At 63.2% G+C, this 57,671-nt stretch carries 46 protein-coding genes and 2 pseudogenes (2 of these 48 cut by a window edge); 23 read left to right on the top strand and 25 right to left on the bottom strand.

Translation table 11 applies throughout. The features are described 5' to 3' along the window. Both ptsP and prfA read left to right on the top strand, forming a co-directional pair. Positions 1 to 2,192: the 3' portion of a phosphoenolpyruvate--protein phosphotransferase gene (ptsP, locus tag OWC48_RS12235; RefSeq protein ID WP_282520216.1), read on the top strand. The gene continues 76 nt to the left of window position 1, outside the view; only the last 2,192 of its 2,268 coding nucleotides appear in the window; its start codon lies beyond the left edge, outside the window; its stop codon occupies positions 2,190 to 2,192. A gap of 57 nt (positions 2,193 to 2,249) precedes the next feature. Continuing rightward, positions 2,250 to 3,335: a peptide chain release factor 1 gene (gene prfA / locus OWC48_RS12230; protein ID WP_282520215.1), complete on the top strand. Its 1,086-nt coding sequence runs from the start codon at positions 2,250 to 2,252 to the stop codon at positions 3,333 to 3,335. An 8-nt stretch (positions 3,336 to 3,343) separates the two neighbouring features. Here prfA and OWC48_RS12225 read toward each other — a convergent pair whose 3' ends face one another. Beyond that, positions 3,344 to 3,814 (bottom strand): MarR family winged helix-turn-helix transcriptional regulator, encoded by a 471-nt coding sequence (locus OWC48_RS12225; RefSeq protein WP_282520214.1) that lies wholly within the window; start codon positions 3,812 to 3,814, stop codon positions 3,344 to 3,346. A 112-nt stretch (positions 3,815 to 3,926) separates the two neighbouring features. Further along, positions 3,927 to 4,526: a hypothetical protein gene (locus OWC48_RS12220; RefSeq protein WP_282520213.1), complete on the bottom strand. Its 600-nt coding sequence runs from the start codon at positions 4,524 to 4,526 to the stop codon at positions 3,927 to 3,929. A gap of 269 nt (positions 4,527 to 4,795) precedes the next feature. Between OWC48_RS12220 and OWC48_RS12215 the strand changes: the two genes are divergently transcribed. The 5 genes from OWC48_RS12215 to OWC48_RS12195 all read left to right on the top strand — a co-directional run bounded on the left by OWC48_RS12215 (position 4,796) and on the right by OWC48_RS12195 (position 10,752). After that, positions 4,796 to 6,130 (top strand): substrate-binding protein, encoded by a 1,335-nt coding sequence (locus tag OWC48_RS12215; protein ID WP_282520212.1) that lies wholly within the window; start codon positions 4,796 to 4,798, stop codon positions 6,128 to 6,130. A gap of 98 nt (positions 6,131 to 6,228) precedes the next feature. Continuing rightward, positions 6,229 to 7,104: a branched-chain amino acid ABC transporter permease gene (locus OWC48_RS12210; protein ID WP_282520211.1), complete on the top strand. Its 876-nt coding sequence runs from the start codon at positions 6,229 to 6,231 to the stop codon at positions 7,102 to 7,104. Positions 7,105 to 7,115: 11 nt separating this feature from the next. Then, positions 7,116 to 8,960, top strand: coding sequence for a branched-chain amino acid ABC transporter ATP-binding protein/permease (locus tag OWC48_RS12205; RefSeq protein WP_282520210.1), 1,845 nt, complete (start codon positions 7,116 to 7,118; stop codon positions 8,958 to 8,960). Continuing rightward, a complete protein-coding gene (locus OWC48_RS12200) occupies positions 8,957 to 9,655 on the top strand; it encodes an ABC transporter ATP-binding protein (protein ID WP_071908500.1) in 699 nt (232 codons plus the stop codon). Before OWC48_RS12205 ends, OWC48_RS12200 begins: the two co-directional genes overlap by 4 nt. Before the next feature lie 155 nt (positions 9,656 to 9,810). After that, positions 9,811 to 10,752 (top strand): DUF5996 family protein, encoded by a 942-nt coding sequence (locus OWC48_RS12195; RefSeq protein WP_282520209.1) that lies wholly within the window; start codon positions 9,811 to 9,813, stop codon positions 10,750 to 10,752. 135 nt (positions 10,753 to 10,887) lie between these two features. On the opposite strand, the gene OWC48_RS12190 is transcribed toward OWC48_RS12195, so the two are convergent. Then, complete coding sequence (locus OWC48_RS12190) at positions 10,888 to 11,313, bottom strand: HIT family protein (protein ID WP_282520208.1); 426 nt, start codon at positions 11,311 to 11,313, stop codon at positions 10,888 to 10,890. Between the two features lie 90 nt (positions 11,314 to 11,403). Between OWC48_RS12190 and prmC the strand changes: the two genes are divergently transcribed. Both prmC and OWC48_RS12180 read left to right on the top strand, forming a co-directional pair. Beyond that, positions 11,404 to 12,300 carry a peptide chain release factor N(5)-glutamine methyltransferase gene (prmC, locus tag OWC48_RS12185; RefSeq protein WP_282520207.1) on the top strand — a complete coding sequence of 299 codons (897 nt, stop codon included), beginning with the start codon at positions 11,404 to 11,406 and terminating at the stop codon, positions 12,298 to 12,300. A 463-nt stretch (positions 12,301 to 12,763) separates the two neighbouring features. Beyond that, positions 12,764 to 13,552: a DUF4167 domain-containing protein gene (locus OWC48_RS12180; protein WP_282520206.1), complete on the top strand. Its 789-nt coding sequence runs from the start codon at positions 12,764 to 12,766 to the stop codon at positions 13,550 to 13,552. Between the two features lie 57 nt (positions 13,553 to 13,609). Here the strand turns inward: OWC48_RS12180 and OWC48_RS12175 are convergent, their stop codons facing one another. Beyond that, the gene (locus OWC48_RS12175) at positions 13,610 to 14,350 is read right to left on the bottom strand and encodes a class I SAM-dependent methyltransferase (RefSeq protein WP_014490441.1); all 741 of its coding nucleotides are present in this window, start codon (positions 14,348 to 14,350) and stop codon (positions 13,610 to 13,612) included. Between the two features lie 107 nt (positions 14,351 to 14,457). On the opposite strand from OWC48_RS12175, the gene gloB reads away from it, so the two are divergent. Beyond that, on the top strand, positions 14,458 to 15,225 hold the full coding sequence (gene gloB, locus OWC48_RS12170; protein ID WP_282520205.1) for a hydroxyacylglutathione hydrolase: 768 nt from the start codon (positions 14,458 to 14,460) through the stop codon (positions 15,223 to 15,225). A 23-nt stretch (positions 15,226 to 15,248) separates the two neighbouring features. Then, positions 15,249 to 15,671 carry a cupin domain-containing protein gene (locus OWC48_RS12165; protein WP_282520204.1) on the top strand — a complete coding sequence of 141 codons (423 nt, stop codon included), beginning with the start codon at positions 15,249 to 15,251 and terminating at the stop codon, positions 15,669 to 15,671. Between the two features lie 51 nt (positions 15,672 to 15,722). Here OWC48_RS12165 and OWC48_RS12160 read toward each other — a convergent pair whose 3' ends face one another. The 3 genes from OWC48_RS12160 to OWC48_RS12150 all read right to left on the bottom strand — a co-directional run bounded on the left by OWC48_RS12160 (position 15,723) and on the right by OWC48_RS12150 (position 18,843). Then, the gene (locus tag OWC48_RS12160; RefSeq protein ID WP_247314792.1) at positions 15,723 to 16,592 is read right to left on the bottom strand and encodes a DMT family transporter; all 870 of its coding nucleotides are present in this window, start codon (positions 16,590 to 16,592) and stop codon (positions 15,723 to 15,725) included. Between the two features lie 100 nt (positions 16,593 to 16,692). Continuing rightward, complete coding sequence (phbB, locus tag OWC48_RS12155) at positions 16,693 to 17,418, bottom strand: acetoacetyl-CoA reductase (RefSeq protein WP_028149509.1); 726 nt, start codon at positions 17,416 to 17,418, stop codon at positions 16,693 to 16,695. A gap of 246 nt (positions 17,419 to 17,664) precedes the next feature. Then, positions 17,665 to 18,843, bottom strand: a complete 1,179-nt coding sequence (locus OWC48_RS12150) for an acetyl-CoA C-acetyltransferase (protein ID WP_282520203.1) — start codon at positions 18,841 to 18,843, stop codon at positions 17,665 to 17,667. 282 nt (positions 18,844 to 19,125) lie between these two features. Between OWC48_RS12150 and phaR the strand changes: the two genes are divergently transcribed. Both phaR and OWC48_RS12140 read left to right on the top strand, forming a co-directional pair. Then, on the top strand, positions 19,126 to 19,725 hold the full coding sequence (gene phaR / locus OWC48_RS12145; RefSeq protein ID WP_282520202.1) for a polyhydroxyalkanoate synthesis repressor PhaR: 600 nt from the start codon (positions 19,126 to 19,128) through the stop codon (positions 19,723 to 19,725). A 103-nt stretch (positions 19,726 to 19,828) separates the two neighbouring features. Beyond that, a complete protein-coding gene (locus tag OWC48_RS12140; protein ID WP_282520201.1) occupies positions 19,829 to 20,446 on the top strand; it encodes a trans-aconitate 2-methyltransferase in 618 nt (205 codons plus the stop codon). 18 nt (positions 20,447 to 20,464) lie between these two features. On the opposite strand, the gene OWC48_RS12135 is transcribed toward OWC48_RS12140, so the two are convergent. Beyond that, positions 20,465 to 21,352 (bottom strand): branched-chain amino acid aminotransferase, encoded by an 888-nt coding sequence (locus OWC48_RS12135; protein ID WP_282520200.1) that lies wholly within the window; start codon positions 21,350 to 21,352, stop codon positions 20,465 to 20,467. Positions 21,353 to 21,460: 108 nt separating this feature from the next. On the opposite strand from OWC48_RS12135, the gene OWC48_RS12130 reads away from it, so the two are divergent. Then, positions 21,461 to 22,396: an alpha/beta hydrolase gene (locus OWC48_RS12130; RefSeq protein ID WP_282520199.1), complete on the top strand. Its 936-nt coding sequence runs from the start codon at positions 21,461 to 21,463 to the stop codon at positions 22,394 to 22,396. A gap of 9 nt (positions 22,397 to 22,405) precedes the next feature. Here OWC48_RS12130 and OWC48_RS12125 read toward each other — a convergent pair whose 3' ends face one another. After that, positions 22,406 to 22,654: a hypothetical protein gene (locus OWC48_RS12125; RefSeq protein WP_282520198.1), complete on the bottom strand. Its 249-nt coding sequence runs from the start codon at positions 22,652 to 22,654 to the stop codon at positions 22,406 to 22,408. Positions 22,655 to 22,835: 181 nt separating this feature from the next. Here OWC48_RS12125 and OWC48_RS12120 point away from each other — a divergent pair, with 181 nt between their 5' ends. Together OWC48_RS12120 and OWC48_RS12115 are read left to right on the top strand one after the other, a co-directional pair. Further along, the gene (locus OWC48_RS12120; RefSeq protein WP_282520197.1) at positions 22,836 to 23,282 is read left to right on the top strand and encodes a hypothetical protein; all 447 of its coding nucleotides are present in this window, start codon (positions 22,836 to 22,838) and stop codon (positions 23,280 to 23,282) included. 258 nt (positions 23,283 to 23,540) lie between these two features. Continuing rightward, entirely contained in the window at positions 23,541 to 25,124 is a 1,584-nt protein-coding gene (locus OWC48_RS12115; protein WP_282520196.1) for a sensor domain-containing diguanylate cyclase, read from the top strand. 16 nt (positions 25,125 to 25,140) lie between these two features. Here the strand turns inward: OWC48_RS12115 and OWC48_RS12110 are convergent, their stop codons facing one another. From OWC48_RS12110 to OWC48_RS12100, 3 genes are all read right to left on the bottom strand, one after another. Then, positions 25,141 to 25,701, bottom strand: coding sequence for a carboxymuconolactone decarboxylase family protein (locus tag OWC48_RS12110; RefSeq protein ID WP_282520195.1), 561 nt, complete (start codon positions 25,699 to 25,701; stop codon positions 25,141 to 25,143). Between the two features lie 108 nt (positions 25,702 to 25,809). Then, a complete protein-coding gene (locus tag OWC48_RS12105) occupies positions 25,810 to 26,973 on the bottom strand; it encodes a PLP-dependent cysteine synthase family protein (RefSeq protein WP_282520194.1) in 1,164 nt (387 codons plus the stop codon). 106 nt (positions 26,974 to 27,079) lie between these two features. Beyond that, a complete protein-coding gene (locus OWC48_RS12100; protein WP_014490456.1) occupies positions 27,080 to 27,544 on the bottom strand; it encodes an Lrp/AsnC family transcriptional regulator in 465 nt (154 codons plus the stop codon). A gap of 162 nt (positions 27,545 to 27,706) precedes the next feature. On the opposite strand from OWC48_RS12100, the gene OWC48_RS12095 reads away from it, so the two are divergent. Further along, positions 27,707 to 28,720 carry a 1-aminocyclopropane-1-carboxylate deaminase gene (locus OWC48_RS12095; RefSeq protein ID WP_028153143.1) on the top strand — a complete coding sequence of 338 codons (1,014 nt, stop codon included), beginning with the start codon at positions 27,707 to 27,709 and terminating at the stop codon, positions 28,718 to 28,720. A 147-nt stretch (positions 28,721 to 28,867) separates the two neighbouring features. Here the strand turns inward: OWC48_RS12095 and recQ are convergent, their stop codons facing one another. The 5 genes from recQ to OWC48_RS12070 form a co-directional block, all read right to left on the bottom strand. Next, entirely contained in the window at positions 28,868 to 30,733 is a 1,866-nt protein-coding gene (gene recQ / locus OWC48_RS12090) for a DNA helicase RecQ (RefSeq protein ID WP_282520193.1), read from the bottom strand. Between the two features lie 304 nt (positions 30,734 to 31,037). Beyond that, on the bottom strand, positions 31,038 to 31,781 hold the full coding sequence (locus tag OWC48_RS12085) for a polysaccharide deacetylase family protein (RefSeq protein WP_308776720.1): 744 nt from the start codon (positions 31,779 to 31,781) through the stop codon (positions 31,038 to 31,040). Between the two features lie 106 nt (positions 31,782 to 31,887). Then, positions 31,888 to 32,889: a homoserine O-succinyltransferase gene (locus tag OWC48_RS12080; RefSeq protein ID WP_282520191.1), complete on the bottom strand. Its 1,002-nt coding sequence runs from the start codon at positions 32,887 to 32,889 to the stop codon at positions 31,888 to 31,890. A gap of 12 nt (positions 32,890 to 32,901) precedes the next feature. Further along, on the bottom strand, positions 32,902 to 34,203 hold the full coding sequence (locus tag OWC48_RS12075) for an O-acetylhomoserine aminocarboxypropyltransferase/cysteine synthase family protein (protein ID WP_282520190.1): 1,302 nt from the start codon (positions 34,201 to 34,203) through the stop codon (positions 32,902 to 32,904). Between the two features lie 306 nt (positions 34,204 to 34,509). Further along, the gene (locus tag OWC48_RS12070) at positions 34,510 to 36,084 is read right to left on the bottom strand and encodes an amidase family protein (RefSeq protein ID WP_282520189.1); all 1,575 of its coding nucleotides are present in this window, start codon (positions 36,082 to 36,084) and stop codon (positions 34,510 to 34,512) included. Between the two features lie 259 nt (positions 36,085 to 36,343). Here OWC48_RS12070 and OWC48_RS12065 point away from each other — a divergent pair, with 259 nt between their 5' ends. Together OWC48_RS12065 and OWC48_RS12060 are read left to right on the top strand one after the other, a co-directional pair. Next, positions 36,344 to 37,162, top strand: a complete 819-nt coding sequence (locus OWC48_RS12065; RefSeq protein WP_282520188.1) for a uracil-DNA glycosylase — start codon at positions 36,344 to 36,346, stop codon at positions 37,160 to 37,162. Continuing rightward, the gene (locus OWC48_RS12060; protein ID WP_282520187.1) at positions 37,159 to 38,769 is read left to right on the top strand and encodes an amidohydrolase family protein; all 1,611 of its coding nucleotides are present in this window, start codon (positions 37,159 to 37,161) and stop codon (positions 38,767 to 38,769) included. Before OWC48_RS12065 ends, OWC48_RS12060 begins: the two co-directional genes overlap by 4 nt. Before the next feature lie 7 nt (positions 38,770 to 38,776). Here OWC48_RS12060 and OWC48_RS12055 read toward each other — a convergent pair whose 3' ends face one another. Together OWC48_RS12055 and OWC48_RS12050 are read right to left on the bottom strand one after the other, a co-directional pair. After that, positions 38,777 to 39,811, bottom strand: coding sequence for an aldo/keto reductase (locus OWC48_RS12055; RefSeq protein ID WP_282520186.1), 1,035 nt, complete (start codon positions 39,809 to 39,811; stop codon positions 38,777 to 38,779). A 10-nt stretch (positions 39,812 to 39,821) separates the two neighbouring features. Further along, positions 39,822 to 40,484: pseudogene (locus OWC48_RS12050) on the bottom strand (MFS transporter); the annotation flags it as partial. Positions 40,485 to 40,487: 3 nt separating this feature from the next. Here OWC48_RS12050 and OWC48_RS12045 point away from each other — a divergent pair. Next, a pseudogene (locus OWC48_RS12045) lies at positions 40,488 to 40,826 on the top strand (LysR substrate-binding domain-containing protein); the annotation flags it as partial. 342 nt (positions 40,827 to 41,168) lie between these two features. Further along, entirely contained in the window at positions 41,169 to 45,377 is a 4,209-nt protein-coding gene (locus OWC48_RS12040; RefSeq protein WP_282520185.1) for a TIR domain-containing protein, read from the top strand. A 151-nt stretch (positions 45,378 to 45,528) separates the two neighbouring features. Here the strand turns inward: OWC48_RS12040 and OWC48_RS47125 are convergent, their stop codons facing one another. After that, complete coding sequence (locus OWC48_RS47125) at positions 45,529 to 46,662, bottom strand: FecR domain-containing protein (RefSeq protein WP_368860657.1); 1,134 nt, start codon at positions 46,660 to 46,662, stop codon at positions 45,529 to 45,531. 209 nt (positions 46,663 to 46,871) lie between these two features. Here OWC48_RS47125 and OWC48_RS12035 point away from each other — a divergent pair, with 209 nt between their 5' ends. After that, on the top strand, positions 46,872 to 47,456 hold the full coding sequence (locus tag OWC48_RS12035; protein ID WP_282520184.1) for a hypothetical protein: 585 nt from the start codon (positions 46,872 to 46,874) through the stop codon (positions 47,454 to 47,456). A 178-nt stretch (positions 47,457 to 47,634) separates the two neighbouring features. Here OWC48_RS12035 and OWC48_RS12030 read toward each other — a convergent pair whose 3' ends face one another. Both OWC48_RS12030 and OWC48_RS12025 read right to left on the bottom strand, forming a co-directional pair. Then, positions 47,635 to 48,804 carry a patatin-like phospholipase family protein gene (locus tag OWC48_RS12030; RefSeq protein ID WP_282520183.1) on the bottom strand — a complete coding sequence of 390 codons (1,170 nt, stop codon included), beginning with the start codon at positions 48,802 to 48,804 and terminating at the stop codon, positions 47,635 to 47,637. Positions 48,805 to 49,221: 417 nt separating this feature from the next. Then, positions 49,222 to 49,647 (bottom strand): hypothetical protein, encoded by a 426-nt coding sequence (locus OWC48_RS12025; RefSeq protein ID WP_282520182.1) that lies wholly within the window; start codon positions 49,645 to 49,647, stop codon positions 49,222 to 49,224. Between the two features lie 198 nt (positions 49,648 to 49,845). Between OWC48_RS12025 and OWC48_RS12020 the strand changes: the two genes are divergently transcribed. After that, entirely contained in the window at positions 49,846 to 50,145 is a 300-nt protein-coding gene (locus OWC48_RS12020; protein WP_282520181.1) for a hypothetical protein, read from the top strand. 66 nt (positions 50,146 to 50,211) lie between these two features. On the opposite strand, the gene OWC48_RS12015 is transcribed toward OWC48_RS12020, so the two are convergent. The 3 genes from OWC48_RS12015 to OWC48_RS12005 all read right to left on the bottom strand — a co-directional run. Next, complete coding sequence (locus OWC48_RS12015) at positions 50,212 to 51,723, bottom strand: septum formation inhibitor-activating ATPase (RefSeq protein WP_282520180.1); 1,512 nt, start codon at positions 51,721 to 51,723, stop codon at positions 50,212 to 50,214. A 1-nt stretch (position 51,724) separates the two neighbouring features. Next, a complete protein-coding gene (locus OWC48_RS12010) occupies positions 51,725 to 54,106 on the bottom strand; it encodes a hypothetical protein (RefSeq protein ID WP_282520179.1) in 2,382 nt (793 codons plus the stop codon). 195 nt (positions 54,107 to 54,301) lie between these two features. Then, positions 54,302 to 57,671, bottom strand: partial view of a TM0106 family RecB-like putative nuclease gene (locus OWC48_RS12005; RefSeq protein ID WP_282520178.1) — the 3' portion only. The gene runs 32 nt beyond the window's last position; only the last 3,370 of its 3,402 coding nucleotides appear in the window; the start codon falls outside the window, past its right edge; it ends in the stop codon at positions 54,302 to 54,304.

Here is a 57,671-nt window from a genome sequence, read left to right as displayed (position 1 = left end):
AGGAGCGGCTGGACAAGATCGTGGTGCTGATCGCCGCCAATATGGTGGCCGAAGTGTGCTCGGTCTATGTGCTGCGCATCGACAACACGCTCGAGCTCTACGCCACCGAAGGCCTCAACCGCGAGGCGGTGCACCACACCGTGCTGAGCGCCCATGAGGGCCTGGTCGGCCTCGTCGCCAGCGAGGCGACCCCGCTCAACCTCAGCGACGCGCAAAGCCACCCGGCCTTCTCGTTCCGCCCGGAGACCGGCGAAGAAATCTACCACTCCTTCCTCGGCGTGCCGATCCTGCGCGCCGGCAACACGCTCGGCGTGCTGGTGGTGCAGAACCGCGCCAAGCGCAATTATGTCGAGGAGGAGCTCGAGGCGCTCCAGACCACCGCGATGGTGCTGGCGGAGCTGATCGCCTCCGGCGAATTGTCTGCGCTGGCCCAGCCGGGCCAGGAGCCGGCCGCGCGCCATTCGGCTCAGAAGGTCGGCGCCATCCTCTCGGAAGGCATCGCGCTCGGCCATGTCGTGCTGCACGAGCCGCGCGTCGTCATCAAGGACTACATCGCCGAGGATCTGCCGAAGGAGATCAAGCGGCTCGACACCGCGCTCGCCAAGCTGCGCGCCGATCTCGACCGCATGCTGGAGCGTGGCGACGTTGCCGAGGGCGGCGAGCACCGCGAGGTGCTGGAAGCCTACCGCATGTTCGCCAACGACCAGGGCTGGTCGCACAAGCTGCATGAGGCGGTCGCCACCGGCCTCACGGCGGAAGCCGCCGTCGAACGCGTGCAGTCCGACACCCGTGCACGCATGCTGCGCTCGACCGATCCCTATTTGCGCGACCGGCTGCACGATCTCGAGGATCTCGGCTACCGCCTGATGCGGCAGCTGGTCGGCCAGGACCATGCGCCCTCACGCGAGCAATTGCCCGACAATGCCATCGTCATCGCGCGCGCGATGGGCCCCGCGGCGCTGCTCGACTACGACCGCAAGCGCCTGCGCGGCATCGTGCTGGAGGAAGGCACCGCCAACTCGCACGTCTCGATCGTGGCCCGCGCGCTCGGCATTCCCGCGGTCGGCGAAGTGCCGAACGCGCCGGGCATCGCCGATCCCGGCGACGCCATCATCGTGGACGGCACCTCGGGCTCGATCTATGTGCGCCCGTCGCAGGAGGTCGAAGCGGCTTTCGCCGAACGCGTGCGCTTCCGCGCCCGCCGCCAGGCGCAATACCTTGCGCTGCGCGACCGCCCCTGCGTCACCAGGGACGGGCAGAAGGTCGAGCTGATGATCAACGCAGGTCTTGCGATCGACCTGCCGCATATCGAGGACACCGGCAGCGCCGGCATCGGCCTGTTCCGCACCGAGCTGCAATTCATGGTGGGACAGAGCCTGCCGCGCACCAGCGACCAGCTCGCGCTCTATCGCACGGTGCTGGATGCCGCGGGCACCAAGCCCGTCACCTTCCGTACCCTCGACATCGGCGGCGACAAGGCACTGCCCTATATGGAAGCAGTGATCGAGGAGAATCCCGCCCTCGGCTGGCGCGCGATCCGGCTCGGGCTCGATCGCCCCGGCCTGCTGCGCGGCCAGATCCGCGCGCTGCTGCGCGCCGGCGGCGGCCGCGCGCTGCGCATCATGTTCCCGATGATCTCGGAGGTCGCTGAATTCGACTCGGCGAAAGCGCTGGTCGAGCGCGAACTGACCTATCTGCGCCAGCACGGCCACACCCTGCCGGAGCGCATCGACATCGGCACCATGGTCGAGGTGCCCGCCCTGCTCTACCAGCTCGACGAGCTGCTGAGGAAGGTCGACTTCATCTCGGTCGGCTCCAACGACCTGTTCCAGTTCCTGTTCGCGGTCGACCGCGGCAATGCCAAGGTGTCCGAGCGCTTCGACACCATGTCGGCGCCGATCCTGCGCGTGCTGCGCGAGATCGCGCGGAAATCCAACGTGGCGCAGAAGTCGCTCTCGCTCTGCGGCGAGATGGCCTCCAAGCCGATCGGCGCGCTGGCGCTGATCGCGATGGGCTATCGCTCGCTGTCGCTTTCGGCGACGGCCCTCGGCCCGGTCAAGGCGATGGTCATCGATCTCGACGCGAAGAAGGCCGAAGCGATGCTCGGCCCGCTGCTGGACGCGCCCTCCGGCAGCGTCTCGATCCGGCAGAAGCTGACGGAATTTGCCGAGGCCGAAGGCCTGGCGTTGTAGCGGGCCTGTCGCCCCCTCCCGCCGCCTCGCCCTCTTCCGCCATTTGAGACTGAACCGATGTCGTCACTCCCCGAAGCCAAACTGGACGTCCTGCTCGCGCATCACGCTTCGCTCGAGGCCGAATCGCTCGGCCAGCTCGCCTCCGAACGCTACGTGCAGATCACCCGCGAGCTCGCCGAGCTCACCCCGCTGATCGAGGCGGTGAAGACTTATCGTGCGGCCGTTAAAGAGCTTGCCGACACCGAGGCGCTGATCGCCGATCCCGCAACGGATGCCGAGATGCGCGGCATGGCGGAAGCCGAGCGCGACGAGCTGACGCCTAAGATCGAAGAGCTGGTCCAGAAGATTCGCGTCGCGCTGCTGCCCAAGGACGCCATGGACGACCGCAACGTGGTGCTGGAAATCCGCGCCGGCACTGGCGGCGACGAGGCCTCGCTGTTCGCCGGCGACCTGTTCCGGATGTACGAGCGCTTCGCCAGCTTGCAGGGCTGGAAGGTCGAGGTGATCTCGGCCAGCGAAGGCACCGTCGGCGGCTACAAGGAAATCATCGCGGAGGTCCAGGGCCGCGGCGCGTTCTCGAAACTGAAATTCGAATCCGGCGTGCATCGCGTGCAGCGCGTGCCCGACACCGAGACGCAGGGACGCATCCACACCTCCGCGGCGACGGTCGCAGTGTTGCCCGAGGTCGAGGAGGTCGACGTCGATATCAAGAACGACGATCTGCGGATCGAGACCATGCGTGCGCAGGGCGCCGGCGGCCAGCACGTCAACAAGACCGAATCGGCGATCCGCATCACCCACATCCCGACCGGTATCGTGGTGATGATGCAGGACAGCCGTTCGCAGCACAAGAACCGCGCCTCCGCCATGAACATCCTGCGCTCGCGCATCTACGATGCCGAGCGCCAGCGCGTCGATGCCGCCCGCTCGGCCGAGCGCAAGGAGAAGGTCGGCTCCGGCGACCGCAGCGAGCGCATCCGCACCTATAATTTCCCGCAAGGACGCGTCACCGATCATCGCATCAACCTGACGCTCTACAAGCTGCCGCAGGTGATCGCCGGCGAAGCGCTCGGCGAATTGACCGATGCCCTGACCACCGAGCACCAGGCCGCGCAGCTCGCCGCGCAAGGCGCAGCCGCCTGAACCGCGCCTCAGCGCGCTTTGGCCCGGAACGATCGCAGGATCTTGGCCAGAGCGGGTGCCGCGGCACTCAGCTCGTCCAGGTGAATGCGCGAGAGCGAGCGCAGCTTCTGCTCGCCCTTGGCCGTCAGCCTGACCAGGACGCGTCTTGCGTCCTTCGGATCGGCTTCCCGCCCGATCAGCTTCAGCTTCGCCATGCGATCCACCAGCTCCACCGCGGTATGGTGCCGGATCAGGAGGAAGCGCGCGATGTCGCCGACGCTTGCGCCGTCAGGGGCAGCCAGCCCCTTGATCGCGAGCAGCGCCTGATGCTGCTGCGGCGTCAACCCGGCACTCTGGGCCGCGGCTTCGCTGAACGCCAGGAAGGTCCGGAGCTGATAGCGGAACTGTGCAAGCGCTGCATAGTCGGCCTCGCGCATCGCGCCGCCCTTTGAGGGCGCCGCGGACGCGGGGCGTGTCGTCTTCCGCTTCGATTGAGCCATTCCTGCCTGCGACGTCAAGCCCGCCGGTGAAGCGGGCGGTCGCCGCCGAGACTAGCAAGGAAGGACAGGCGGAACCAACCGAGCGGCGCCGCGGATGCACAAATATCGGGGGCTATTCGAAACTGGAGAGCAGGATCTTCACCAGGATGACCTGAAACGCGATCGGGATGCGAACGCTCTTCCGCCTGATCGAGCGCTGGAGCGCGCTGGCGATCTCGGCGCTGGTCAGGCTGCCTGCCGACGCATTGGCAATCAACTCCGCCCACATCTGCGACAGCGAACCGCCGGGCGGGATCACCGGCTTGATGGTCACGCCGCAACCCTGCGCCCAGTCCACGATCTCCCGCATCGTGTGGGGACCGCAGTTGCGCGCGGTCGCGAGCCGCTCGGCCGTCAGCACGCGCAGCAGCTCGCGCGAGGGCGACCACGCCCCCTTCGGGGGCTGCTCGCCGGTGAGTTCGACCGCAAGCTCCTTCAGGACGTTCTGAGCGCGCACGCTCAGTCTCTTCATCGGTGCCGGCGCGCGCTTCGCCTGAACGGAGCCGACGGCCGGTCCCCGCTCGCCGGTGGGGCGATTGCGCGGCTCGGACACGCGGGAGGCATCGCCCGACTGCGGCGCCGCGCGCTGGTCGCTGCCCTCCCCCGCGGGCCACGCGGCCTCCGGCCGCTCCGCCTCCTGCGGCCAGGATCGTCGCTTCCGGGCACCCGCCACTGTCGTCTGCCGCGCCATTTCTCTCGCCGAACCCGCCAGCCTCGTACTCACAAAGACTAATATATATCGTTATCCGATATGTTTTCACGTGATAATTTTCGTCGTTCGACCAAAGACGAAATTGACAGAAGGGCTTCACAAGCAATGCTTAGGGCCAAGAGCTACACGCGGATGTGACGTGCCCGGCGCAGCAGGCCAGCGAGGTCGGCTGGCGCCGGACAGGTCGTGCTTGCGCCTGCAAACAAGAACGATGTTCGGAGGAAACGACCATGACTGACGATCTCATCCGCCGCGGCCTCTCGCGCCGTGGCCTGCTCCAGACCACAGCGAGCCTCATCGGCGGCTCGATGCTGCCCGCGATGCCGGCCTTTGCCGAGGACAAGCCGGCGATCGGCTCGTATCCCGCCGGCGTTTCGGGTTCCACGGCCTTCATCGGAATCTCGGTCCCGCGCACCGGCACCTACGCCGTGCAGGGCGAGGACGAGCTCAAGGGCTACCAGCTCGCGATCGAGCACATCAACAGCGGCCATGAGCTGATCAAGAAGATCTCGCCGAAGACCAGCAAGGGCGTGCTCGGCAAGGAGCTCAAGTTCGGCGTCGCGGATTCCGCGGCCAAGCCGAACGAGGCGGTGCAGGCGCAGCAGCGCTTCATCAGCGAGAACAAGGCGATCATGATCACCGGCGGCACGTCGAGCGCCGTTGCGGTCGCGCTCAACAAGCTCGCGCAGCGCGAACACGTGCTGTTCGTGTGCGGCATTTCCGGCTCGAACGACACCACCGGCAAGGACTGCGTTCGCTACGGCTTCCGCCAGAACTTCTTCGGCCAGACCGCCGCCGCGGCGATCGGCCCGGTGATGGTGAGGGAGTTCGGCAAGAACAAGAAGGCCGCCTACCTGACGCCCGATTATACCTACGGCCACACCGTCACCAAGTCGATGCAGGACTTCCTCGCGACCGCGGGCTGGACGACGGTGACCAACCAGGTCGCACCGCTCGGCGCGCCCGACTATTCCTCATATCTGCTGAACGTCGCGAATTCCGGCGCCGACGTGCTCATCAACGTCAACTGGGGCCACGACGCGGTGCTGTCGACCCAGCAGGCCAAGCAGTTCGGCGTGCTCGACAAGATGAAGCTGGTCGTTCCCTACCAGGTGCCTTTCATCGCGCGCGAGACCGGCGGCCTGATGCAGGGCGTCTACGCCGCCACCGACTATTGGTGGACGATCGAGGACAAGTTCCCGCTCGCCAAGATGTTCAACGAGGCCTTCGAGAAGAAGTACGGCTACAAGCCCGAATGGGGCGCCGAGAACGCCTATGTCAGCTTCGCGCACTGGGCCCACATGTGCGAGCAGGCCGGCAGCTTCAATCCGCCCGACGTGATCAAGGCCTACGAGAAGGGCGAGACGATCCCCTCCCTGGTCGGCGACGTGCATTACCGCCCCGAGGATCACCAATGCGTCCGCCCGGTGATCATCGTGAAGGGCAAGCAGCAGAAGGACATGAAGAACAAGGAAGACTGGTACGACGTCGTCGAGATCGTCCCCGGTGAAGGCCTGATGCAGAAGCCGGACGCGTTCGGCTGCCATCCCGGCGATTACAGCTGAGCCCGCACTAACCCCTGTGACGCCGCGGGCTCACTCTGGTCCTGCGGCGTCACCTTTTTCTGTCGCGTACCCTGGCGCGTCACAACGGCGATTGTCGCATGATCAGTTGGCCCAACCTCGTTTCGCAGCTTTTCAACGGGCTCGCGCTCGGCGCCCTGCTTGCGCTGATCAGCTCCGGCCTGACCATCATCTATGGCACGCTCGGCGTGCTCAATCTCGCGCATGGCGCGATGTTCATGATCGGCGGCTATGCCGGCTTCGTCGCCTACCAGTACACGGAGTCCTTCATCATCGCCGTCATCGCGGGCTCGCTGTTCGTGATGCTGCTCGGCGTCGTGATGGAACGCGTCATCATTCGCCATTTCTATCATCGCCCGCACGAGGATCAGCTGCTCGTGACCTTCGGACTCGGCATCTGTTTCGTCGAGCTCGTGCGCCTGATCTTCTCGAGCCAGTCGCAGCTGGTGCCGCCGCCGGCCCTGTTCCAGGGCATCACCAATCTCGGCTTCATGTTCTATCCGACCTACCGCCTCGCCGTCGTCGGCATCGTCGCGGTCGCGCTCGGCGCACTGTTCATCGTCCTCTACCGGACCCGGCTCGGCATGATCGTGCGCGCCGGCATCGAGGATTCGGTGATGGTCGATTCGCTCGGCATCAACGTCTACCGCGTCTTCATGGTCGTGTTCGGCATCGGCGCAATGGCCGCCGGATTTGCCGGCATCGTCAACGCGCCAGTGGTGTCGCTGACACCGGGCGTCGGTGACGACATCCTCGTCCAGACCTTCGTGGTGGTGGTGATCGGCGGCGTCGGCTCGTTTCCGGGCGCGATCCTCGGCGGCCTGATCGCCGGCGAGATCATCAGCGTCACCTCCATGTTCAACCCCGGCTACGCCTATGTGATGCTGTTTGCGGCGATGACGCTCGTGCTCGTGGTGCGACCGCATGGCCTGCTCGGCGTCCAGGGCCGCGAGTAAGCGATTTCCTGATGCTCAAGCAACGCCCGTTCCTGATCGAGACCCTGACCGCGATCGGTTTGATCGCAGCCCCGTTCGTGCTGCCTCATCTCGGCTTCGCCCCGAACACCGTGAACCGGATCCTGGTCTGGGGCCTATTCGGTCTCGGCTTCGACATCCTGTTCGGATTCACCGGCCTGCTGTCGTTCGGCCAGTCCGCCTTCTACGGCACCGGCGGCTTTGTCGCGGCCTACCTCCTGACCCGCGCGGGTTTCAGCAACGTGCTGGGCGCGCTGATCATCGGCATGATCGCGGCGGCGGCGACCGGCTACCTGATCGGCCTGATCGCGCTGCGCCGCACCGGCATCTATTTCGCCATGATCACCGTGGCGATCGCGGAGGTGTTCTTCTTCGTCGAGTTCAATCCGCTCTCGGATTTCACCGGCGGCGAGAACGGCCTGCCGGGGGTACCGACACCGAGCTTCAATCTCGGCTTCACCACCATCCACTTCACCAACGGCTGGTCGCTCTATCAGTTCATCGCACTGTGCTACTTCGTCGGCGTCATCATCGCGCTCAGGATCGTCCGCTCGCCTGTCGGCGCCATCTTCAGCGCGATCCGCGACAATCCGTTGCGCGCCACCGCCGTCGGCCACAACATCCATGGCTACAAGCTGACCGCCTTCGTGATCGCTGCGGCCTATGCGGGCTTCGCCGGCGGCCTGCTCGGCGTATTGCAGGCCTTCATGCCGCCCGACGCCTTCACCTTCGACACCTCAGGCCAGCTCGTGATGCAGACCGCCATTGGCGGCCGCGGCACGCTGTTCGGACCGCTGGTCGGCGCAACAGTTTGGCTCTTCCTTCAGGATTTCCTCCAGTCCGCACTGGGCCTCGGAGCGGCCTGGAAGCTCGTGCTGGGCGTCGTGTTCGTGGTGCTGGTCTGCTTCCTGCGCGGCGGCATTGTGGGCGGCCTCGTCGATCTCTACGGCCTCGTGTCCGGCAAGCGAGCGCGAAAGGCTGCGGAGACGGAGCAGCAGGCTGAGATCGAGACGCCGCAGCAAGCTCCGCCTGCACCGATGCAGGCCAAGGAGGTCGCGCACCCCGCCTATTCCGGGCCGATCCTGAAAGCTACCGGCCTGACCAAGCGCTATGGCGGTCTCGTCGCCAACAGCGACATCGATTTCAGCGTCAATCAGGGCGAGCTGCGCGGCATCATCGGCCCCAACGGCGCGGGCAAATCGACCTTCTTCAAGATGCTGACCTGCGAGATCGCGCCGACCTCCGGCCAGATCGTGTTCGAGGGCCGCGACATCACGGGATTGAAGGTCACCGAAGTTTGCCAGCTCGGCCTCACCAAGAGCTACCAGGTCAACCAGCTCTTCACGGGCCTCACGATACGGCAGAACCTGACGATCGCAGCACTCGCCGAACTGCGCGGCAAATTCCGGCTCGACCTGTTCCGCAAGCTCTCGGGCGTGAAGGGCCTGACGGAGCAGGTGGCGCACACGCTTGCCCTGGTCAATTTGACCCGCCGCGCCGATACGCCGGTATCCGAGCTCGCCTATGGCGAGAAGCGCCGGCTGGAGATCGGGCTTGCGCTCGCCACCTCGCCGCGTCTGCTGCTGCTCGACGAGCCGCTCGCGGGCATGAGCCCGCGCGAGCGGGTCGAGACCGTCAAGCTGCTCAAATCGATCGCGCGCGGGCGCACCATGATCATCATCGACCACGACATGGATTCGCTGTTCGAGCTGGTCGAGCGCGTGACGGTGCTCCAGGAGGGCAAGGTGCTGCTGGACGGCACACCGGAGGAAATCAGGACCAACGCCGCGGTGCAGGAAGCCTATCTCGGCGGCGTTCATGGAGAGATCGCCGCATGAGCCTGATCGAGGTCAATGGCCTGAACAGCTATTACGGCGACTCCCACATCCTGTTCGACGTCGCCATGCGCGTCGAGCGGCACGAGGTGGTGGCGCTGCTCGGGCGGAACGGCGCCGGCAAGAGCACGACGCTCAAGAGCCTGATGGGCGTCGTGACGCCCCGCAGCGGCAGCGTGAAGTTCGACGGCATCGATATCGCTGGACGCAAGAGCCACAGAATCGCGCAGGCCGGCATGCAGCTCGTGCACGAGGAGCGCCGGATCTTCGGCAGCTTGTCGGTGGAGGAGAACATCGTCCTCGCCGGGATCACCGCACCGAAGCGCTGGCCGCTCGAGCGCGTCTACGAGATGTTTCCGCGCCTCAAAGAGCGCCGCAACAACCGCGGCACCGAGCTCTCCGGCGGCGAACAGCAGATGCTCGCGATCGCCCGGGCGCTGGTGCGCGACCCCAAGATCGTCCTGTTGGACGAGCCGTTCGAGGGGCTTGCGCCCGTCATCGTCCACGATCTCGTCAAAGCCTGCCGCGAGCTCGCGGCCGCCGGCCAGACCATCGTGCTGGTCGAGCAGAATCTGGCAGCGACGCTGGCGCTGGCGACGCGGATCTACATCATCAACAACGGCCACATCGTGCACGAAGGACCGGCGCAGGAGCTCAAGGCCCAGCCGGAACTGCTGCAGCGATACCTTGGCGTCTAGCTCGAGTCCCCCTAAGCTCCGGGATATCTGCTTTCGAGGGGGTAGCATGCGGCCTCGCCCCCCGAAGGTCGCTTTGCGCCCAAAGCGGACACAGGGTCGCCTTTAGCCGAGGTGAGGTCTTGCAAAGCCGAACCGAACCTGAGGGAGGAGACGCTATGAGCGCGATCTGGCCGGAGATTCCCTTCGAGGCATGGCGCGAAACCTGTTCCGCGCTTCATCTGTATTGCCAGATTGTCGGCAAGTATCGGCTCGCGAGAACGCCATGGGTCAACCATTCCTGGCACGCGACCTTCTACGTGAATGCACGCGGGCTCACGACTTCGCTGATTCCAGACGCATCAGGTATCGAGATCGTCTTCGATCTCTCCCGTCACGTCCTGATCGGAGAAGCAGCTGATGGGTGCAGGGCGGAAATGCCGCTCGGGCGAATGTCCGTCGCCGAATTTCACGCCCGGTTCTGTGATTTGGTACGACATCTCGGCGGAACACCGGAATTTGACGGTCGGCCCAGTGAGGTCGCAGATCCGATCCCGTTCACGGAGGACCGCCAAATCAGGCCCTATGACGCAGACGCCGTGACGCGTTTCTTCCGCGCCGTCGTCGCGATCAGCGGAGTGTTTTATCGGTTTCGGACGGGGTTCACCGGGAAGGTCAGTCCGGTCCATCTCTTCTGGGGCAGCTTCGATCTCGCGGTGACGCGCTTCTCTGGGCGTTCCGCTCCGCTTCACCCGGGGGGCGTCCCGGGTTTGCCGGATGTCGTGACACGCGAGGCCTATAGCGATGAGGTCTCGTCCGCCGGCTTTTGGCCGGGCGGAGGTGGTACAGACTTTGCGGCGTTCTACTCCTATGCCTACCCCACCCCGAATGGCTTTGCTGACGGACAGGTCTTGCCGGCAGGCGCATACTTCGATCGGAAGCTCGGCGAATATCTCCTGCCCTACGACCTTGTGCGAAAATCCAGCGAGCCAGAGGCCGCGCTCATGGCGTTTCTGCAAAGCACCTATCAGGCAGCAGCTGATTGTGGACGCTGGGATCGTGCCGCGCTCGAATGTCCGATTGGCTCCCCCCTTCGACCCCGCCCCCTGAACAAGAACTGATGAAGGTTCGATGAAAGATCGCTGGCTCGCAGTTTCGGTGGAGCGAAGCTGCGCCAGTCGATTTCGAGCTTGTCTCGATGATGGGTTTCGCAACAGCTCTACCCGTCCTACGGTCTTGCTGCAGCGCTATCTCGATCAACTGCCAAGCGCCGCAATCATCCGCTTGGCGTGATCGGCGAGCACGGCCATGTCTTCCTTGCGCGTCTGCGCCGGCAGCAGCCCGATCCCGGCGCTGACCGGCATGACGTGCATGTGCAGGTGGAAGACCACCTGCCCGCTCGCCGGTTCGCTGAACTGCTGCAGGATGATGCCCTCGGCGTCGAACGCCTTCATCGCCGCAATCGCGATCCGCTTGCCGGTTCGGGCGACCGCGGCGAGATCGTCATCCGCAATGTCGAGGATGCCCCGCGCCGGCGCCCGGGGAATGACCAGCGTGTGTCCGGGCGAGCGCGGCATGATGTCGAGGAAGGCGATGCTGCGGTCGTCCCTGAAAACCTCGAAGCAGGGAATCTCGCCGCGGAGGATCTTTGCGAAGACGTTCTGATCGTCGTAAGCCGTCATGGATCCCTCCCTCGCTGCGAGGTGCGATCAGACGCGCTCCTTTCCGTTGACGCAAGCAATGCCGCCGATCTATCCACGATACCAGGCAGGATGGCTCCATTGGCGACAGGTTTCGATTCCGGACACAGCATCGAGAGTGCGCGGCGCGCGCTTGCGGCGCGGCTGCAATCGGCCGGCATCGAGGAGCCCGCCCTCGACGCGCGCCTGCTCGTCGGAGCGGCGCTGAGGCTTGATTTGACCGGCATCGTCACGCAGGCGGCGCGCCAGCTCACGCCCGAAGAGGCCGCGCGGCTCGAAGCCTATGCGCAGCGCCGGCTCGCGCATGAGCCGGTCGCCCGCATTCTCGGCGCGCGCGAATTCTGGGGCCTGCCGTTCCAACTGTCCGAGGCGACGCTGGTGCCGCGGCCGGACACCGAGACCGTGGTCGAACTGGCACTGGAGATCTTTCGGGAGGCCACGATAGCGGGGCAGCACCCGCGAATCGCGGATATCGGCACCGGATCGGGCGCGATCCTGCTCGCGCTGCTGCATGAAATTCCCGATGCCTTCGGCGTCGGAACCGATCTCAGCCTCTCCGCGCTCGACACCGCGCGGAGCAATGCCGCAGCTCTGGGCCTCGCCGGCCGTTCCGGCTTCGTCGCCTGCTCCTATGCGGCGGCGCTCCGCGGCCCGTTCGATCTCATCGTGTCGAATCCGCCCTATATTCCCTCAGGGGAAATTCCGAAACTGAGCCTCGATGTGCGCGAGCACGATCCGCATCTGGCGCTCGACGGCGGCAATGACGGCTATGACGCCTACCGCGCCCTGATACCGCAGGCGGCCGAGCGGCTCGCACCCGGCGGGGCGTTGATCGTCGAGGCCGGGCAAGGTCAGGCCCGGGATATTGAAACCTTGATGACGGCCGCCGCGTTGTCTGTGGACAGGCCGCCCAAGGCGGATTTGGCGGGCATCCCGCGGGCGGTATCGGCCCGAAAAATGCCCCCATAAAAGCCGGATTGGGCTGCAAAAAACCTCTTGGAATATCCCTTGGGAACGACTACGTTCCGGTCAACACATCGGTGCCGGCCCCGTAGACCTACGGGCGAAAGCCGGGCTCTCGGGCGAGAGCTTTACTGATTAAAGGTTCCAAGCCGCAGGTCCTGTTGAGCGCGATGGCCATTGGAGCTGCGCTGCTCTCCGACTGCAAAGTGAACGAAAGCCTGATATTGCGCTTGAAGACTTACGCAACAAAGCTGGGCTTGTTTCGGCAGGCGATATGAATGGGTTCGCTGGCAATGGCTGCTGGCGGGTGGGGAACGCGTCTTTGTTGAACGCGACGGTCGACGAACATCGGCAGGGTTCAAGCCGCTCTTGCGCGCGGTGCGCGCGGGAGAAGTGAACCGCTGTCATCAGGTCACTCCGAGCAATCAGTAATGCGTGCAACCTTTAGGGCTGGAATTAAAGGCAGGACATGAGAAACGGTCAGAACAAGCAGCGGATGCGCAACCGCAATAACAACAACAACAATAACAACAACAACCGGCGCGGCCAGAACCCGATGACCCGGGTTTACGAATCGAACGGACCCGACATCAAGATCCGCGGCACGGCTTCGCACATCGCCGAAAAATATCTTCAGCTCGCGCGCGATGCGCGCTCTTCCGGCGACCCGGTCGCCGCCGAGAACTACTACCAGCACGCCGAGCATTATTTCCGCCTGATCGCGGCGGCCCAGGAACAGTTCCGCCAGAACCAGCAGCCGCGCGGCGACGAGCCGGTGAGCAACAGCGGCGACGACAGCGAGGACGACGGCGAGAATTTCTCGAATTTCGGCCAGGAGCCGGGCTTCGTCCCGCAGCCGCAGCAGCAGCCCTTCATGCGCGACCGCGACGGCCAGCGCGATCACCAGCGTGATCATCAGCCGCGCGACGGCCAGCAGCCCTATCAGCGCGACAACCAGCAGCCGCGCGAGCATCGCGAACGCGACCATCGTGTGCAGCCGCAATATCAGCCGCAGCCGCAGCCGCTGAACCAGCCGCAGCCCGTCGTTGCCGACACCGGTAGCGTCGATCGCCTGCCCTCCTTCATCACCGGCGCACAGCCGCAAGTGAATAGTGCCGCGAATGGCGGTCAGGGCGGGCTTGAAGGCGGCGGTGGCGGCGAACGCTTTCCGCGGCGGCGCCGCCGGCCGCATGGCCCGCGCCCCGAGCGCGAGGCGGCTCCGGCGGGCTCCAGCGACGAAGTGGCCTCCGGCGAATAAGCTTCTTCCGATATTCTGATCTGCATCGTCCCGGCCTCGCGCCGGGACGATTTGTTTTCAAGTGCGCGTCACCGTCGAGGACGGTACCAGCACCGGCTTCAACGAGGGAATCAGCCGCGCGCGCTCGCGCTTGGCGGGGATCGCGCGATAGACCTGCTTGGTCGCCTCGACAATGTGCACGCCGGCAAAGGGCAACGACAGCGCCGCGCCCGCACGCTCCCACACCTGTGCCGATTTCAGCACCCAGCCGCCGGCATAAGGCGGCATGAACAGCGCCTCGCCCCAGGCGGTCGGCGTGAACCAGGTCTGGCGCAACAGGTCGGTGATCTGCGAGCGCGAATAGGGCCGGCCGTGACCGAACGGCGTGCTGTCGGTGCGGGTCCATACCCCGCGCCGGTTCGGGATCACCGCGATCACGCGGCCGGAGGGCGACAGCACCCGCCACACCTCGCGCAAGAGCGCGGCCGGGTCGTCAGACATCTCCAGCGCATGAATCAGCAGGATCCGATCGACCGCGGCGTCAGGAAGCGGCAGCGAGAATTCATCGACCAGCGAGGCCAGCGCCGGCCGCCCCGTCGGCCATTTCAAGACGCCCTGCGCCGACGGCATGAAGGCGATGCAGCGCTCCGCGTCCTCGCGGAACAGGCCGAGATAGGGTGTGGGATAGCCGATGCCAAGCACACGCTGGCCCGCGGCGGTCGGCCAGCGCTCCCTGATGCCGCGATTGATCATTTGCCGCGCCACAATCCCGAGGCGACGGGAGTAGAACTCGCGGAGGTCGACGACATCAATGGTCATGACGGCAATGTAACATGCACGAGGCGGCCCCCGCGCGCGGAATATTGCATTGCCTGCGCAACGTTAACGCCATATTTGTCTGCGGGGCTGAGCGCGATGGAGATGACATGGCCGCCGAAATTCGTACTTTCACCTGTTTAAGCGATAATTTCGGTTATCTGATCCACGATGTGGAAACCAAGGCGACGGCGTCGATCGACGCGCCGGAAGCCGGCCCCATCCTGAAAGCGCTTGAGCGCGAGGGCTGGCAGCTCACCGACATCCTGATCACCCATCATCACGGCGATCATGTCGGCGGGGTCGCCGAACTCAAACAGAAATACAATTGCCGCGTCGTCGCGCCGCATGACAAGACGACTGAGATCGCCAACGTCGACCTGCGCGTCGCCAATGCCGACATCGTCAAGGTCGGCAGCTTGCTGGGGCGCGTACTGGAGACGCCCGGCCACACGCTCGACCACATCTCCTACGTGTTCGACAACGAGAAGACGCTGTTCGCCGCAGATACGCTGTTCTCGATCGGCTGCGGCCGCGTGTTCGAAGGCGACTACCCGATGATGTGGGACTCGCTTCTGAAGCTGCGGGCGCTGCCTGACGACTTCAAGCTCTATTGCGGGCACGAATACACCGCGTCCAACGTCAAGTTCGCGCTCACCATCGACCCCGACAATGCGGCGCTGCAGGCACGCGCGGCGGAGGTGACGAAGCTGCGGGCCGAGAACAAGCCGACCATTCCATCACTGCTTGGTGACGAGAAGCGAGCAAACGTGTTCCTCCGTGCTGATGAACCGTCGGTCGCAGCCAGGTTACACATGAAGGGCGCGGACGCCGCCGTGGTGTTCGGCGAACTGCGCGAGCGCAAAAACAAATCTTGAAGAAGAAATCCTGACGGGGATCGATGCCGACCGCAGCCGAGATCATCGCACGCCTCGAACTCCGCCCGCATCCCGAGGGCGGCCACTACCGCGAGACGTTTCGCGACCAGACCACGGATACCAACGGCCGGTCGCGCTCGACCCTCATTTATTTCCTGCTCGCGCGCGGCGAACGCTCGCACTGGCATCGCATCGACGCCGTGGAGATCTGGCACTACTACGCCGGCAGCCCGCTGACGCTGCGCATCGCGCATGAAGGCTGCTTGCAACACGAGGTGCGGCTCGGCACGGATCTTGTGAGCGGCGAACGGCCGCAGGGGATCGTGCCGGCGAATGCTTGGCAGATGGCGGAGTCGACGGGCGAATGGACCTTGGTCGGCTGCACCGTCGCGCCTGCATTCGAGTTCGCGAAGTTCGAACTCGCGCCGCAAGGCTGGGAGCCGTAAGCCGCACTGTCATTCCGGGACGCCGCATGGCGGCGAACCCGACAACGACGGTCACCGCTTCCGCAGCACCATGTCCTTCGCCGCGATCAGGCCGCCGCCGGCGATCAGGACCGCGGCGATGGCGATGTTGGCGCTGGCTTTTGCAAAACCCGCGGCGATGAGGAATCCGGTCGAGAGCAGCGGCGTCGCATAGGATGCGGCGCCGAGCACGCGGATGTCGCCGCGCTTCATGCCGATGTCCCAGGCGTAGAACGCGGCACCGACGGGGCCGATGCCGAGGGCGGCCACGGAGAGCCATTGCAGCGTCGTCTCCGGCCACACCGTGGTTTCAAGCAGACCATGCATCAGCGCGGCGAGCACCGCGGTGGCAAGGCAGAAGCCCGCGACCGCATCGGTCGGCACGGCTTTCAATCGCCGCGACAGCACCGAATAGGTCGCCCAGACGAACGCCGCGATGAACGCCGCGATCAATCCCGGCAGCTGGCCCGGCGCGAAGCCGGAGGTGCTCCCGGCGAATAGCAGCACGGTGCCGACGAGGCCGAGCACGGCACCGATGATGTGATGCACCGCAAGCCGCTCGCCGGGCAGGAACGACGAGAACAGCACGATCAGAAGCGGCCACATGTAATTCAAAAGACCGGCTTCGGCCGGCGGCGCAAAGCGCAGCGCCAGGAAATACAGTGCGTGATAGCCGAACAGGCCGCCGACGCCGACGACCCATACGACCAGCGGCTGACGCAAGCTCCTCGCCGCATCGCCGCGGCCGACCCAGGTGAGGAGGCCAACGAGACCGCCGATCGCGAACGTCATGGCGGCGAGCTGGAACGCCGGAATCTTTCCGGTCGCAACCGTCATCACTGATAGCAGCGACCACATCAGGATCGCGGTCAATCCGATCAGTGTGGCTGTGCGCGGGGTCATCAATCGAAAGGCTCTGAGGACGATGATGCCCGGCACAAGGCCGGGCATGTCGTCTTCACTATCGCCTTGTCGCGCCTGAATCTACAGGCTTCACGTCCTATCAGGCGTGATACTGGCCGCCGTTGATGGTCAGCGTCGAGCCGGTGATGAAGCCGGCCTCGTCGGCGGCGAGGAACACCACGGCGCGCGCGATCTCCTCGGGCTCGCCGAGCCGGTTGACCGGGATCTGCGGGATCACGTTCTTTTCCAAGACGTCCTTCGGCACCGCCTGCACCATCTCGGTGTTGATGTAGCCCGGTGCGATCGCGTTCACGGTAATGCCGCCCTTGGCGTTCTCGATCGCGAGCGCCTTGGTGAAGCCGATGTCGCCGGCCTTTGCTGCGGAATAGTTGACCTGGCCGAATTGTCCCTTCTGGCCGTTGATCGACGAGATCGAGATGACACGTCCGAATTTGCGCGCGCGCATGCCTTCGATCACCTGGCGCGTCATGTTGAACAGCGAGCCAAGATTGGTGTTGATCACGGCGTTCCACTGCTCGAGCGTCATCTTGTGGAAGGCGGTGTCCCGGGTGATGCCGGCATTGTTGACGAGCACGTCGACCGGGCCGAGCTCGGCCTCGACCTTCTTCACGCCTTCGGCGCAGGCATCGAAATTGCTGACGTCCCATTTGTAGACGGCAATGCCGGTCTCCGCCTTGAACTTCTCCGCAGCCGCATCATTGCCGGCATAGCTCGCCGCAACCTTGTAGCCGGCCGCCTTCAGCGCCTTGCTGATCGCAGCTCCGATTCCCCGCGTACCACCCGTCACCAATGCAACACGTGCCATATCGTATTCCTTCCCTTGGACTCTTCGGACGCTTCTGAGTGATCGTTTTAGATGCGGATTATGCGGTTGGTTTGACGGACATCAAGAACAAAACGCCCGGCGTCGAGCCGGGCGTTTGTATTTAGTCGAGGCTTGCGCGGTTGCGAAGAATATTTGATTTGCAACCGCTGCCTTTTTAGTCGCGTGCAACGCACTCATCTATGTGTGCAGCGCACGCGCAAGTGACACGTAAGTTAGATGTCAGCTTCAGTCGCGCGCCAGGCACATCGCGATACCCATGCCGCCGCCGATGCACAGCGTGGCGAGGCCCTTCTTCGAATCGCGCTTCTGCATCTCGTGCAGCAGCGTCACCAACACGCGTGCGCCGGAGGCGCCGACCGGATGGCCGATCGCGATCGCACCGCCGTTGACGTTGACCTTGGCGGTGTCCCAGCCGAGATCCTTGTTGACGGCGCAGGCCTGCGCCGCGAAGGCCTCGTTGGCCTCGATCAGGTCGAGATCGCCGACGCTCCAACCGGCCTTCTTCAGCGCGGCGCGCGAGGCCGGGATCGGGCCCGAGCCCATGATCTTCGGATCGACGCCGGCCTGCGCCCAGGACACGATGCGCGCGATCGGCGTCTTGCCTTCCTTGGCCGCCTGCTTGGCGGTCATCAGCACCACGGCAGCGGCGCCGTCATTGATGCCGGAGGCCGAGCCTGCGGTGACCGTGCCGTCCTTCTCGAAGGCGGGCTTGAGCTTCGCCATCCCGTCGAGCGTTGCGCCATGACGCGGATATTCGTCGGCGCTGACGACGATGTCGCCCTTGCGGGTCTTGATGGTGACGGGAACGATCTCGTCGTTGAACTTGCCGGCCTTCTGCGCCGCCTCGGCCTTCTGCTGCGAGTGGACCGCGAACTCGTCCTGCTGGGCGCGGGTGATCTGCCACTGGCGCGCGACGTTCTCGGCCGTGTTCCCCATGTGATAGCCGTTGAAGGCATCCCACAGGCCGTCCTTGATCATGGTGTCGACGAACTCGACCGGACCCATCTTGACGCCGCCGCGCAGATACTGGGCGTGCGGAGCCATGCTCATGGATTCCTGGCCGCCGGCGACCACGATCTCGGAATCGCCGTTGAGCAGCGCCTGGTAGCCGAGCGCCACGGTGCGCAGGCCCGAGCCGCAAAGCTGGTTCACGCCCCAGGCCGGGCTCTCCACCGGAATGCCGGCGGCGATCGAGGCCTGGCGAGCCGGGTTCTGGCCCTGAGCCGCGGTCAGGATCTGGCCCATGATGACTTCCGAGACCCGGCCGGGCTCGATGCCACCACGCTCCAGCGCGGCCTTGATGGCGATCGCGCCGAGGTCGTGGGCGGGAAGGGTCGCGAACGCTCCGTTGAAGCTTCCGACCGGGGTGCGGGCGGCGCTGACGATGACGACATCGTCTGACATGGGCATCTCCTGGTGTTGATGGGGGCAGACGGGGCTGGGAAACGGCTCGCCAGTCTCGAATGGCATCCTGTTAACGTCGTTGAGGCATGTCAATGCCGCAGCGCATTCAAAATAGCGTTCTTGGTGCTTTCGCAAGCACGTTTTTGCTGCCCGATTAACCGTGGCGCACAAAACGGTAGCGTGACCCCTTTGAAAATGCTTATTTTGTTGCGTTGCGTACTCTTCCCGCCCTGCGGCATTGCCCGTCGGGTTCCCGTTCTCCGCGTTTGCAAGTGAGAGCCCATGGCGAAATCAGACCAACCCACCACCATCAAGAAATACGCGAACCGCCGGCTCTATAACACCGGAACGAGCACCTACGTGACGCTTGAAGACCTCGCCGCCATGGTCAAGGACGGGGAGGATTTCCTGGTCTACGACGCCAAGACCGGCGATGACATCACCCGCTCCGTGCTCGCCCAGATCATCTTCGAGCAGGAGAACAAGGCCGGCCAGAACCTGCTGCCGACCACCTTCCTGCGCCAGCTGATCCGCTTCTACGGCGACAGCATGCAGATGGTGGTGCCGAAATATCTGGAGCAGTCGATCGCGACGCTGACCCAGGAGCAGGAGAAGTTCCGCAAGCAGATCGCCAACTCGCTCTCCGGCACTCCTTTTGCTCCGTTGGAAGAACAGGTCCGCCGCAACATGGAACTGTTCCAGCAGACCTTCTCGATGTTCAAGCCGTTTGCCCCCAACGCGGGCCGTCCGGCGACCAGCTCCGAACCGGAGCCCGACGCAAGCGCTGCGGCGCCGACGGACAGCAGCAACATCGACGACCTGCGTCAGCAGATGAAGGACATGCAGGAACGCCTCGAGCGGATGTCGAAGAAGGACGAGTAGGGATTTCGTTCGCGCCGGCGCCTCCATCTGCGGCGGACGCGCGGGCCGCCGGTTCATAACAGCGCGACTTGCGCGCTGTCGTCCCGGCCAGGCCGGAGCCGCCATGTCCGACCGCAGCACGCATTGGGACAACGTCTACGCCACCAAGGGCGAGGCCGAGGTAAGCTGGTTCCAGGACAGCCCGGCGATCTCGCTCGAGATGATCGGCTCGGCCTGCCCTGACCATGGCGCCGCCATCATCGACATCGGCGGCGGTGCTTCGCGGCTGGTGGACGCTCTCCTGCGGGACGGATACCGCGACCTCGCCGTGCTGGATCTCTCCGCCAACGCGCTTGAAGCGGCGAAGAAACGAATCGGACGCGCGGCTTCAGCAGTCGACTGGATCGTTGCCGACGCCACGACATGGCGCCCGGGGCGGAGCTACAACGTCTGGCACGATCGCGCGGCATTTCACTTCCTGACCGATCCGCGCGACAGGGCCGCTTACGTCGAGCGCCTGCGGTCGGCGATTGCGCCCGGCGGCCAAATCATCATCGCGACATTTGCGCTTGATGGCCCGGAGAAATGCAGCGGCCTGCCGGTGCAGCGGCACGACAGCGCGAGCCTTGCTGCGGAGCTTGGGCCGGAGTTCGAGCTGGTCGAGACGCGGAGCGAGACGCATCACACGCCCTGGAAGTCGACCCAGGCGTTTCAGTTCAGCCGGTTTAAGCGACCCGGCTAGGACGCCAGAAAGCACGGATCAAGCCGCCAGCTTCACCGCATGCGCAAAGTCCCAATAGAGCTTGCGTGCTTTGGTGCAGAGCGGCCCCGGCTTCAGCTCGCGATCGTCGATGCGGATGACGGGGGCGACCTTGGCGAAATTGCCGGTCGAGAAGATCTCGTCGGCGGCGAGGAAGTCGGCATAGCGCAGCGTCTTCTCGACCACGGTGACGCCGTCGCCGCGCAGCAGGCTGATGACGCGCTGGCGCGTGATGCCGTTCAGGAACGTGCCGTTCGGGACCGGCGTGTAGACCACGCCGTCCTTGGCCATGAACACGTTGGAATTGCCGAATTCCGCGACATTGCCGAGCATGTCGAGCATCAGCGCGTTCTGGAAGCCGCGCCCGGCGGCTTCCGCGAGCGCCCGCGAATTGTTCGGATAGAGACAGGCGGCCTTGGCCTCGACCGGCGCGCATTCGGCGGTGGGCCTGCGGAACGGCGACAGCGTGATGGCGTTGCCGACGGGTTTCGGCATCGGCGCCTCGTAGATGCACAGGCACCAATTGGTTGTCTCGGGGTCGAACAGCACGCCGCCGCCCGAACCGTTCTGCGCCCAGTACATCGGACGGACGTACAGCTCGGCCTTCGCGGCGAAGCGCGCGATGCCTTCGTGTGCGAGCGAAAGCCAGGTGCCCGTGTCGACCACCGGCTTCAGGCCAAAATTGATCGCGGACTGATTGGCGCGGGCGACGTGACGATCGAGATCGGGCGCGACGCCCTCGAACGCGCGCGCACCGTCGAACACGACCGAGCCGAGCCACGCCGCATGCGTGCGCGGACCCATGATCGGCACGTTACCGTCGTGCCATTTGCCCTCGAAGAAGGTCCAGCTCGGCGAATATTCGATCGGCTTCTTGATCTCGGCCATGACCGGCCTCCCTTGGACATATCCGGGCACTATTGTCCCAATGTCTAAATCATTCCCTGCTGGGATATGGTGCGTTACCCTCTCCGACAAGGGGAGAAGGAAGGATCCATGCCGCTCGATCCGCTTGCAAGGCGTTTGTTGACCATGATGGCTGCGGCCGCTCCGCAAGGGCGGAGCCGGCCGAGCGTGGAGGCGCGGCGGCAGTCGCTGGCGAAGCTGATGCAGTTTGCGCGCACCGATGCGTCGGATGTGACCACCGCCGACGGCACGCTTCCGGGTCCCGGCGGAGAACTGCCCTATCGCCTTTATTCGCCCGCTTCTGTCGGCGACCGCGCGCCGGGCTTCGTGTTCTTTCATGGCGGCGGGCTCGTGGCCGGCAGCATTGCGACGCATGACCGCATCGCGGCGGCGCTGGCGCATGTGACCGGCTGTCGCCTCGTCTCGGTCGATTACCGGCTCGCGCCCGAGCACAAATTTCCTGCTGCCGTCGTTGATGCGATCGCGGCCACGGAATGGGTCGCGCGGCAAGCCCCGTCGCTGGGCATCGACGCCGAACGTCTGGTGGTCGGCGGCGATTCCGCCGGCGCCACGCTCGCTGCGATCGTATGCCAGGAAGCGATTCAGACCGCCGGCCTCTCCATCGTCGCGCAATGCCTGATCTGCCCGGTGCTGGATTTCGAGGAGATCTCGCCTTCGCGCGAGGCATTCGCCGAAGGCCATCTGATCGACCGCGTCACCATCGAAGCCGATCTCGCCGATTATCTGCCTGACGGCATCGACACCGCCGACCCCCGCATCTCGCCCTTGCGCGCGACGCGGCTTGCAGGCCTGCCGACCGCGATCATCCACACCGCCGAATTCGATCCGATGCGCGACGAGGGCAATGCCTATGCGCGCAAGCTGCTCGCCGCCGGCGTCGCGGTCGAGCACGTCTGCCATGACGGCATGGTCCACAATTTCCACGCCATGGGCACGATCCTGCCGCAGGCGCAGCTCGTGCTGTCGCAGATCGGCGAACAGGTCCGGCGGGCGGTGGAGAAATAGAAGCGCGCGTCACACGCGCGCGTGGAGCACAGCCCTGGCTGCCACAACATATTCAGGCCAATGCGCATCCGCATAACGTTCCGCCTGCCGCGCGCAGGTGACGTCGGGCGCATGCGCGGCTGCAATCGTGCGTGCGAAGCGCTCTTCGGCCACCGTCACGTCGTCAGGCTCGCGCGACGGTACGGCAGCGGCCACGGCAGTCGGGGCCACGGCGAGTCCCGCCAGACCAGTGAGCAGGATGCGGCGTGACGTATTCATGGCTGTGTCCTTCCAATGTCCGGCCCGCACTCCGGCCGGCGAGTGTGTCGGTGCGATCACGGCAGGGTAACCGCGCACGCCCGTGCAGTCCATCGCTGGCGGATACTGCTTGACCCTGGGCGCGATCACGTTCCATCTAGCAACGGTTCCGTCATCAAATCGCCACGCGTCGGATTGTCACGTGTCCCATCACGGCCCATGGCACCGTCAGGCTTTGCGCGCTGCTGCGATGGGGCTGTTTTGTCTGACGATGTCGGTGGGCGCTGCCTTTGGCGCTGACGAGGATGAGGACAAATCCGCAAAGCCTGATGTCCCGAACATCTATCTCGACCTCCGCACGACCTATGCGACGATTCCGGCGGGCACGCTCGGGCTCGGCTTCGGCAACACTTCGCTTTCAGCCGCGTTCGAAGCGCTTGTGGCGCGACGGGGCACGACGCTGCCGAACGGCCTGCCGGCCGCGAAATTCATTGCCGTCGACCTGCCGCTGACCGTGGACGTCAGCGACCGCGTGTCGCTCTATGGCGGCGTGTCCGGCTCGACCTCGACCGCATGGATGACAACGACAACCGCCTGTTCGGCATCACCGCGGAGATCGCCTGGATGCCGAAGCCGGCCTACCAGGTGACGTTGCGCACACCGCTCTACGCGGTACGCAACTGACTGCCGCCGCGGGCGATTTTCGATCAAGCGCAGCACCCGCAATTGACCGGATGGCTCGGTACGGAACCGGCGCCTCAAAGCTTAAGGCATCAGCCGCTTCGCATTACGCGTCAACCGGTTGTTAATCCTCATCCCAAAACATCGATTGCGTTACACCGCCGCAAGGATCCTTGCGCGAAACTGGACCGACCTTTCGCATCGCGTTTCGCCTTGGAGGTTGAGAATGTCCCGCTTGGTCCCGGAACGGACGTTCCTCGCTGGGAAGATCTTCTTCAATTTTGGCCAGTCGTCGATCGATTGCGTCGTGCGCCGGCTGTCCGAGGAATCTGCGACGCTCGAGATGGAGAGCGGCATCGGCGTGCCCGAGCGATTCCAGCTCAGGCTTGCAGGGCGCGAGAGCCTGACCTGCCGCGTGATCTGGCGATCCGACCGTCAGGTCGGGGTCGCCTTCGAGCAGCCGGGCGGCGTCGAGCGACCAGCCGGCGAGGAGCGGGAACGCTCGTCCGACGCGCTGATGCGCAGCCAGATGCTGGCGTTGCGCGCCGCGCTCGATCATGTGCCGACCGGTATCGTGCTGCTCGACTCGCGCCTCAGGGCGCGCCTGATCAACCAGTCGTTTCGCCAGATGTGGCGCCTGCCCGACGAGGTTGCCGACAGCAATCCATCCATTCTCACGCTGCTCCATCATGGACGTGACACCGGAGCCTATGAGGTGCCGGACCCCGACCTCGATGGCCTGATCACGGAGCGTGTTCGTGTGATCGAGGCGGGCGATCCGACGCCGATCGATCTGCGCCGGACCAATGGCGATGTCGTGCGCGTCCAGGTCACGCCGTTGCCCGATGGCGGACGCATGCTGACCTACACGCCCGTCACCGACATCGTGCGCTATTCCGACGAGTTGAAGCTGCTGCGCGATGCGCTGGAGAATGTTCAGGATGGCGTCCTCCTTCTCGACCCCGACCTGCGCGCCACCTTCATGAACCGGCGCATGCGGCGCTTTTGGGAGGTCAGCGAAGACGAGGCCGCGAACCGGCCGACCTATTCATCGCTGGTGCGACGCCTGCATCGCGCCAGCGCGCCCCATCTTCCAACGAGCGAACTCGCGAAATTTCCGGCGAGACGCGTCGAAGAGGTCAAGGCCGGCGATCACGTGCGCGACCTGCAGACGCCGGACGGCCGGCGCATCAGGGCTCATTGCACCACGATGTCGAATGGCGGCCGCATGCTGACCTATGTCGACATCACCGATCTGACGCAAAAGGCCGCGATGCTGGAGACGCTCGCCACCACCGATCCACTCACCGGCCTCTACAACCGCCGCCACTTCCTCGACGGCCTCGATGCGGAATGGAGCCGTTTTCAGCGCTATTATCGTTCCGTCTCCGTGCTGATGCTCGACATCGACCACTTCAAGTCGGTCAACGATCGCTACGGCCATGCGGTCGGCGACGCCGCGATCAGGGCGGTTGCGGCCGCGTGCCTCGACGGCAAGCGCAAGTCGGACATCGTCGGCCGCCTCGGCGGCGAGGAATTTGCGGTTCTCCTGCCCGAGACCAGCCTGTCCCGCGCGAGGACGGTGGCCGAACGTATCCGCAAGCGCGTGATGAGCGCGCAGGTCTTTGCCGACAAGGTTCAGTTCGGCCTCACCGTGAGCATCGGCATGGCGGAAGCCACCGTCAGCATGTCCGGCATCGACGCGCTGATGGGCGCCGCCGATCATGCGCTCTACCAGGCCAAGGCCGAAGGCCGCAATCGCTGCATCGCCTGGGCGCCCCCACCGCCTGCAAGGAAGGCGGCGGAGTGATCGAAGGACGCGGCGTCTAATCCGGCACCGGCACGTCGAACGTGTTGAGCGTGACCGAGACCATGCAGTAGACGCCGACGAGATAGGACAGCTCGGCCGCGCCGTGCTCGCCGAACTCCTTCACTGCGGCGCGCCAGGTCAATTCCGGCAGCACGCCGCCGCTGACCAATGCGGACGCCACGTCGTAGGCGATGGCCTCCTGCTTGGTGAGATCGACCGGCCGCTGCCCCGCGACGATGGTCGCGAGCTTCTCGTCGGAGAGGCCGCGCTGCTCGGCAACGAGCACATGAGCATAGAGCTCATAGCCGGAGCGGAAATGCGAACCGGTGACGAGGATCGCGACCTCGCGCACCGGCGCCGGCAGAAGCGGGTTCGACGCGATTGCCTTGACCAGCTCCCACACCGGCTTGCCGAAGCGCGGCTCGCGGATCCAGGGATTCCAGGGCCCGAGCAACGCGCCGTCGTCGCGCATGTTCACGAAGCCCTTGAAGTGGTCCTTGATGCCGGCTCGCATGTCGTCATAGAGCGGCTTCTGTTCGTCGGTCAGATCTTTCGGATCGAGAATGGGAAGGCGCACGGCAGGATCTCCTCGTTGAGAAGAGGCGAAGCTCACCCGCGTGCGCACGCATGGCAAGTGAAGTTGCCGTGACGATCGTGCCATTTTGCCAGTGCAGGGAGACGTCGGCTATGCTGCCTCGGGGCCTGGTACGATCTGTGGATTGGCGACGTCGTCGACGTCGAGCGTCAGCGGCTCGCCCGTCGTGAGGAACGACGACAGGGCCGCCTCGAACGGCGCAGGATCGAGGCCGCGCCCCTTCAGCCATTCGGGCTCGTAATAGGTCTGCCGGTAGCGCTCGCCGGAATCGCAGATCAGCGTCACCAGCGACCCTGATACGTTCGCCTGTCGCATCTCCGAGGCGAGGCGGCACAGTGCCAGGAAGTTGGTGCCGGTGGAGCCGCCGACCGCGCGGCGCAGCCGGCGCGACAGCACGTTCATCGCCGCGATCGTCGCCGCATCCGGGATCTTCATCATGCGGTCGACCACGCCCGGGACGAAAGAGGGTTCGCAGCGTGGCCGGCCGACGCCCTCGATCAGCGACGGGCGTTCGCAAATGTGAGAGCGGTCCTGCGTGCGGAAGCAGTCGAAGAAGGCAGAATGCTCGACATCGGCGACGCACAGCCGTGTCGGATACTGGCGATAGCGCAAGTACCGTCCGATGGTGGCCGAGGTGCCGCCGGTGCCCGCACCCATGACGATCCAGTCGGGAATCGGACGCGGCTCGCCCTGCAATTGCGTGAAGATCGATTCGGCGATGTTGTTGTTGCCGCGCCAGTCGGTGGCGCGCTCGGCGAAGGTGAACTGGTCCATGTAGTGGCCGTTCAGCCGGGCGGCGAGCGCGGCGGCTTCCGCGTAGAGCGCGCGGCCGTCGTCGATCAGATGGCAGTTGCCGCCATAATGCTCGATCGCGGCGATCTTCTCGGCCGAGGTCGTGCGCGGCATCACGGCATAGAACGGCACGCCGATCATCTGCGCGAAATAGGCTTCCGACACCGCCGTCGATCCCGACGAGGCCTCGACCACAGGCGTGCCTTCGCGGATGTGGCCGTTGCAGAGCGCGTAGAGGAACAGCGAGCGCGCCAGGCGGTGCTTCAGGCTGCCGGTCGGATGCGTGGACTCATCCTTGAGATAGATGTCGATGCCTGACAGCGCCGGCACGATCAGCCGGATCAGATGCGTGTCGGCCGTGCGGCACTGGTCGGCCTCGATCGCGGCGACGGCCTCGTCCACCCAACCGCGCCGATAGGCCGGCCCGGCCGGATTGGGGTGGCGGAAGGGGAATGTCTGCATGGCCTGAATCTCCCATGATGCGGATCGCGCATCAAGTGCGCCGGATTTTGTTTTGACGCGTTTTCTGACGCGAACCGGTTTCCACTTCGCTGGAAAGCGCTCCGGCTCAAAACTCCAGCGGTGCGTTGTCGACGACCTCCTTCATCACGAAGAAGGTGCGGGTCTGGCGCACGCCGGGCAGCGCGATCAGCTGTTCGCCGTGGATGCGGTTGAAATCCTCCATGTCGCCAACGCGGATCTTCAGGAAGTAATCGAAGTCGCCGGCGACGAGGTGGCAGTCGAGCACGAATTTCAGTTTTGCGATCGCCTGCTCGAAGATGGCAAAGCTTTCCGGGGTCGAGCGGTCCAGCACGACTCCGACCATCACCAGCGTGCCTTTCGCCACCTTCTTCGGCGCGACCATGGCGCGGACCGCGGCGATGAAGCCATCCTCGAACAGGCGCTGGGTGCGCCGATGGCAGGTGGCGGGGCTGATGGCGACGGTTTCGGCCAGTTCAGCGTTACTCAGCCGGCCGTTATTCTGAAGCAATCTCAATATCTTGAGATCGATACGGTCGAGCCGGGATGCCATGGAAGAAACTTCCTCTATTTGATGTTTTTCTGGAAGAAATATTAGAGATTGGAGCGAAACTCGCAAGATTGAATGCAATATCGATGCAGCATTCGAGAGCACATTCCTCGTGACGCGTGCTAGTCGCTGCGGCCAGATCAACGCCAATCGGGATGACCAATGATGCTGGACAAATTCGCGCGCTATCCGCTGACCTTCGGCCCGACGCCCATCGAGAAGCTGGAGCGGCTGTCGAAGCACCTCGGCGGCAATGTCGAGATCTATGCCAAGCGCGAGGACTGCAATTCCGGCCTCGCCTATGGCGGCAACAAGCTGCGCAAGCTCGAATACATCATCCCCGACGCGATCGCCTCGAACGCGGACACGCTGGTCTCGATCGGTGGCGTGCAGTCCAACCACACCCGCATGATCGCCGCCGTCGCCGCCAAGATCGGCATGAAGTGCCGCCTGGTGCAGGAAGCCTGGGTCCCGCACGAGGACGCCGTCTATGACCGCGTCGGCAACATCATGCTGTCGCGCATCATGGGCGCCGACGTGCGCCTGGTGGACGACGGCTTCGACATCGGCATCCGCAAGAGCTGGGAGCAGGCGATCGAGGAGGTGAAGGCGGCAGGCGGCAAGCCTTACGCGATTCCCGCCGGCGCCTCCGTGCACAAATTCGGCGGCCTCGGCTATGTCGGCTTCGCCGAGGAAGTGCGCAAGCAGGAGGCCGAACTCGGCTTCAAGTTCGACTACATCGTGGTCTGCACCGTCACCGGCTCGACTCATGCCGGCATGCTGGTTGGCTTCGCCGCCGATGGCCGCGCGCGAAAGGTGATCGGAATTGACGCCTCGTTCACGCCGGCGCAAACGAAAGCGCAGGTGCTCTCGATCGCGCAGAACACCGCCAAGCTCGTTGAGCTCGGCAAGGATATCGTCGAAGATGACGTCGTGCTGATCGAGGACTACGCCTATCCCGCCTATGGCGTGCCGTCGGAAGAGACCAAGGAAGCGATCCGCCTCACCGCACGGTTAGAGGCGATGATCACCGACCCCGTCTACGAGGGCAAATCGATGCAAGGCCTGATCGACCTGACCCAGAAGGGCCATTTCGAGAAGGGCGCAAAGATTCTCTACGCCCATCTCGGCGGCGCGCCGGCGCTCAATGGCTACGGGTATGCCTTCCGGAACGGCTGAAGCATAAGGGAGGCGGGACGACTCTCGCCTCGCCTATCTTCGTAGCCCGGATGGAGCGCAGCGTAATCCGGGACTCGTACAATACGGAAAGACTGCCCCGGATTTCGCTTCGCTCCATCCGGGCTACAAGCTACGGGTCAGGATGCCCTACCGCGTCTTGACGATCTGGAGCAGCTCGTCGCCGTAATGCTCGAGCTTCTTGTCACCGATGCCGGGCACGTTGCGGAGCTCGTCCAGCGTCGTCGGCCAGGCCCGGACGATGCCGTCGATGGTGGCATCGTGCAGCACGACATAGGCCGGCACGCCGCGTTCGCGCGCGATGTCCGAACGCCAGGACCTCAGCCGCGCCCGCAATTCGGGATCGACATCGCCCTGCGGCGCGTTGGCCGCAGGCGCGAGGTCACCACGGCGGGATTTTGTCCGGCTCGCGCGAACACGCGCGCCCGGCACTTCCTCGCGCAGCCAGACCTCGGTCTCGCCGCGTAGCACGCCGCGCGCGCTCTCCGTCAGCTTCAGCGCGCCGAACGCTTCGCTGTCGCTGTACAAATGCCCCATCGCCACCAGCTGCCGCAGCACCGTGCGCCACTGCTTCTCGTTCAGCTCGCGCCCGATGCCGAACACGGACAATTTGTCGTGGCCGAACTGCGTCACCTTTTCGGTGAGGCGGCCAATCAGGACGTCGATCAGCTGCATCGCACCGAAACGCTGCCCGGTGCGATAGGCGCAGGACAGCAGCTTCTGCGCCAGCACCTTGCCGTCGCGCATCTTGGGCGGCGTCAGGCAGTTGTCGCAATTGCTGCAATTGCTCGCCGTCTCCGCCTCGCCGAAATAGGCGAGCAGCCGCTTGCGCCGGCACTGCGCGGTCTCGGCGAGGCCGACCAGTGCGTCGAGCTTGCCGATCGACACCCGCTTGAAATCGTCAGAACCGCTGGACTCGTCGATCATGCGGCGCTGCTGCACGATGTCGGAGAGACCATAGGCCATCCAGGCCGCCGACGGCTTGCCGTCGCGCCCCGCGCGCCCCGTCTCCTGATAATAGGCCTCGATGCTCTTGGGCAGATCGAGATGGGCGACGAAGCGGACGTCGGGCTTGTCGATGCCCATACCGAAGGCGATGGTCGCGACGATGACGATGCCGTCCTCGTTGAGGAACCGGTCCTGGTTGCGCGAGCGTATGCTGCTGTCGAGCCCGGCGTGATAGGGCAGCGCCGCAATGCCGGCGTCGTCGAGCGCGGCGGCAACCTCCTCGACGCGATTGCGCGACAGGCAATAGACCACGCCGGCGTCGCCCGCATGCCGCTCCCGGATGAATTCTTTCAACTGCGACACCGCGTTGCGCTTGTCGACGATCTCGTAGCGGATGTTCGGACGGTCGAAGCTGGAGACGAATTGCGGGCTGTCGGCAAGCCGGAGGCGCTCGACGATCTCCTTGCGGGTCAGTTCGTCGGCGGTCGCGGTCAGCGCGATGCGCGGAACGTTCGGAAAACGTTCGGCGATGATGGAGAGGCCGACATATTCGGGGCGGAAATCGTGGCCCCATTGCGAGACGCAATGCGCCTCGTCGATCGCGAACAGCGCCACCTTCGCCTGCGCCAGCAGCGACAGGCAACGCGGCGTCACCAGGCGTTCCGGCGCGACATAGAGCAGGTCGAGATCGCCCGCGATCAAGCGGCGCTCGATGTCGGAAGCTTCCTGCAGCGTCAGCGACGAGTTCAGCGCGGCGGCGTTGACCCCGGCCTCGAGCAGGCCGGCGACCTGGTCGCGCATCAGCGCGATCAGCGGCGACACCACGATACCGCAACCTTCGCGCAGCAGTGACGGCAATTGATAGCACAGCGACTTGCCGCCGCCGGTCGGCATCAAGACCAGGCAATTGCCGCCATCCGTGACGTGCCGGATGATCTCGCCCTGTGCACCACGGAACCCCGGCAGGCCGAACACCGAATGCAGCACCGACAGCGCATCGCGGCCGTTGGCCGGCGCAGGCAGCGGGGCGGTGGAGGGAGCGGACATGGGCGCGTCGGGGCAAGGCCGTAGGATTCGTCACAAGGCCAGTCGCATGACCGCGCGGGCATGGCAAGACTGTTTGCGGGGGCACGACGTTATCTTCCCCTCGCCCCTTGTGGGAGAGGGTGGCTCGCCGCGGAGCGGCGAGACGGGTGAGGGGTCTGTCACTGCGAATTCGATAGGGATTGCTTTTGCGGATGCAACCCCTCATCCGGCGCCATAGCCGAAGCTTTGCTTCGGCGTTCTCAAGAACGGCGGCCGAAGGCCGCCTATGCCACCTTCTCCCACAGGGAGAAGGAAAGAAGAGCAACTACGCCCCGATCCGGCGCAGCGCTTCCGCCACCGTCACGATCGGCATGTCGCGCTTCCCGGCCGCCTCCAGCGCATGGCGCATCAGGTGCGGCGTGCAGCCATAGGGGCTTGGCGCGTTGGCGACGTCGTGGCCGTAGAAGATCAGCCATCCGCCGCTCGCGACCGCCTCGTCGAAATAGCGATCGACGCCAGCAATATCGATCTCGCGATCGACCAGGGGCGAGGCACGCAGGAACTGGAGGTCGATGACGTCGCGATTGACGCCGGGAAGGATGCCGCGCGCCGAGCGAAAGACCTTTGCGAGTTGCGGTTTGCGCCAGACCGAGGCGATTCCATAGGGATAAGCGAAGTTCTCCAGCACGATCGAGGAATCGATGGCATGGAAATGGCTGCGGTTACGCTCGATCTCGCGCGCCATGGCCGCCTCGTCGAGATCGGCCGAGCTCTGGTGCGAAAAGGTATGGCAGGCAATCTCGTGACCGGCCCGGTGAAGCCGCACGATCGCATCGTTCGACAGGCCGTGCCAATGATCCGACGGACGATCGATCAGGCTACCGGCGAGGTAATAGGTGCCGCGGCCACCATGCGTCTCCAGAAGCGTGGCGCCCTCGCCAGCGGCGCTATCGGGCGCGTCGTCAAACGTGAAGCTCACCATCGGCGCATGCGCAGGCAGCCGGTGCGGCACGGCACGGAAATGCCGGGCCAGCCGATTGCTCACGCGTCCCTGGAGTGCCGACCACACCGACTGCGTTTCCTGCGATTCCCTATTTCTCTACTGAAACATTCGTGCGCTGGTGGAGGCAAGCCTAACGCCCGGGTAATCCTAATGCGGAACCAACGCCCTTCGTCTAGCGTGCCAGGACCGAAATATCGGCTTCCGCACCGAGATATTGCAGCCAGTTGCGGAAAAGCGCCGCCGCGGCGCTGCCGGCGGCGATATCGGCGCGCAGCTTCAGCGCAGGCAGTTCGTTGGTGAGCGCCGGGTGGCGCTGTTGGGTCGCCTTCTTCTCGAAGCGGGCGAGCTTCTCTTCCGTCGCTGCGTCAAAATAACTCACGGGCAGGTGCGGATAAGCCTCGCGCTCGCGCGCGAGATAGCGGCCGATATCGCGCAGATATTCGCGCTGGAGCGACAGCGCATCGTATTCCGGATGGCCCTGGAAGAACACGAAGCGGCTGGCATATTGCCTGACGAAGATATCGACGCCGGCCTTTGCCGAACGCGTCAGCACCTGGTAACCGGCCTGCGTGAGGTCGCTCTCGGCGATCTCGTTCAGGCGGGAATGGGAGACCTTGAGGGGCGCAGGCGCGGCGCGCGTCAGCGGATCGTTCGTCGCAGCTTCGCAATCGAAAACGCCGTGACATTTGGCCGGCAGCCGCCGCCGTGCGATGCCGTCGAGATGCAGCACCGCCGCATGCGCGGCGAGGCACGACCAGATCGTCGAGCGCGTGTTGACCTTGGCCCAGTCGATCAGGTCGGTGAGGTCGCGCCAATACGGCTCCTGGTCGAGCTCGGGCGCGACCGGCTCGGCGCCTGTTACGATCAGCCCGTCGAACTTGTGATGCCTGAGCTCGCTGAGCTCCGAATATTCGCTCTCGACATGCCACTTCGCCTCGGGCGACCGCTTCACCGAGGGCAGCGAGAAACAATGGAAACGGATACGGCGCGGACCTGCGGCCGCCTGGAGCAGCCGCATGAACTGCCGCTCGGTCGCCTTCAGCGCCGGATCCGGCATGTTGTTGATCAGGCCGATCGTGAGATCGGCGAAACCGTGGTCGCGCGCGAGATCGCCTTCGGCCGGCACCAGCGCCGGGCTTGATATCCCTTGATCCCTGTCGATCAAGATCGTCATCGGCGCCGTCGCCTACTCCGCGGCCTGGAGGCGTGCCGACGGGCAGGCCTTCTCGAGCGCCTGGTCGATGTCCTCGATGATATCTGCGGAATGCTCGATGCCGATCGACAGGCGGATCGTCTCCGGCAGCACGCCGGCGACGCGCTGCTGCTCCGCCGACATCTGCCGGTGGGTGGTCGAGGCCGGATGGCACGCCAACGACTTGGCATCGCCGATATTGACGAGGCGCGTGATCAGCTTCAGCGCATCGTAGAAGGTCTTGCCGGCCTCCATGCCGCCCTTGATGCCGAAGGTGAACAGCGAGGAGGCGTTACCGTCCAGATATTTCTGCACCAGCGGATAGTACGGGCTGTCCGGGAAGCCGGTGTAGTTGACCCAGGCAACGCGCGAGTCCTTGCGCAGGAATTCGGCGACCTTGCGCGCGTTCTCGACGTGGCGCTCCATGCGCAGCGCGACGGTCTCGATGCCCTGGAGCAGCAGGAAGGCGTTGAACGGCGACAGCACCGAACCCATGGTGCGCTGATAGACGCTGCGGGCGCGCTCGATATAGGCGGTCCGGCCGAAGCGCTCGGCATAGACGAGGCCGTGATAGGAGGCGTCGGGCTTGTTGTAGGCGGGGAAGCGGTCGGCGTGCTTGGCCCAGGGGAAGTTTCCGGAATCGACGACGGCCCCGCCCAGCGTGGTGCCGTGGCCGCCCAGGAACTTGGTCAGCGAATGCACGGCGATGTCGGCGCCGTAATCGAACGGCTTGAGCAGGATCGGGGTCGCGACGGTGTTGTCCACGATCAGCGGCACGCCATGCGCGTGCGCGATCTTGGCGAGAGCCTCGATGTCGCAGACATTGCCGGCGGGATTGCCGATGGTCTCGGCGAACACGGCGCGCGTGTTCTCGTCGATCAGTTTTGCGATCGCATCCGGCTTGTCGCTCTCGGCGAAGCGGCCGGTGATACCCTGGCGCGGCAGGATGTGCGAGAGCAGCGTGTGCGTGGTGCCGTAGAGCTGCGGCACGGAAACGATGTTGCCGCCGTGATCGGCGACGTTGACGAAGGCGAAATGCAGCGCAGCCTGGCCGGTCGCGACCGCGAGCGCGCCGACGCCGCCTTCGAGCTGCGCGATACGCTTCTCCAGCACCGCGCTGGTCGGATTGGCGATGCGGCTATAGCGAAAACCTTCGGCCTCGAGATTGAAGAGCGCGGCGCCGTGATCGGCGCTGTCGAAGGCATAGGCCGCGGTCTGGTAGATCGGCACGGCAACCGCGTGCGTGGTGGCTTCGGGCTCGTAGCCGGCGTGAATAGCGATCGTCTCGTTGCGCATCGTGCCACCTCCGCGTGGAGCGGGCCGCACTTATTGGCCTGTATGAGGCATGTGCGTTGTCCGCCGTTCCTCTGTTAGAGGCGGGTGGTAAAGCGGACAATAATTCGCCTAGAGATCGAGGAAGTAACCCTAACGCTTGTTGGTGAATTGGCTAAAACTTGAATCGAATTGGATTAATGAATTCGTACGCCCTAGCCTCGCCGCGGCGCCATAGCCGATGCAAGGCATCGGCGTTCTAAGGGACGGCGGCCGAAGGCGCCTATGCCACCCTCTCCCCTCGTCGTGGGAGAGGGTGGGACCATCACCCTATTCCATCGTCTCCCAGAGCCGGCGGGCGAGCACACCGGCACGCTTCTCGATCGCGGCCGCGGCATCGAGCGCGAGGTCCTCGCGATAGCGGCCGGCGATCAGCTGCACGCCGATCGGCTTGCCGTCATGCAGGGTCACCGGCACCACCGCGCCGGGCAGGCCCAGCACGTTGATGGCGGAGATGAAGCGGATCTCGCCCCAGAAGATTTCCTTCACGCGATCGGCACTGACGGTGTCGTCGCGCGGTCCCGGCGTCGGTTTCACCGTGGTCGGCGCCAGCACGACCGGATATTCCTCGAAGAACAATTGCCAGGCGCGGATATGGCCGTTGCGTGCGGCCGTCGCCTGCATCCAGGCCTTGATATCGAGCACATTGGCCTTGGTCTTCATGCCGCCCCAGGCCTTGTGGAAGTCCTCGGACGTCACCTTCAGCATGCCGGCTTCCTGCATCACCATGGTCTCGTTGGTGATGATGTCGCACCAGGTCTGCCAGACGCCGTCGATGTCGGGGACATCGACCTCGCTGACGCGATAGCCGGAACGCTCGAGGTGATCGGCGGCCTGACGCAGCGCCGCGCGGACGGACGGATCGACGTCCATATCCCCCGGGATCCTGGCCAGTGCGACCTTGATCGGTCCCTTCGGCTTCGGCCCGGCCAGCGGCGCCGGCACCCACCAGGGATCGCGCGGATCGCGCTGGCTCATCACATCGAGCGCGAGCCTGATGTCGCCGACGTGACGGGCGAGCGGGCCCTGCGCCGACATCAGATGCGCCAGCATCGGCCGCTCCGCGGTTGCGCTTCCATTGAAGGCGGGGATGCGGCCCTGCGTCGGCTTGATGGTGGCGACGCCGTTGCAATGCGCCGGCCAGCGCAGCGAGCCGCCGATGTCGTTGCCATGGGCGATGGTGCCGATGCCGGCGGCCACCGCCGAGCCCGCGCCGCCCGAGGAACCGCCGCAGGTGATGTTGGGATCCCAGGGATTGAGCGTCAGCCCGTGCAGTGGATTGTCGGTGAAGCCGCGGAAGGAGAATTCCGGCGTGTTGGTGAGGCCGATGACGATCGCGCCGGCTTTCTTGAGATTGCGCACCACGGGCGAGTCCGACGGCGCGACAAAATCCTTGTTGGCGGGCACGCCGTTGAAATTCGGCCGGCCTTCGTAGTCGACATTCTCTTTGATGGTGATGGGCACGCCGTGCAGCAGGCCGAGCACGCCGCCCCTGCCGCGCTGCTTGTCGGCCGCATGCGCAGCCTTCAGCGCTTCCTCGCTGAGATCGACGACGACCGCGTTCAGCCGCGGATTGACGGCGCGCATCCGGTCGAGATGCGCTTCGACGGTCTCGACTGCTGAGATTGCGCCGTTGCGGATCGCGGCCGCGGTGTCGACCGCGGACCATTGCCAGACCGGCCCTTTCGGACGGCGTGCCGTGGCCGACTTGCGCGGCGCCGGCTTCTTGACCGTCTTCTTGGCCGCCTTCGCAACGGCCACCTTGCGGGCGGTGCTCGTCTTGACCGAGGTCTTCGTTACTTTCCTTGCAACACTTTTCTTCTTGGTCGCCGTCTTCTTCGCCACGCCGCATCTCCAAAAATTGCGCGGCGGAAGTTAAGGAGATCACGCGAGCGTGTACAGGTGCGTTTCTGCATGGCGCGTCGCCGCGACGCTCTGCCACGGGCCGGCGCGAGAGACGTGCATGAACCTTTGGCCCCGCTCTCCTGACCCATATACTGGTTGAATGGTGGAACAAACGACCGCCAAGATTGTGCCATATTGTGCCATGGCGATCAGGTTTTTGACGTAGCTATTCTGACCGCGACACATCGGAGCATTTGCCATGCTCGTGGAATTCGACAGCGGATACGACCAGCAGCCCTTTCGCGATCTGTGCGCCGACTATCCGGCCGCTGAAACCTACGATCCCAACGATTTCCGGATTGAATGGGGGCCGATCTTTCATCGCGGCCGGCTCGACGGATCGGCGCGTGTGCTCGTGGTCGGTCAGGATCCCGCCCAGCACGAGACGATCGTGCGCCGGATCCTGGTCGGCACCGCGGGGCGCCGCACTCAGGGCTTTCTCGCCAAGCTCGGCATCACGCGGAGCTACGTGATGGTGAACACCTTCCTGTACAGCGTCTACGGGCAGAGCGGCGGCAACAAGCACAAGAACGAGCCGGGCATCGTCGACTATCGCAACAAATGGTTCAAGGCCGTGCTCGCGCCCGGCAATATCGAGGCCGTTGTCTCGCTCGGCGGCCTCGCTGACGAGGCGTGGAAGGCCTGGCTCAAGACGTCCGATGGCGCGGCCTACAAGACCCTCGCGTATCAGCACATCACGCACCCGACCTGGCCGGAAAGCTCGGCCCATGATAACGCGACGCGGGCCGCGAACACCAAGATCATGCTGACCAAGTGGAATGCCGCGCTCGCGGCTCTCGCACCCGAGGTCCAGCATCCCGACGTGCCGACGACGCTCGTGCCCTATGGCGACGCCTTCAAACCGACCGAGCTCTTCGACATCATCGCGAAGGATCTCCCGGCGGGACTGCCGGCCTGGATGCGCGGAGACACGCCATGGGCCGTGCGCCAGGGCGCCGACGCGGCCGCCAAGCGGCGCACGATCACGATCACCATCCCCGACGGAGTGATCCCGTGAACCCGGCTATCAACCCGAAGCGATGGGCGCTGAGCGGGCGGATCGTGACGATGACCGCCGAGGGCGACGTCATCAAGAGCGGGACGATCTTCATCGAGGACGATCGCATCGCCGCGATCGTACCCAAGGGACAGCCGGCCCCGGCAGGCTTCGAGGCTGTCGTTGCAGTGGCGACCGGGGGCACCATCTATCCCGGCCTGATCGAGCTGCATAATCACCTGAGCTACAACATCCTGCCGCTCTGGCGCGTGCCGCAGCCCTACGGCAATCGCGACCAATGGCAGAACGCCAAGTCCTACAAGACGTCCGTAACCGGCCCCATGAGCGCGATTGTGCTGGCCGACGACGGCTCGCTGCTGCCGGCCCTGGTCCGCTATGTCGAAGCCAAGTGCATGGTCGCCGGCACCACGACGAGCCAGGGGATCACGCTGTCGAACTGGAGCGGCACCATCCACAAATATTACAAGGGCGCGATGCGCGCCGCCGAGATCGGCAGCCCTCCCGATCTGCCGCGAGCACACTCGAAGATTCCCGACATAGATGCCGAGGACTGGGCGAAGTTCGACAACGAGCTGAAATCGTCATCGTGCTTCCTGCTGCATCTCAGCGAAGGCATCGACACCAAGGCTCATAGCCACTTCCTCGCCTTGCGCAATTCCGAGGGAGATTGGGCGATCGAGCCGTCGCTGGCCGGCATTCATTGCACGGCACTCGATGCGACCGACTTCGGAACGATGGCCGAAAACCGCGCCAAGGTCGTCTGGTCGCCTCTGAGCAATCTGCTGCTCTACGGAAAGACGACCGATGTCGTTGCGGCGCGCACGGCCGGCCTCACCATTGCGCTCGGCTCGGACTGGTCGCCGTCCGGCAGCAAGAACCTGCTCGGCGAGTTGAAGGCGGCCAAGGTCGTGTCCGCGCATTTCAATCTCGGCTTCAGCGACTACGACATCGTCTCGATGGCGACGCGCAATCCGGCCGCGATCCTGAAGTGGGATGCGAAACTGGGAACGATCGCCAGCGGCAAGTTCGCCGACCTTCTGGTCGTGAAGGGAGTCACCGGCGATCCCTACGCTCATCTGATCAAATCGCGCGAGCAGGACATCGTTCTGGTCACCATCGGCGGACGAGCCCGTTACGGGACGAAGACAGTCATGCAAAAGGCGGGTGGAATCGGCGAGGCGCTCAAGATCGGCAGCAGCGCGCGGGTGATCGACTTCACCTCGCCCGACCAGGATCCCGGGATCGAGAAGATCACGCTGGCGGAGGCGACGAGCCGCCTCCGCGCCGCGCTCGGCAATCTCGGCACGCTGCAGCCGCACAGCCTCGCCATGAGTGACGCGATCGCCCGCGGAGCGGTGTCACGCACCGGGTGGCGCCTCGCGCTGGACGAGCAGTTCGGCAACAATGTCCAACTGCGCCCGCGGCTGGAATTTAACGGCGTCAGGACCGGTCCGGATTTGGCGGCAGTCGCAGCGGCAGCCGAGCCGCTGCATCCGATCAAGCTGGATGGCCTCACGGTATCAGGCGATCCCGTTTTCCTGGACACGCTGAAGAGCGAACCCAACCTTCCCCAGGGCATCGGCGACGCGATCGCCGCTTTCTATTAGTTGTCCGTCACACCAGCGGCGGATTGAGGCGCGCAAAGCCTTCCTGGATGCGATAGGGGTAGTAGGGATAAGGCGGTATCACGGCGCTGACCTCGTCGAGACGCGTGATCTGGTCCGGGCTCAGCGACCAGCCAACCGCGCCGAGATTGTCGCGCAGCTGCGCCTCGTCGCGGGCGCCGACGATCACGGAGGAGACCGTGGGGCGCGACAGCAGCCAGGCAATCGCGATTTGGGGCACGGTGCGGCCGGTCTCCGCGGCGATCGTATCAAGCACGTCGACGATGGCATAGAACCGCTCATCGTTTACGGGCGGGCCGAACTGCGCGGTGGCGTGCAGACGGCTGCTCGCAGGGAGCGGCTTTCCGCGCCGGATCTTGCCGGTGAGCCGGCCCCAGCCGAGCGGGCTCCAGACCAGCGCGCCGACGCCCTGATCGCGTGCGAGCGGCATCAGTTCCCATTCATAGTCGCGGCCGAGCAGCGAATAATAAACCTGATGCGCGACATGGCGCGGCCAGCCGTGCCGGTCGGCGATTGAGAGCGACTTCATCAGCTGCCAGCCGGCGAAATTGGAGACACCGACATAGCGCAGCTTGCCGGCGCGTACGAGCGTATCGAGGGTCGACAGCACCTCCTCGATCGGCGTGAACGCATCGAAGGCATGGAGCTGGAGCAGATCGAGGTAATCGGTGCCGAGCCGCCGCAGCGCAGCTTCGACCGAGGCGACCAGACGATACCGTGAAGAGCCGGCGTCGAGCGGACCATCGCCCATCGGCAGGCTCATCTTGGTGGAGATCAGCACCTTGTCGCGCCGTCCCTTGATTGCGGCGCCGAGGATTTCCTCGGATGCGCCGTTTGAATAGACATCGGCGCTGTCGAACAGATTGACGCCGGCATCGAGGCAGATGTCGACCAGCCTGCGCGCTTCGTCAGCGCCGCTGCGGCCCCAGGCCGAGAACAGCGGGCCTTGGCCGCCAAACGTGCCGGTGCCGAAGCTGAGGACGGGGACCCTGAGGCCGGAGGAGCCGAGATTGCGATATTCCATGATCATTCTCCTATTCCGCCGGGCACGCGGCGACGACGGTCTGCCTGCGGTCGAGCTGGAGGCTCCATAGCGCGAGCACGAGACCGACGGCGGTGATGCCGGCCGCGACCAGCGGCAGCGCGGAGAGACCGAGCCCGCGGTCGATGGTGACGCCGCCCGCCCAGGCGCCGAGCGCGTTGCCGAGATTGAAGGCGGCGATGTTGAGGCTGGAGGCGAGCGTGCGGCCGCTGGGGCCGGCGGCTTCCAGCACGCGAAGCTGAAGCGGTGCGACGGTCGCAAAGGCCGCGATGCCGAGCAGTAGGATCAGCGCGATGGCTGCGATCTTGACCGACAGCACGGCAGCAAGGCCAAGCAGCACGATGGCGAGCGCGGCGAGCGTGCCGATCAGGGCACGCGCAAGGCCGCGATCGGCGAGCTTGCCGCCGGCGACATTGCCGATCGCGAGACCTGCACCGAAAACCAGCAGGATCGGCGACACCGCGGCTTCCGAGAAACCGGTGAAGCGCGTCAGGATCGGCTGGATATAGGTGAAGACGACGAACAGGCCGGCAAAGCCGAACACGGTCATGGCGAGGCCGAGCAGCACCTGCGGACGGCCGAGCACCGCGATCTCCTCGGAGAGCGAGACCGGCTTGTCGCCGTTGCCGACATGGCCGGGCACGAATGTGGCCACTGCTGGCCATTCCGGCGCGGCGACCGCACCGAGGAAGCCCTGCCGCCGCCCGTCGCGCGCGCCAGCGACGGCGAAATCGCCCGCCGCCTCGCCCTCGGCGGCGTCGGCCTCGCCCGCCTCGCCCTCTTCCACATCGGCCCCGACATCGAATCGGGCCGTCTCGTCCCGGTGCTGCAAAGCTACAATCCCGGCGACCGCGAAGACATCCACGCCGTCTATGTCGGCCACACCGCGCCCCTGCCCGCGCGCGTGCGCGCGTTCATCGATTTTCTCGCCGAGCATGTGCGGGTGAACGACCCCGTGCTGAAGCGGGCGGGGGATGGGAGGTGGAAGGTGGCGTGATGGGGTCAATGGCGGAGGGAGAGAATCTATAAAAAAACTTGCTCGACTGCTGCAGCTCAGATCCTCTCGCTAGGGCGAGAGTATCCTTCTCTGGTATGCGGCTGAGGTCCTCTCGGTGTAGGGGGGATAAATTGACTTTCAGGTCCGGGGGACGGTCGCGGGTGTCGAGGGACTGAAATCCGGCGCACTTCGCGATTTTGATTGAAAGCTCCCTGACGTCGCCCGTGCGGGTCCAGCGGTCTGCACGCAATGCCATTGCCCGCGCCCGAAGCCCAGCTGAAGCTGCAATGGCCTTGCCTATGCCCCTTAAAAAGGCCCAATATCTGGTGACGAGGCCGGGTTATGGTAGCACAGATCGCCCCTCCCTGTCTGTTCCTAAGCCATTCAGGAGCTGACACTGATGCTGCGCGTGAACTGAAACGCCGCCTGCTCGATAGTCCCGACGCGCGTGCGGCCAGGCTATCTGTGTGGCTGGATAAGGACGACCTTGGCGCCGGCATTGGTTGGCAGGCCCAGATCGAAAATGCGATCAGCAAGAGAACAACGGCCTTCGCAGTCCATATCGGCGCCAAAGGCGTCGTGAACTGGGTCGATTCCGAGGTTCGGCTGGCATTGTCGCGCGCGACCGGCGCTACGGACTATCCGTTCATCCCAATTCTTTCCCGAGAATGCGCGGGAGCCGCCGCTTTGCCGCCGTTTGCGCAGCAGTACCATGGGGTCCGCGACCCGCTCAACAACGCTGAGGAGTTTGCCAAGCTGCTGCGCGCCGTACTCGGGCGCCCGCCCGGCGAAAAAGTCGTGGCTCTCGAAAACCCGTTCGTCGGACTAAAGTCGATGACGGAGGCGGATGCGGATCGGTTCTTCGGCCGAAATGAGGAAATTGCCTGCCTTGTCGATAAGCTCAAGCCGCACAGGCTGATTGCCGTCGTCGCGGACAGCGGTGCTGGCAAATCCTCTCTCGTCCAAGCCGGTCTCATCCCGGCCTTCCGCGGCGGCAAGCTCTCCGATATGGCAGGCCGGGAGCCGGATGACCGGCTGTGGCACGTCGTGGTCATGCGTCCTGGTCGCGATCCGGTCAAGGGTTTGAAGCGGGCTGTGACGGAAGCGGCGGAGCGGCTCGGCCGCTCGGCAGATGAATGCGCCGGGCTGCGCAAGCGCGTCGATCTCGCCGACCCAAGCGAGGCCGCCTATGCAATCCGCTGCGATTTGCCGGTCGGCAAGACGGAAACGTTGCTGGTCGTCGATCAATTCGAAGAGCTGCTGACCGAGACCGAAGAAGCTGCGCGCGCACCATTCGTAGATCTTATTTTGGGGCTCGGCGCCGGCGGCGGGTTCAGGATCGTGCTCACGCTGCGGGCTGATCATTTCAACCTGTGCCGGCCGCTGGCAAATCTGTTTGAGTATTTGATGCGCGACAATCAGGACGCCGTGCTGCGCCTTCGGCGGATCACCGACGCGGGAATTGCCGAAGCAGTCCGCAAGCCGCTCGCTCTGTCCGGCCATACGGACATTCGCGAACAGGACGCGGTAATCGCCTCGATCCGGCGGGACGTCAGCGATCGCCCCGGCGATCTCGCGCTGGTGCAGATGGCACTCTACGCCATGTGGCAGAAGCACAAGGCAGATGGCACCGATCTCCTCATCGCATATTCTCGGGTTGGCGGCGTTGTCGGCGCGCTGGCTCATCAGGCCGAGAACGTCCGGACGAACCGACTTGACGCGGGCGAGCGAGGGCTCCTCGCGGCCGTGTTCGCCCGGTTGGTGCGTCTCGGCGAGACTGGCGGCGCGCTGCGGCGGCTCGCCGATCAGGGCGATTTCGACCCGCGGCTCCGCGCACTCGCCGGGAAGCTGGCGAGTGAGGACTGCGGACGTCTCCTACTCGCCGGCGAGACTACGATCGAGATCGCCCACGAGGCATTGATCACGCAATGGCCGTGGCTGCAGAATACGTTGCAGCAGGCTGCCGCGGACATGCGCGTGCTGGACGGGCTGATGGACAAAACGCGTCGGTGGGCCACGACCGTATCGCGCAAGGCAGAGCATCTCGCTGCTGGCGCCGAACTTGCGGAATTTGCAGCGCTGGTCGCACGCCGGCCCGATTGGCTGTCCGGCGCCGAGCGTGATTTCGTCGCCGCGAGCAACCGTGCCCACAGAAGGGCAACGTTCGTAAATTACGCAGCTGTCGCTGCGTTGGTTGTCTTTGCGATCGGAGCCGCATCGGCGGCGTTCATCGCAAATGGTGCCCTGACACAAAGTGGTCAGGCCCGCCAGGCGCTCCTTAAGGCCAACGATGAACTGCGGGCCAAAATCGGCGAGCTACAGGTCATGCAATCCCGTTTCCTCGCCGATCGCGCGAATCAAGCGATCGCCGACGGCGATGCAGCAACAGCAATACTTCTCGCGCTCGAAGCGCTACCAGACACACAGAGCAATAAGCGGCGACCCTTCGTGCCAGAAGCGGAAGAGGTGCTTTTCAAGGCCTATCACGCGCTTCGGGAGATGGTCGTATTGAAAGACCATGCAGGTCCGCTGCGGAGCGCGAGCTTCACGCCAGACGGCAAGCGGCTGGTAACTGTGTCGGATGACGGCACGGGACGTGTATGGGAGGCGCAGACTGGCACGCCGCTGTTCGAGCTGCGCGGGCACCGGGGCCCGGTGCGATTTGTCGAATTTAGCCCGGATAGCCGATACGTGGTCACGACCTCCCCCGACACAACCGCGCGTGTGTGGGACGTCGAAACAGGCGGGGAGGTCGCAGTCCTTCAGGGGCATAGCAAGAATGTGTTGAGGGCAGCGTTCAGTCCCGACGGCCGGTACGTGGCGACGGCCTCCGTCGACAACACCGCGCGCGTGTGGGAGGCAAACAGCGGCAAGCAGATTTACAATCTTGACCAGCATACCGGACCGGTACGCGACGCCATCTTTACGCCCGACGGCAAAAACATCCTGACCATCTCGGACGATTGGACAGCGCGTCTATGGGATGCAGCGACTGGAAAATCCATTCGTGTGTACGAGGGGCATACCGGTCCAATCCGCGCGGCGACCTTCGCGATGGATGAGTCAGACACAGGCGTCCAGCGCCACCTGATGGTGACAGCCTCCGTAGATAAGAGCGTGCGTTTATGGGCTCTCGACAGGAGCGAGCCGATCGATGTTTTTTCAGGGCATGACGCAGAGGTGGGGAGCGTCGCAATAAGTTGCGACGGCCGCCACGTGGTGACGGGATCCGATGATGGGACAGCTCGCATCTGGAACGTTGGAACGAAAGTGAGCTTGCCTCTTGTGGGGCACACCGAACCCGTGCGCTTCGCCACGTTCAGCGGTGATGGCAGCAAGGTCGTGACTGCGTCCAACGATGGTACCGCTCGGATTTGGGACGCGCGAACAGGCAAATTGAAGGGGGTTCTCGGAGGACATTCGAGACCAGTGCGGACTGCTGTATTCAGCCCCGATGGCGCGCGGGTTCTGACCGCGTCGGAGGACAACACAGCGCGGTTGTGGAATGTCGAGCCGCATGCCGACACATTGAGCTTGGTCCTCGAGGGACGCGGTGAAGGACTCCGGGCTGTCGCCTTCAGCCACGATGGACACTTGGTCTTCACGGGCGCCGCTGACGGGTCTGCTATCATCTGGGATGCTCAAACAGGCGTGTCGCAAGCCGTTCTCCGCAAACACGCGGCGTGGGTGTTAAGCGCCATGTTTAGTCCGGACGGTCAACGCGTGGTCACTGGATCTCACGACGGCACGGCCCGCATTTCCGACACCCAAACGGGCAGCGAACTCGCGATCCTCCCGGAACACAATGGACCGGTCCGCAGCGTGGCGTTCAGCCCCGATGGTTCGCTGGTTGCGACGGCGGCCGACATTGCACGTCTGTGGAACGCGAAAACAGGCAACATCGTGGGGCGTCTGGTCGGTCACCAAGGAAAAATTCACGCCGCGGCATTTACTGCCGACGGCAAACATGTCGTCACGTTGGGTGCCGACCACACGTTTCGTACGTGGGAGACCGAGAAGGGCGAGGAGATCGCGCAGAGCAAGCAGATGGGCCAGGATCATGAGGCTGGAACGCACAAGATTGCCATCAGCCCGGACGGCAAGGAGGCAGTGACCGTCGGTGGCGATAACACCCCTCGGCTGTGGGATGTGAAGACCGGTAGGCTTCTAGCGATGCTTGAGGGTCATCAGGGCTCGCTTTTCGGCGTCTCCTACAGCCCGGACGGCAGAAGGATTGCAACGGCGTCCGCCGATAGCACCGTGCGCATCTGGGACCCCGACACCCGCAAATCCCTCGCTGTGTTGGAGGAAGCGGCCCCGATGTGGGACGCCGCATTTAGTGCCGACGGTGAACGACTTGTCACCGCGTCAGAAGACGGCACCGCACGCATCTGGCCCGTGTTTCCGACGACGCAAGCGCTGGTCAATCATGCAAAGAGCTTGGTGCCGCGTTGCCTCACGGTGGACCAGCGACGGCTGGCTTTCCTCGAACTGGAACCGCCGGCGTGGTGCATCGCGGAGAAAAGATGGCCCTACCACGCTGCCAAGTAGAGCCAGAGCGAGCCTTGTTTCATCAGGGAGATAGGCTTAGGCGCCCCCTTCATACCAGACTCCATAGCCGCTCACGGTCATGTATTCCCCGGCGACATCTTCACGCATGCGCAGTTCGCGTTCGTTGCAGCTTCTCTTCGACCACCCGCGGTCAGCAGACTGAGTCTGGACAGTGGGAGTGGAACGTAGGCGAGGGCTGGATAGGCCTAGGCGTGGACGGGATGACTTGCGAAGGCGTTGACGAAATAGGCCTAGGCGCGCCCCTCATACCGGGCCCGGGCCCCATACTACCGTAGGACCCACGCCAACGGCTTGGATTCCCGTACACGTAGTTGGACGGACGCTGTGGACGTTGTGGGCCGATTGAGCCGAGGGCAAGCGGTAAAATTGTAGAGATCGCTGCCGCGGCCACAACTCCCGGATCCACGCCTGGTTGCCTGGATTGGTCTTCGACCACCACCTGCGATCGTCTCGGCCTTTCTTCAACCACCCGCGATCGTTGCGGCCTTTCTTCAACCACCCGCGATCGTTGCGGCTTTTCTTCGATCACCCGCGGTCGGCTCGGTTGGATGTCGGTCCGCCTTGTCTTGGAGGCCGGCGGCTCTCGCTGCGGAGGCTCAGGCGGACTGTAGGTCAGATTTATGGTGCAGTTCCGAGCGCTCGCACTCAGGCATCGGTCGGCAAAGTCTGCCGGTTCGGGTCCCCCGCGCGCAGGTCCTTGCAGCCCATTCGCGCTCACCAGCATCACATCGCCGGCGTTGACGAGCATCCTGCACGTCGGTTGCAGGCCGTTGGTGCAGACGTTGGCACGCCCCTGTCGCAATATTACAAAGGTCCTCTGCCAGTCGACGAACAAGTCGAACACAGTGCCTAGCGGCGTCACGTCGGCGGTCGGCGTCTTGATCAAATAGGAGTTCGAGTCCCCACTGGTCCAGCGCACGGCGCCTTCGCCAGCGCTCACGATGATACCCTTGATGGATTGATCGGGATTGTGGACCATACGATCAATCCGGATCATGGTGATTGGCCCAACTGAGAGAGCCGTCCGGTCGACAAGTAGAATGCGTGCCTGACTCTCGACCGCAGTGCGGATAAATTCATTTTCGTAGACGTCGTCGCCTTCGGCTTTTGAGTCCCACGCTTGTTCGGTGGACTGTCGACCCGTGACATCGTGCACTATCTGCACGGCATCGCCGACCCGAAGGCTCGCCGCCTGCGCCCCGGTTAAGTCGACGATTCCCGCAAGGAAGAATGGCAAAGCAACGGCGTAACGGAGGCGAGGCATGTCACCCTCCTATAAGTCCCGTGCACTTCCACGAATACATTAGCAGCGCAGAAGCATGCAGCGTGTAACTTACTTCACAGATAGCGCATATTGCGGTGCAAACTAAACGCGAACCGCGATCGTGCTGGTTCGGTGGCCAATCACGCAATCGGTCTCCCGCAGGGTTCTTCGGCTACGCTTGCCACGTTGCGTAGGGTCAGGTGCCAAAAATGTCTTCAGCTCAAACCGATCAGTCCCCGAACAAGGTCGTGCTCTTCAGCGGCCACATGATAGATGCGCCCGATCGAAAGACGCCAAGGTTTCCGCGAGAAAGGGAGGCCGTGGCTGCTGCTGCGATCGAAAAGACGGTCGCCGAAATTCATGCGGAGGAAGGCGACCTTGCGATTTGTGGCGCCGCGTGCGGCGGCGATCTCTTGTTCGCCGAAGCTTGCATCGCACGACGCATGCGGCTTGAACTCTACATCCCCTTCGACGAGGAGGCTTTCCTAGCAAATTCCGTTGACTTCGCTGACGCCAATTGGCGCGACCGCTATTTTGCCGCGAAATCGAAGGCGACGCTCCATGTCATGCCCAATGAACTCGGGCCGCTTCAGCCCGAGACAAATCCCTTTCATCGCAACAATCTTTGGATGCTGGAATCGGCTGCTCGCTATGGTCACGAAAAGGTTGCCCTTATCTGTCTCTGGAATGGTGAAGGCGGCGATGCTCCTGGTGGAACGCAAGACTTCTTGGAGGAGGCGTCGCGCAGGACGATGCGCGTTTTCTGGTTAGATACACGAAAGCTTTGGTCTTGAAGGATTCCCCGGAGCCTGCGTGATTCACGATCATGCCCTATGGCCGCAAAGGCGACCCAAACCGAAGCCGGACGAGGACCGCCCCAAAAGGCCGCAGCCACCAACCTCAGCGCCGTCTGCGCGCGCTCTTCGCCACCGGAATATCCGAGCTTGCGGTAGAGCCTGGGCAGAGAGGCCCCTAAGGTCTGAAGACGTTAAGATTGAAATTCTCCAGGTTGAGCCTTTGCTCCGCGACGGCTCCGCCAATTCTTTGCAAGTCGTCCAGCGCTTCGATCGAATCCAACTTCTGCACTCGGGTGGGCTCGATGTTCCCGCAACCAAGCGCCGCGAGGCCCTCTTGGGTAAGTTCCGCGTTGTATCGAACATAACGAAACAGCTTCTTGTCCAGCGGGCCGCTCGACGGGATCAAGTTGTCCAGCTCGCGGTCGAGCAATGGGCCCGCGACACAATCGCCAAAGATCCGGCAGAGAGCATCCTGTTCATTCAAAGCGGCATACATCAGTGCCGATGGAATGGCGGTCGCGTTAAAGATCAGGTTCATCTCGTCAGGACGCAGGCTGTAATTCTCTCCGGCGCTGGTGCCTGTGCCGATCGATACGATGAGCATGTCGTCGACACCCGTTTTCCAGCCCCGACTCTTGACCGGTGCATGAACCCAATAGCGGTCGACCGTTGCCATCAGAAACATCTGAAAGGCCGGGTTGTTATACATCGTGATCCCGCCATCGACGAATACGAAGGGCTTTCCGCAGCAGTCGATCACCTCAGGAGGGAAATAGGTTGGAGCTGCGGTGCTAGCGCGCACCAATTGCCAAAGTGGGAAGCGCAAATTGCACGCTTCGTGCCTCGTGTCGTTATATTTCGCAAAGGGGTTGTTAGAAATCGCCCACGGCGAGTCGGTCGTAGCGTTGCGCATGACAAGAAGCAGAAGCGTTTCAAGCTCTGGAGCACCGAGGGTCGTGTCCTCACCAAAGACTTCCTTCAGCTTCAGTGCGAGCGGCTCGCGCTTGTACTGGTACTGCAGGCGGCGGATGATGCTCGCCTTGTCGAACATCGCGGCTCCGTTATTCAGATAGAAATCGAGGATCTTCTTCACCGGCATTCCGATGGAGATGCCGGCGGCAATGATTCCGCCGGTGCTGGTTCCGGCGACATAGTCGAAATAGTCTGCCAGACGATAGTCGGCGCGGTTGCTTGCCTTGATCAGCGACCGCTCGATTTCCTCTAGAATTTTCAACGAGAGGACGCCTCGGATTCCGCCCCCGTCGATGGCAAGAAGTTTGCGCGGCCCGCCACGCTCGAGCCGCGCTTTTAGATCAATCCGACGTTCTGGAAGACGTCCCACCATGTGCTTCTCCCGCTTCTGAAACTCCGAGGGAGTCGAAACCCGAAGATGCCTCGATCGCTTATCGCTGCGGGACATGCAAAGTGGTGACAAAATGGGGCCTAGCACATCCGTAGCACTACTCGATGCACTCTAACCTAAGCCTCAGGCCGAGGTTGTATTGTGAAGTTTCTCACAATCGCTGTTGTGGTTGGATGACGCAGCTCACCGCGGAGTGTCCTCAACGATCGACGGCGAGTTCGGCGGTCCGGCACCGTCTCACCAAATTCGCGGTTTTCGCGTATGCCTTGTTATGGAAGAACTCCGCCGGCGGCCGAGGCTGCTACTCGTGTAAGCGAAAGGTTTTGCCGAGCGTCGGGCATGTACGATTGAGAAATAACTCGGCCATTGCCGAGCTATCGCCCTGGTTGGCCTGCACTATCATTCTTTGATAGCGGATACGCTGTCAGGGTTTCGCAAGGGTGATCGCTGAAACCGCTGACTAGAGATAAGAAGCTGAAACGGCTCCAAAGGCTCAACAGTCGTAACAGACGCTAAGAGTCCAGGACTCATAATTTTTGTCGAGAGTGCATGTGGTAGATCTAGATCTGTCATCTCGCTTTCGAATCTCTTCGCGGCTTGGTAATATCCCTCACCTCCAGCAAAAACATTAATCCCAATTACTGTAACAGTAAGAGGGCCACTAACGACGTTGGCAACATCAAAAAACTCCCCCCAACCACTCATTTGGTTACAAACGATTTTAACAACATGAAAGGCCGGCAGGAATTCTTCGTCCTGGCCGTATTCTTCGTGACCCAAATCACGACAACTCCACTTCTCACAAGCCAATATGTCGACCCCCATCACAAAGTCCGACCGTACCGCAAGATAGAAATTCCCAAGGGGATGACGAAACGTCTCGTTATTAACGTCTGTGACAACATCCAGACCCTGATCCGCGAGCAACCGAGCTAGGCCTGTAACCCACCAGCTCCTCGAGGTATACGGTGCCGCTACATTGCATGCTCTTCGAACTGTTTGGCGGTATCGCGGACTACTTCCATGACCTGCTCGATTGTAAGCGCCGGCAAAGGCGCAGCGGATCGCCTGCGCTCTGCTGATCCGGTCGACCGCACTTTAGACATCAAGAAACTCCTTGGTTGGGCCTGCGATGGCCACCATAGCGAAGCTTATTTAAGAAACGGCGCGGTTGCCGAGTACGTCAACGGCTCGCGAAAGGATACTGCAATCTCCGCTACCAACAGGCGCCGCTTGAAGGCCTACTTTGCGTACCAATTGCCGTGTGTCCGAATTACTACCGAATGTGCGCGTTCTAAATCGCAAAACCATCGCGAAAACTAGCTGAGCGTGCAGCAGCCAGGGACCTAAGTGACCCATCAAAGCTTCTCGAACCGACTTTGGTGGGGCTTAAATCTCTACCTGATCAATGAACCCGCACTCATGTGCGAGGCTGAGCGCCGTCCTCAATCGATCGGCCGTCGGTTGCGGAAACGAGCCGGAGGCAACCCCAGGCGTCAATGTCCACCCACCGTCTTCGAGGACAACTTTGAGGCGCAGGATTGTCTTGCCGCGCGCTCGGGCATCTGCAAGCCCACGGCCGATCGACCAATACGTATGCTGCGCGAACACCCAGCTCTCGAGCACATGTCTCATGAACTCGAATGGCTTTGTATCAAGTCGCTGCTCGAACTCCGATCGTGCACGTTTCAACGGTAGGCGGTCGTGCCTCTCAATGACCGCACCGTCCTGAAAACCGCCCATCAGGCAAAATGCCAACCCCTGCATAACCGCGGGCGCATACTGACCTACATCACCTTGCAGCGCGCTCTCTACCTGTTGCAGAAGCCCAACTGGACCCGGACTTTCGTCATAGTGATGTCCAACCCATTTTGCCGTTGTTGCAAACTTTCTGGCGCCAGTTGTTTGATTCATAAATCTCGATACCAGCCGTTGGCTAGACATAGGCCCGTCTCTGAGCTGCAATGTGACCCAAAAGAAAACTGTTTCCAAGCAAAGCCGAAAAAGTTGCCGGCACTGCACCCTGCGCCAGTTCGCGACGGTGGCAAGCTTTGTATCCGGCACCCTAAGACGTGACGGCAGTCCTGCCATACGCCGTCGCACTGCCGCGACATTCGAAGATGTGGGTGAGGCCGCTATCGCCAGCTCCACGCCGAGCCGGCGAAGTTGTTCGCTTCTCGAACCAAACAACGCTTCTGTAAAAATCCTTTGCTCTGACTTGGTGTATTTCTCAAGGGCCCATGCCTTGCCCCACCTCAAGACCTCATCCTCCTTGACCATCACTTTCCCAAAGGAACTGAAGGCGTCATGATCGAGATCGTCGCCCAGCGCCCTGTCCAGAGCATCGAGTGCCAAGTTTGCCCAAGCGGCCGGCTCCATTACCTTTGGATTTTCTGGGTGGCGCGTCAGCCAGCCCATCGATCTCAGGCCAGGCCCGTAGTTAATGGCGGCCATTAGTGAGGTCGAGTTCTCTCTGATCTCGCGTCGCTTCTTCCAAGCTTCGCCCCCAAAGGAGTATTGGCGAGCCTTCAAGATTGGTCCGATAACCTCCCGACCCGGCAGATCGGCGTTTGGGTCTCGGAGAAGCTGCGACCAAACGTAGATAACTTCAATCCGATCGACAAAATCTCGCAGCTGAGCGTCCACTGCAACGGAGGCTCGTCCGCTACCTTGCGCAATTGCGATAGCACGACGCCAGGCCCACGTGACTACCATAAAGGGTCTAATGTGTCGGGCCACGTTATTAAGACCCGGCAGCACCTGGTCCATCAGGTCAAAATTGATCTGCCGCAATCCGAGTGGATCAACACCTCCCAGCCGAATGCTTGGAACCGGAGAGATCGAAGGCTCTTTTGCCTCCCGTGCCTGGACTCTCAACTCTTCGATAACGTTGTTTGCCATTTCAAACCTCTGCACAAACCAGCACAAGGCCACAGCAATTTTTGGCCGTCGCTACAGCTTTGGAACGGAGATTTCCGATCTGCTCTCTGGGAAGATCATATGAGCAACGAGGGCAGGCCCTCGTTCCCCTCGGGACCACTTTGAAGTCTTCTCGGCTCTCAACCTCTTCTAGCGCTCGCTCCAGTGTCGGCCACTCGTCCCGGTTGAGCGGCAAATCCGGATATCCCGACGATGGACCATTATTTTCAATAGCCTTGAGAAACTCTTGGACCTGCTCCGGCATCGTTCTGATTACTCTAATACGCTCCCACTGCTTCTCAAAATCCGCGCCCGCTCCGAGAGCCGCGCGAAAGCCGTCGACTGCACCCATATCTGGACAGGCGCCCTCAATTGCAACTTTCATGCGAAGCAGTCGCAGACGAGCGGCCCGCGCTCCGTCGTCGGATGCATCATCGGCGTGAAGCAGCAGTGTTGCCGCGGCAATGGTATCCCGTCTTTCAACGTCGACGACGCCTTCATCATACATTCTGACGAGCGTAGACAACCAGCTAGAGACTTCGGCCGGCTCCGGCTCAAGCCTACGACATACATACTGTGCCAAGTCAAAGGCGACCCAAAAGAACCGTTGAGTGTTCTCGTTGGTCAGGAGCGCTCCAAACACCTTATAAAAGATCGCCATAGAGCGTTTAATCCAGGGGTCCGTTTCACGCGCTGGTTCTTTCGTTCCACCGCCCTCATCTTCATCGTCCTCATCGTCGCCAAGGGGATTGGCTATCTGTCCCTGAAATGGCCCACGGCGCTCGCGGAGCGACGCAAGAAAAGCATCGACAAAGCGCTTCCATGACTCTTGCGAATTCTTGTTCCCCGCAGATTGACTCGGCTGGGGAGGGGCAAGCGAACTTCCGAGCAGATTGACCGGAATAGTTTCGTCTTCTGCTTGTGACTTCGTTCCTGCTGAAGCGTGCGATCCAAAAAGGTTTCGGTTGAGGACATTAGGGTTGTCGTAAATCCAGCTCATAACAGCCGCCACGTCGGCGGGCGTCTCAGTACCAGCAAGCAAGGCAAACAGTCGTGATGCGAGGGCGCCAGACCGCTTAGAGATCTCGGTGAAGGCGGCAAACGAGATAAACCCTTCGGCTCTCCCGTGCTCATTCTCGATCCTTAGAGTAAACCGATTGCCTTGGAGGATCTGCACTTCCAACCCGGTCGCCACGACCGTAAATCGTGACGCATCATCAAGTTGAACTTTCCCTAAACGGCGGCTTCCCTCCGACGTGATGAGGAAGGCGGCGGCAGATCCCTGCAAACGTGGCTGGAGTATTTGTCCGTACAGCGTATCCTCCTCGAGGGTTGCGCGGAGAATTCCAATGGTCTCCTCTTCTTCCGTGTCGTCATCGAGCGCGTCCAATTGCTCTAAGGGATACGCCGGCTTAAACGTCCATCCATCTGACCGATCCTCCTCAATCCTAACGATAGAGGTTTCGACATTGCCTCCATCTCCAAGAGCCGCCCTGGTGGCGTTCGCACTTCCAGTGATAATGAGCCTGCCCTTTCGGCAGATGATCTCGATAGCCTTAGCGTGCGACAAGCGACGATCCCCGCTAAGATCAAAGTGATCAAGGCAAACCGGCACAACTTTCCCCTTCGGAGAGACTTTCGGCCAGTTAGAACCAAATGACCCGCGCACGACACCCGAGGGATGCGCATGAACGTGCACGCGATCCACCTTTAGGGAATCGCAAAGGCTATTGATCGCGGTCGCGCCATCCCAAAACGGCGATGCTGCGACGAGTCGTGTCGCACCACCGAGATCAGCAGCCAGCTCCGAGATCTGGTCCAGGATCGACCGGCGGAGATTGTGGAACAATCGTATGCGTCCATCACCCCTTACACCTTCGACTGTTTGACGAAGCACTGCAGCGAGATCACGACATTCTGACTGAGCACCGTGGCGAGCGCGCAGACCTTCGGCAAGTCCATCGAAGAAGTCAGACGTGTCGCGAATGGCGTCCGCTGCGGATGCTGAGTGGACATGCTCAAACAGTTCAAAATTTCCGCCCCAGCCGCCAAATGTTAGATTTCCCGAACCAACCATGACATGGCATTCGCCCTCTCCCGCGAGAGCAGTGACCTTAGCGTGAAACACGCCAGTCGGCACCTTGATTGGCTCGATGTTGTATTCTTTGCCGGCCCGTCTTGCTCCCTGCTCACTCAGAGCTCCGCGCACACCGTCTACGTCGGCGAGAATGAGCGCACTTCGAGCACCACCCCTCACCAGCTGATCAAGAATGGCAGACTCAAAAAATGAGAGGCTTAGGGAGTAGGTCGTAAATACAGCCCTTTGCCAGGGATGCGCACCTACAAGCTCAAGTGGGGATCGCACTTCTACTCCCTCGCTAAACTAAGAAACCCATAACCTGACAATCAATCGAACTTTTCGGAATTTTATCCTAGCGAATTGCGAAGTGATCACACACGAGTCGGCCTAAGCAAGCCGCAGGGTCTCGAACACGCACTGCACTCACGCACTCGCCATAGTGAAACTGGGTGTGCATGGATATTCAAGCGATCCTACAATTCACTCCAAACTGGTTGCTAACTCCAAATATCTACAGAAGGCGTTTAAGAGCTGCATCTGCCGCGGCGTCCGGCACTCGGCCTGAAATACGCGCGGAGATGCGACGAGTATGCAAAGACACTTTGCCCGTGACGTCGCGACGTTTAGCCTGTTCAGACTGTACAGAAACTCCATTCCCCGCGGGGCATCGGAATGAGACGAGGTCGTCATTGAATAAATCACGATGGGCGCCTCCTGTCCCTGAAACTTGTCGACGGTACCGATGCGCGCGCCCGGCAATCGCTCCTGAAGTTCGAAGACCTGCGCGTTATAGGGAGCGATAATCAGAATGTCCTCCAGCCTGATGACAGCTTCCTTTCCCGTACCGTCGACCCAGCTAGCCTTGCTGTCGAGAATTTCGTCCACGAGCGTTTTGATCTCGTCTGCCTCTTCGGGGGACGAGTTCTGGTTACCTACATGCTGGACGGCAAGATAACGAAGGCCCACCCCGCTCACGCGGCTCGATGACCTAATCTCCTGCCGCTCCAATCCCGCGCGCGAGCAAAGTCGGCCTTCATAGAAGAGCTCTGACGTGAAGGCGCAGATGTCGGGGTGCAAGCGCCATGTTTCTCCAAGGAAAAGCCCGTGGCCGGCCTCTATCGTTGCGTGTCCACCCAGGACATGGTCAAGCGCCGATGTCGCAACGCCGTCCGGATGACTCCCCTGTATCGGCTGCTCAAGCTGCCTTGGATCGCCCAGGAGGACAATGCTCTCGGCCGCCTGCGACACGGCCAGCACATTTGCCAGTGACATCTGCGCCGCTTCGTCTACGAACAGAACATCCACAATGCCTGACGCGTCCGGACGCGCCCAAAACCAGCTGGTGGCACCGCCGACCTGGCAACCATTGCTGAGCGCGCCGATGAAATCCGGATTCCCGGTCGTCTGCTGCAGCCCCGGCAGGGAGGTCGGTTCATCCTTGACCTTTTGAATGCACTGAATTGGAAGTCGTTGCTCGGCTGCAGCCTCCCGCGATTTGTCAAGCAAATGTCGAATGACCTTATGGCTGTTGGCGGTGACGCCAACTGTCCGCTTGTCGCGCACAAGCGCGCAGATCATGCGTGCACCGGCATGAGTCTTACCGGCCCCTGGCGGCCCCTGCACCGGGAAGACGCTCTGATCAAGCGAGAGCGCAGCGCGCATTGCGGCTGCCAGCGGCGGCTCGCCAGCTTGTTCTAACACCTGCCCGCGAAGACGTGGAGCGACTTTGAGCAGCAAATCGCGAGCGGCACGATAGGCGCCCGGCCCGAGGATCCCTTGATCCGCCACATGCTCGCCGATTCGGAAGATCGATTCTGCGAGAATTTGATTGCCGACAAACTTGTGCGCGAACACAGCTTCGGGATGAAAATTTACCGTGTCCTGGCGCTTCTTAACGTCGATTGTTCTGTCATCATCGGAAATCGCAACGACGCTGCCAAACTTATCCCCGCCAACGCTTTTCAACTCGTCATCGGCGCGAATATCGGTCTCCTGAACCGTGAACCTATAGCGATGAATCGGCGCCTTCGCAGTTCCGCCAACGTGGCTGAGAAAGGTTAGCCCCCCCAACCCCGCGCGCTCATGCAAGAGATCCTCGGCCGACAAATCGCTCAGCCGGAAATACTCCCACCAGACCGCCTTGTTCTCGCGGCCGAAGAAGTCGATCAAGTGGGCCAGTAACCAGCGCGCCTGCTGCTCTGCGCTGCGTTCGGCCCCGTCGTCTGGAACGTCGCTGGTCAACCGCACCACAAGTCCGGCGACCCGGCGTTTCCAAGCACTAAGATCCTCGCCAATCTCAGGGGCCTTTGGCTGTGGCCGATCGATCGTCTTCCCCTGCGCGACTAGCCCGCCCCGCACCTCCTCAAGCCAGTCCCGCAAGGCGCGCGTCGAGGCGCAATCGTTGCGGTTGTAACCGACGATGACGGCCTGATCGCCCGGGTCAATTCCATCGGCGTCGGCCAACTCGAGGCAGGCCTGCACTCGCGCCATGGCACCGCCGACATCGATCAGCGGAACGGTACGATCAAACCGATACAGCGGCTCCAGCTTCTTGATCGAGTAACTTTCGACGCTGGCGCGGATGCTCTGCCGGACAATGGCGAACAAGTCCACGAACACGCCCGCCCGAAGTAGGTTGTCGACCTCGTCCTCTCGCGTGGCGTACCGTCCCATCAACCGCTTCAACGCGGCCGGCTCATAGGGCGCGAAGTGATAGATGTGCAAGCCGGGGTGCTTGGTCAGCCGCTCCGTGACGAAGTCGATGAAGTGCTCGAACGCCGCCCGTTCGTGCTGCCGTATTGTCACCCAATCGCCGACATAGGCGTCTGTACCGTCGTCCTCGGCATAAAGATAGCCGAACAGGAACTCGAGCCCACCACCGTCCACGAACGGATCGCCCTCGAAATCGAAAAAGATGTCGCCGGTCGAAGGCTCAGGTAGCCGGAACAAGCCAAATTCCGCCACCAGCGGCAGCACCTCGTGAATCAGCTGGCCCGCTCCGCGCCCCTCGACCTGCAGCCTCGCCTGCTCGCGCACTCTCTCGTAGCTTGGCGCAGTGCCCCGATCAGGCCGCCATTGCAGCGGGATGGGCAGCGTGGCGAGGGCGGCCATGGTGTCCACACCTCGCCGGACCAGCTCCTCAATCTGGGTCTTGGCTATCCCTGCGACAAGCGACAGGTGATCGTCGGCGCGTCGCCTCGAAGCACAGGGCTCGCGCCATCGGCAGACTTCGCAGTGCTCAATCGGGTCGGGATAGAGGCCATCATGCGAGGGCGTAGCCGCAAAGGTCTCCACACTTCGCCTGATGCGTCGGTAGAACGCCGCAAAATCGGCCACGCGGTAGGCCTCTGGCAGGTACTCCGTCCCGGGTGTCACGACGTGGGCCGTCTCCGGGACCTTCTGCTGCATGGTCGCCAGAAGGTCCGAGTAGAGGCTGAGCTGCAGGACCGTGTTGCCCTTCGTCTCATGGGCCAACTTGGTGTCGGTGACCTCGTATGACCAGGCGCCCAAACCGCTTGGTGTCTCGACCCGTCGCAGGACGTCGGCGCGACCGCTCCAATGCCCGTCCCGTAACGCCGCCTGAACGATCACCGCGTCGCCGCGCGCCATCACCTGCCGCGTTTGGGCGACTGATGCTTGATCGATGCCAACGCCGGCAATGACGGTAACGGTCCCGCCCTGCTTGGCGAGATGGTCGACAAAGCCCTGCTCGTGGGTCTTGCCCCGCTCTACCAGGGCATCGAGGGTCGGGTCATCGCGGAGCTTTGGTTTGGCCAGTTCGCCCTGCAAGACCTTGAGGTCGAGGTGCGTGAGGTAACGACAATTCAAGTGCCCAACCAGGTCGCCAGCG

Source organism: Bradyrhizobium sp. Arg816, from assembly GCF_029989365.1.
Lineage (GTDB): Bacteria > Pseudomonadota > Alphaproteobacteria > Rhizobiales > Xanthobacteraceae > Bradyrhizobium.
The sequence above is the reverse complement of the archived record's forward strand: the minus strand, read 5'-3'. Positions and strand labels throughout refer to the sequence as shown.

Excerpts from the sequence above, each read along its gene's own strand:
- OWC48_RS12215 (WP_282520212.1), top strand. The coding sequence starts at position 4,796 with ATGACTGACGATCTCATCCGCCGCGGCCTCTCGCGCCGTGGCCTGCTC.
- OWC48_RS12225 (WP_282520214.1), bottom strand. The coding sequence starts at position 3,814 with ATGGCTCAATCGAAGCGGAAGACGACACGCCCCGCGTCCGCGGCGCCC.
- OWC48_RS12075 (WP_282520190.1), bottom strand. The coding sequence starts at position 34,203 with ATGCGCAACGAGACGATCGCTATTCACGCCGGCTACGAGCCCGAAGCC.
- OWC48_RS12130 (WP_282520199.1), top strand. The coding sequence starts at position 21,461 with ATGCCGCTCGATCCGCTTGCAAGGCGTTTGTTGACCATGATGGCTGCG.
- prfA (WP_282520215.1), top strand. The coding sequence starts at position 2,250 with ATGTCGTCACTCCCCGAAGCCAAACTGGACGTCCTGCTCGCGCATCAC.
- OWC48_RS47125 (WP_368860657.1), bottom strand. The coding sequence starts at position 46,662 with ATGCCTCGCCTCCGTTACGCCGTTGCTTTGCCATTCTTCCTTGCGGGA.
- OWC48_RS12030 (WP_282520183.1), bottom strand. The coding sequence starts at position 48,804 with ATGGTGGGACGTCTTCCAGAACGTCGGATTGATCTAAAAGCGCGGCTC.
- phbB (WP_028149509.1), bottom strand. The coding sequence starts at position 17,418 with ATGGCACGTGTTGCATTGGTGACGGGTGGTACGCGGGGAATCGGAGCT.
- OWC48_RS12210 (WP_282520211.1), top strand. The coding sequence starts at position 6,229 with ATGATCAGTTGGCCCAACCTCGTTTCGCAGCTTTTCAACGGGCTCGCG.
- OWC48_RS12135 (WP_282520200.1), bottom strand. The coding sequence starts at position 21,352 with ATGGCCGAGATCAAGAAGCCGATCGAATATTCGCCGAGCTGGACCTTC.
- OWC48_RS12175 (WP_014490441.1), bottom strand. The coding sequence starts at position 14,350 with ATGACCATTGATGTCGTCGACCTCCGCGAGTTCTACTCCCGTCGCCTC.
- OWC48_RS12025 (WP_282520182.1), bottom strand. The coding sequence starts at position 49,647 with ATGGGGGTCGACATATTGGCTTGTGAGAAGTGGAGTTGTCGTGATTTG.
- OWC48_RS12150 (WP_282520203.1), bottom strand. The coding sequence starts at position 18,843 with ATGTCAGACGATGTCGTCATCGTCAGCGCCGCCCGCACCCCGGTCGGA.
- OWC48_RS12100 (WP_014490456.1), bottom strand. The coding sequence starts at position 27,544 with ATGGCATCCCGGCTCGACCGTATCGATCTCAAGATATTGAGATTGCTT.
- gloB (WP_282520205.1), top strand. The coding sequence starts at position 14,458 with ATGGCCGCCGAAATTCGTACTTTCACCTGTTTAAGCGATAATTTCGGT.
- OWC48_RS12125 (WP_282520198.1), bottom strand. The coding sequence starts at position 22,654 with ATGAATACGTCACGCCGCATCCTGCTCACTGGTCTGGCGGGACTCGCC.
- OWC48_RS12190 (WP_282520208.1), bottom strand. The coding sequence starts at position 11,313 with ATGACGGCTTACGACGATCAGAACGTCTTCGCAAAGATCCTCCGCGGC.
- OWC48_RS12065 (WP_282520188.1), top strand. The coding sequence starts at position 36,344 with ATGCTCGTGGAATTCGACAGCGGATACGACCAGCAGCCCTTTCGCGAT.
- OWC48_RS12140 (WP_282520201.1), top strand. The coding sequence starts at position 19,829 with ATGTCCGACCGCAGCACGCATTGGGACAACGTCTACGCCACCAAGGGC.
- recQ (WP_282520193.1), bottom strand. The coding sequence starts at position 30,733 with ATGTCCGCTCCCTCCACCGCCCCGCTGCCTGCGCCGGCCAACGGCCGC.
- OWC48_RS12080 (WP_282520191.1), bottom strand. The coding sequence starts at position 32,889 with ATGACGATCTTGATCGACAGGGATCAAGGGATATCAAGCCCGGCGCTG.
- OWC48_RS12105 (WP_282520194.1), bottom strand. The coding sequence starts at position 26,973 with ATGCAGACATTCCCCTTCCGCCACCCCAATCCGGCCGGGCCGGCCTAT.
- OWC48_RS12160 (WP_247314792.1), bottom strand. The coding sequence starts at position 16,592 with ATGACCCCGCGCACAGCCACACTGATCGGATTGACCGCGATCCTGATG.
- OWC48_RS12015 (WP_282520180.1), bottom strand. The coding sequence starts at position 51,723 with ATGGCAAACAACGTTATCGAAGAGTTGAGAGTCCAGGCACGGGAGGCA.
- OWC48_RS12035 (WP_282520184.1), top strand. The coding sequence starts at position 46,872 with ATGTCTTCAGCTCAAACCGATCAGTCCCCGAACAAGGTCGTGCTCTTC.
- OWC48_RS12115 (WP_282520196.1), top strand. The coding sequence starts at position 23,541 with ATGTCCCGCTTGGTCCCGGAACGGACGTTCCTCGCTGGGAAGATCTTC.
- OWC48_RS12165 (WP_282520204.1), top strand. The coding sequence starts at position 15,249 with ATGCCGACCGCAGCCGAGATCATCGCACGCCTCGAACTCCGCCCGCAT.
- OWC48_RS12180 (WP_282520206.1), top strand. The coding sequence starts at position 12,764 with ATGAGAAACGGTCAGAACAAGCAGCGGATGCGCAACCGCAATAACAAC.
- OWC48_RS12020 (WP_282520181.1), top strand. The coding sequence starts at position 49,846 with ATGACCTGCTCGATTGTAAGCGCCGGCAAAGGCGCAGCGGATCGCCTG.
- OWC48_RS12095 (WP_028153143.1), top strand. The coding sequence starts at position 27,707 with ATGCTGGACAAATTCGCGCGCTATCCGCTGACCTTCGGCCCGACGCCC.
- prmC (WP_282520207.1), top strand. The coding sequence starts at position 11,404 with ATGGCTCCATTGGCGACAGGTTTCGATTCCGGACACAGCATCGAGAGT.
- OWC48_RS12040 (WP_282520185.1), top strand. The coding sequence starts at position 41,169 with ATGGTAGCACAGATCGCCCCTCCCTGTCTGTTCCTAAGCCATTCAGGA.
- OWC48_RS12195 (WP_282520209.1), top strand. The coding sequence starts at position 9,811 with ATGAGCGCGATCTGGCCGGAGATTCCCTTCGAGGCATGGCGCGAAACC.
- phaR (WP_282520202.1), top strand. The coding sequence starts at position 19,126 with ATGGCGAAATCAGACCAACCCACCACCATCAAGAAATACGCGAACCGC.
- OWC48_RS12055 (WP_282520186.1), bottom strand. The coding sequence starts at position 39,811 with ATGGAATATCGCAATCTCGGCTCCTCCGGCCTCAGGGTCCCCGTCCTC.
- OWC48_RS12200 (WP_071908500.1), top strand. The coding sequence starts at position 8,957 with ATGAGCCTGATCGAGGTCAATGGCCTGAACAGCTATTACGGCGACTCC.
- OWC48_RS12205 (WP_282520210.1), top strand. The coding sequence starts at position 7,116 with ATGCTCAAGCAACGCCCGTTCCTGATCGAGACCCTGACCGCGATCGGT.